Below are 57,059 nucleotides of genomic sequence, written 5' to 3'. Positions count from 1 at the left end.
TCGAACTCGCGACCTCAACCTTGGCAAGGTTGCGCTCTACCAACTGAGCTACTCCCGCATGTTGATTCGTTAGAAGCACCGTGCCCTATCGAAAACAGCCTCGCAGTATATCTGGATTTTTACTGCCGCGCAAACTGCATTGCACACGTATTATGCAGGCTTGAAAAACGGTATTTGCCAGGTGTTTACCGCGCGGTGTTTGCCATTACGCAACGCACACACCGACTGGCACAATCTTCGTCGCCTGCATAGGCTAAAAATCAAGTAACATTTAAGCGAAGACCAAGATGATAGCATAGGTATCGCGTTTCGTGTCAAGTACCCCTCAATAATTGGGCTTAGTTTTGCTTCAAATTACCTCTCAAAACCTTACTTCGTTCAATACTCTCGGCCTGTGTTCGCAGGCGGCGGCCTTTGTTCGTTACCAGTCATCGGCGCAATTGGCGGACCTTTCCGAGACGGCGCGGCGCTATCCCCGGGTTTTTGTTCTGGGCGGCGGCAGCAATGTGGTGCTGGCCCCGCGCTTGGACAGTCTGGTGATCAAGGTGGAGTCGCGCGGGGTGCGGGTCCTGGCCGATTCCGGCGATGCCTTGATTGTCGAGGCTCAGGCGGGAGAGGTCTGGCACGATTTTGTGGCGCTGTGTATTGCAAATGGCTGGAACGGGCTGGAGAACCTGGCATTGATTCCGGGAACGGTTGGCGCCGCGCCGGTGCAGAACATCGGCGCGTATGGCGTCGAGCTGGATCAACGCTTCCATAGCCTGCTCGCCTGGGATCTACATGAGCGGCGCCAGGTGGAAATGAGTCCGGCAGAGTGCGGATTCGCCTATCGGGACAGCTTTTTCAAGCATGCGGAGCCGGGGCGGTGGCTGATTGTCGCGGTGCGCTTCTGTTTGCCCAAACCGTGGCGTGCGGTGATGAGTTATCCTGACCTGCGCCGGCATCCGGCGCTGGAGCAGGCGGGCGCCGCGGTAACGGCGGCGCAGGTTTTTGACGCGGTCTGCGAGATTCGCCGCCGCAAGCTGCCCGATCCCTCCGTGCTGGGCAATGCGGGCAGTTTTTTCAAGAATCCGATTGTCTCCGCCGGCCATCATGAGGCAATCAGGGCGGCACATCCGGATGTGGTGGCGTATCCGCAGGACGGCGGTTTTTTCAAGCTGGCGGCCGGCTGGCTGATTGAGCACACGGGCTGGAAAGGCCGCCGCATGGGCGCAGTGGGAGTGCATGACCGCCAGGCCCTGGTGCTGGTGAATTACGGCGGCGCCAGCGCCGAGAATATTGCAATGCTGGCTGAGGCGATTCGCCGCGATGTCGCGGCCCGTTACGGCGTCCTGCTGGAGCAGGAGCCGGTGGCCGTGGCCTGAACCCGGCCCAGCCTGATTTCGGGCAATTATCTAGATGGCGAGCACGTCCTGCATGTCGAACAAGCCCTTTTCCTTGCGTGACAGGTAGCGCGCGGCGCGCAGGCTGCCCTGTGCGTAGGTGGTGCGGCTGCTGGATCGGTGGGTGATTTCAATGCGTTCGCCCGTGCCGCAAAAATAGACGGTGTGGTCGCCTACGAGATCGCCGCCCCGCATGACCGAAAAGCCTATGCGGCCGGTTTCGCGTGCGCCGGTATGGCCGTGGCGCGCCCAGTCGGCGATGTCGTCGAGGTTCTTGCCCCAGGCCGAGGCAACTGCCTCGCCCATGGCCAGTGCCGTGCCGGATGGCGCATCGACCTTGTTGCGGTGATGCGCTTCGAAGACCTCGACGTCGTAGCCGCTGTTCAAGAGGCGCGCCGCCATGTCGAGCAGTTTCAGGGTGGCATTGACGCCCACGCTCATGTTGGGGGCAAACACGATCGCGATTTTCTGGGCCGCGGCATGTATGGCCTGTTTGCCTTGCGTATCGAAACCTGTCGTGCCGATGACGCATCGGGTGCCGTGCTGGACGCAGGCCTTTAAATGGGCCAGTGTCCCCTCGGGGCGGGTGAAGTCGATCAGGCACTCGGCCTGCGACAGGGCGTTGAGGTCGTCGGTGATCGATACGCCTGTATCGCGGCCCAGGAATGCGCCGGCATCCTGCCCTATGGAGGGCGATCCGGCGCGATCGAGCGCAACGGCAAGCTTCAGGTCGGCTGCGTCGAGAACGGCTTCAATGAGCATGCGCCCCATGCGTCCGTCGGCTCCTGCTATGGCTATACGCATCATGACCTCTAGCGCAAGGGTTGAACGCTTGTCTGGTTGGGCGGCGTGGCGGCTGCCGGACTGGTAGCGTTGATTTCAACATTGGACTTGTGGTCGGCTGTGCTGGTTGCGCCGGCCGTATCGCTGGCAGTGCTGGGGGTCGCCTTGGCGGCGCCCGTATCGGTTTTCTGGAACGGCTGGCGGTCGGGCTGCTTGTCGCCTTCCCAGTGGTCCAGGGTGTCGCCCGTGAACCAGACGGTGAATTTGCGTTCTTGTTCTTTGCCGTAGCCGGGCTTGTTGAGGTAGGGGTAATCCCAGCGGTTGCTGCGGAAGATATCCTGCAGGGTCGGAGTGCCCAAAATGAAACGCACCTGGTCGCGTGTCATGCCTTTCTGGAGTTGCGCGACCTGTTCGGCGGTGATCCAGTTGCCTTGCTGGACGTCGGACCGATAGGGGAAGCCCCAGTTGGTGGTGCCGCAGGCCGACAGCGCCATGGCAATCGCGCCTATGGCCAGGCCGGTCCGAAGCTTGGAAAAAAATGGTTTTGCAGTCGTCAGCACGAAGCGCCCCTGTTATTCATTTCGAATAAAACCGTTATCATAAAGGTTTAAGAATAAACGCATAATAGCGTTAGTATGAGTTCGTTGTTTTCGCAACCCGCGATCAATCGAACATCAGTTCAACATTCGCCAGAGATATTTTAGCTATGAACGACCAAAGTGAACTAAAAAATATGGGCTTGAAGGCGACTTTCCCGCGCCTGAAGATCCTCGATATTTTTCGTAAAGCCGATCACCGCCATCAAAGCGCCGAAGATATTTATCGCGCACTGATCGCCGAAGATGTCGAAATCGGCCTGGCAACCGTGTACCGCGTGCTGACTCAGTTCGAACAGGCCGGTATCCTGATGCGCAGCCAGTTCGACGGCGGCAAAGCTGTTTTCGAGCTCAATGACGGCGATCATCACGATCACCTGATTTGCACCAATTGCGGCAAGGTGGTCGAGTTTTCCGATGCCGAAATCGAAAAACGCCAGCAAAAAATTGCCAAGGAAAAAGGTTTTGCGCTTGAAAGCCACACGATGATGCTCTATGGCATCTGCGCCGAATGCGCTCCCAAGCATTTGCATCATCATCTCAAGTAGCCGGCCCGGGGCGCCATCCCTGGCTTATTCGGCCAGCATCTCCTGCGCATGCTTGCGGGTGGTTTCGGTAATGGTCAGGCCACCCAGCATGCGCGCCACTTCGTGCACTCTTTCCTGGTCGCTGAGTACCTCGATGGTCGACAGGGTAGTGCCGTTTACCGTGGTCTTCCTGACTTCGTAGTGGTGCGCTCCGCGCGCCGCCACTTGCGGTAGATGCGTGACGCACAGCACCTGATGGCGCAGGCCCAGTTCCCGCAGCAATCGGCCCACGACCTCGGCGACGGCGCCGCCGACGCCGGTGTCGACCTCGTCGAAGATCAGGGTGGGAACTCGCGCTGCCTGGCTGGCGATGACCGACAGGGCCAGTGACAAGCGGGCCAGTTCGCCGCCCGAGGCCACTTTGGCCAGAGGCCTTGCCTGGGTGCCGCTGTGCCCGGCAACTAGGAATTCGATACTTTCATTGCCGTGAGCGGAAGGCTCGCACGGATTCAGGCTTATGTCGAAACGGCCGCCTTGCATGGCCAGTGTCTGCATGGCCTGGGTGACATGCCTGGCCAGGGATTTGCCGGTTTTCTGGCGTGCCTGGCTGAGTTTTTTTGCGGCGGCCTGATACACGTCTTTGGCCGCGGCAAGCTGCTCGGCCAGGGCGTCGATGTCGGCGGCGGCTTCGCTGGCGTCGAGTTGCCGGTGCAGGTTTTCCTGCAGGGCCAGGAGTTCGTCGGGTTCGACTTTGAATTTGCGCGCGGTGTCGAAAATGGCGGCCAGCCGCTGTTCGGCCTGGGCCAGGCGCTGGGGGTCGAGTTCGAGCCTGTCCAGGTAGCTGTTCAAATCGGACACGGCCTCGGCCGTGGCGATGTGGGCGGACTCGATGGCGTCGTGGACGCTTTGCAAATGGCTGTCGTGACGCAGCAGCTGTTTGATTTGATGAGCGGCGGCACTCAGGCGCTGCTGGGCGGAGTCTTCGTCGTTATCGAGTATGGCCAGGGCCTGGGTGGCGCCATCCAGCAGCGATTGGGCGTGGGCCAGCCGGCTGTGCTCGTTGCCGATGGCGTTCCACTCGTCGGGGCGCAGGTTGAGGCGATCGAGCTCGGCGGCCTGCCAGGCCAGACGTTCGCGTTCTTCCTTCAGGGTGGCCGCGTTTTTTTGGGCGGCGCTGAGTATCTTTTGAGTCTGCTGCCATTGCTGCCAGGCTTGCTGCACCTGTTTGACCAAGGGCTGGTGGCCGCCCTGGGCATCGAGCAAATCGCGTTGGCTGGCGGTTTTGAGCAGGCTTTGGTGGGCGTGCTGGCCGTGTATGTCGACCAGCAGTTCGCCCAGTTCGCGTAGCTGCCCCAGGGTGACGGGCAGGCCGTTGATGAAAGCCTTGCTGCGCGCCTGGGTGTCGATGACGCGGCGCAGCACGAGGGCGTCGTCGGTATCGAGCTCGCGCTCTTGCAGCCATGGGTGCAGGGTATCGGGGACATCGAAGACGGCGCTGATATCGGTGCGGGCGGCATTGTCGCGCACGACGCTGGCGTCGCCGCGCGCGCCCAGCGTCAGCGACAGGGCATCGATCAGGATCGATTTGCCGGCTCCGGTTTCACCGGAAAATACGGTAAAGCCCGGCTCGAACTGTATGTCGGCCTGGTCGACGATGACAAAGTCTCGAATGTGCAGGGTGCGTAGCATGGGTTTATTCGACCTCGTCGGAGGGTTGCGGCATGCGGTTCCAGTGCAGCTTGCGGCGCAAGGTGGAAAAAAAACTGTAGCCGGTGGGATGTATGAAACGCACCGTATGCTGTGCGCGGCGCACGTCGATGCGGTCGCCGGGCTGGCAGTCGGACCAGGTCTGCATGTCGAAGTGGACGCTGGCGCCCGATTCGACTCGCCCGAGCGCGGTGATCGTCATGCTCAGGGTACCGGTATCGGGGATGACAATAGGGCGGTTCGACAGGGTTTGAGGGGCTACGGGAACCAGCAGGATGGCATTGAGCTTGGGATGCAGGATGGGGCCGTTGGCCGAGAGCGAATAAGCGGTCGAACCTGTGGGCGTGGCGATGATCAGGCCGTCGGCGCGCTGGCTGTACATGAATGCGCCATCGAGTTCGATGCGCAGTTCGATCATGCCGCCCCGGCCGGCGCGGTTGATGACGACATCGTTTAGCGCGACCCCGGAAAACATGGTTTTTTCGCCACGCATGACGCGCCCTTCGAGCAGGACGCGGTCTTCGGCCTCGAAGTTGCCATTGATGACGCTGGTGAGCGCATCCTGGGCGCTGCGCAGCGGAATGTCGGTAATAAACCCCAGGCGTCCGTGGTTGATGCCGATGAGGGGTACGCGGGTATGCGCGAGATGGCGCCCGGCGCCCAGCATGGTGCCGTCTCCCCCCATGATGACCGCCAGATCGGCGCGTTGGCCGATTTCTTCGTAACTGCCGATTGAGTGTTCGGTGATCCCCGTATTACGGGCAGTATCGGCCTCGATTAGCACATTGCATCCCGCAGCCTGTAAAGTGTCGGCTAGTTGACGCAAAGGTGTATCGAGTCCACTGTCCTGATGGCGGCCGATAATCGCAACGGTTTTGAAGTGCATGGGCACAGACCTTGAGTAATGGATTAGAGTGGTGATAAATCGATTATATGGGTGTCCCGAGTTTAGGAAGTAGGTAAAAAAAGCCTGTTTTCGCCAGATTACATAAAATACGGATATGGATGACAGAGCCAATGCGCTTTTAAAAGCGCTTATCGAACGTTATATCGCTGATGGCCAGCCGGTAGGGTCGCGCACGCTTTCCAAAATGTTCGACCTTTCGCCGGCGACCATACGCAACGTCATGGCCGATCTCGAAGAGCTGGGCCTGATCCATAGCCCGCACACTTCGGCGGGCCGCATTCCCACTCCGCGCGGCTACCGGATGTTCGTCGACCGTCTGCTGGCGGTGCAGCGCTTCGAAGTATTGCAGCCGGCCCAGATACGCGAAATGCTGCCGGTAACTGAACCCAGCCGGGCAGTGAATGCCGCGGCGGCCCTGTTATCGAATTTGTCGCAGTTTGCGGGGGTGGTGCTGGCGCCGAAGCGGGCGCAAGTGTTTCGCCAGATCGAATTCATTCGCCTGTCCGACAAACGGGTGCTGCTGATCATCGTGACGCCCGATGGCGACGTGCAAAACCGTATTCTGTCGGTATCGCGCGACTACCTCGAGCAGGAACTGCAAGAAGCCAGCAATTTCTTCAATCATCATTTTGCCGGCATGTCGTTCAGCCAGGTACGGGCTTCGCTGGCCGATGAGCTTTCGTCCCTGCAGGCGGATATCTCGCGCCTGATGCAGGCCGCGGTCGAGGCTGGCACCGCGACAGACGATTCCGATGAGGCGGTAGTCATCTCGGGAGAGCGCAATTTGCTCGATATCACCGATATCGCTTCCGATATGGATCGCTTGCGCCGGATGTTCGCCCTGTTCGAAAAGAAAACCGATCTTCTGCAATTGCTGGATGTATCCAGCCGGGCGCAAGGCGTACAGATCTATATCGGCGGCGATTCGCGGCTGGTTCCCATGGAAGATGTCTCGGTCATTACGGCGCCCTATGGGGTGGACGGCAAGGTGGTGGGCACGCTGGGTGTCATAGGGCCCTCGCGCATGTCTTACGAACGCGTCATTCCGATTGTCGATATTACGGCGCGCCTGCTGTCCAATGCGCTTAGCCATAACCAGCCCTGAATTCCATTTCCAGTCCTTGCCGCGCGGCGGGGCCACATAAAACACCAAGAGCGGTCACGTGTCGAGTTTATTTGCCCCCCGTTTTCAGCCCGAGCCGGCCGATCCCCATGCTTTCGATACCAGCCCGCCGCCGCGCGACGCGGGCCCCGTAGGGGTGCTGCTGGTGAATCTGGGTACGCCCGACCTGCCCACCGCGCCATCGATTCGCCGCTATCTGGCCGAATTCCTGTCCGACTCGCGCGTTATCGAAATTCCCGCTCTTTTGTGGCAGGTCATTTTGCGCGGTTTCATCCTGACGCGCCGTCCGCGCAAGCTGGCTCCCCGCTATGAGGAAATATGGATGGAGGGCGGATCGCCGCTGCTGGTATGGAGCCGCGCCCAGGCGCAGGGGGTGCAGCGGCAACTGGATGCGGAGGGCGCGCCGGTTCGAGTCGAGCTGGCCATGCGTTACGGCAATCCGTCGATTGCCGCTGCTCTTGCGAACTTGCGTGCCCAGGGTTGCGAACGTATTTTGACCGTTCCCATGTATCCGCAGTATGCCGCCAGCACCACGGCGACCGCGGTCGACCAGGTGGCGGCGGTGGCGGCGCGCCTGCGCAATCAGCCCGAGCTGCGTTTTGTAAAGCGCTTTTGCACTGATCCGGCCTATATCGGCGCTCTGGCCGCCCAAGTGCGGCGCTACTGGCAGGAACATGGCAAACCGCAAAAATTGCTGCTCAGCTTTCACGGCCTGCCGCGGCGCGTGGTGGAGCAGGGCGACCCTTATTATCGCGACTGCATGGAAACCGCGATGCTGCTCAAACAGTCGCTGGGCGCCGATGCGAGCCTGGTCGAGGTCTCGTTCCAAAGCCGTTTCGGCGCGGAAAAATGGCTTGAGCCTTACACCGAACCCACCCTGAAGGCCTGGGCGAAGCAGGGCATCAAGCGTGTGGACGTGATGTGTCCCGGGTTCCTGGCCGACTGCCTGGAAACGCTTGAAGAAATCCAGCTGCAATGCCGGGACGCATTTTTGGCGGCGGGCGGCGAACAGTTCCGTTATCTGCCGTGCCTGAACGACGATCCGGCGTGGATCGCCGGTCTGAGCGGTCTCATCAGGCGTTACGCGGGCGATTGGCTGGATTAAACCCTTGCCTGGCCTGGTGTATCCTGATAGGCCCTTACCCCGGGTCCTTCGCCGGGCTAAGGGCTTGAAAAGGGGGCTTCCGCCCCCATTCTTATTGAATAGAGTTAATTTTTTGATGTGGAGAGCCTTATGTCGGCGACGAATGAATCCCTGGAACCCAAGCAGGAAAATCAACCTGTCGATACCTCGGAAAAACTTGAACTGAACAATGCAGAGCACGATCTGGATGCCGCCGCCGATGCATCCGACGATCTGGCCGCCTTGCTCGAGACCGCTCAGGCCCAGGTAGCGCAATATCATGATCAATTGTTGCGCGCCAAGGCGGAAGTCGAAAACATACGGCGCCGCGCTCAGGACGATGTCGCCAAAGCCCGCAAATTCGGTACCGAGTCGTTCGCGGAAAGCCTGGTCCCGGTTAAAGACAGCCTCGAGGCCGCCTTGGCGCTGCCCGATCAAACCGTCGAATCCTGGCGTGAAGGCGTCGAAGCGACCCTCAAGCAACTCAGCTCGGCTTTCGATCGCAATCTGCTTAAAGAGGTGGCGCCCGCCGTGGGCGACAAGTTCGATCCGCATCTGCATCAGGCGATTTCTTCTGTTCCCGCCGATCAGCCCAGCGGTACGGTGGCACAGACGCTGCAAAAAGGCTACACCATTGCCGACCGCGTGCTGCGTCCCGCGCTGGTTACAGTGTCCGCGGGTCCCGCGGCCTGAGTCGTGGCTACTACCCAGGAATTCGACCCGGCTGAGGTATTCAGTCTGTTTGCCATGAGCGAGGTCGACAGCACTAGTTTCGACGCGCTGGTTGTGAATGCGGAAGGGGCGGATCTGCGTTGTGTTTTTATGTGGGGCAAGGATTGTTACAATTGCACCTTGTTTAAAAACACCGCGCTGATGCTCCAGGATCAACTCAAGGCATTGGGTTTAAGCTGGTTTCATGCCAATGTGTACCAGGATGAAGCGCTGGGCAGGCGGTTTGGCCTGCATGGAGTACCGGCTTTTGTGTTTTATCAGGCTGGCAAGCGTCTGGGGCGCATATCCGGATGGCCGGGGCTGCCCCAGTTCAGCGAGGCTGTGGCGCGCTTGCGCGCCCGCACCGGGTAGCTTCGAAGTAAATATTCAGGGGTGCCAGACTTGAAATGGGGCGAGTTATCCCCAATTTAGATTCATCCTGGTTCATTTTTACGTATTCAATCTATTTTCAGAGTTAGAGATCATGGGCAAAATTATCGGTATCGACCTTGGCACCACCAATAGCTGTGTAGCCGTTCTTGATGGCAGTAAAGTCATCATTATTGAAAATGCGGAAGGCACGCGCACAACGCCTTCGATCGTCGCCTATATGCAAGACGGTGAAGTGCTGGTGGGCGCTCCGGCCAAACGCCAGGCCGTCACCAACCCCAAGAATACGCTCTATGCCGTGAAGCGCCTGATCGGCCGCAAGTTCGACGAAAAGGCTGTGCAGAAAGACATACACCTGATGCCCTACGGCATCATCAAGGCCGACAACGGCGACGCCTGGGTCGAAGCCCAGGGCAAAAAGCTTGCGCCTCCGCAGGTTTCAGCCGATGTGTTGCGCAAAATGAAGAAAACCGCCGAAGATTATCTGGGCGAAGAAGTCACCGAAGCCGTGATCACTGTTCCGGCCTACTTCAACGACAGCCAGCGCCAGGCCACCAAAGACGCGGGCCGGATTGCCGGCCTTGAGGTCAAACGCATCATCAATGAGCCGACCGCCGCGGCCTTGGCATTCGGCATGGACAAAGCCGAAAAAGGCGACCGTAAAATTGCGGTATACGATCTGGGCGGCGGTACTTTCGATATTTCGATTATTGAAATCGCCGATGTCGATGGTGAAAAACAGTTCGAAGTCCTGTCGACCAACGGCGATACATTCCTGGGCGGCGAAGACTTCGATCAGCGCATCATCGACTACATCATCGGCGAATTCAAGAAAGAAAGCGGCGTCGACTTGTCCAAAGATGTCCTGGCCCTGCAGCGCCTGAAAGAATCTGCCGAAAAGGCCAAGATTGAACTGTCCTCGGCTCAGCAAACCGAAATCAATCTGCCGTACATTACGGCTGATGCTTCCGGCCCCAAGCACCTCAATCTGAAGATTACGCGTGCCAAGCTCGAAGCCCTGGTCGAAGAGCTGATCGAACGCACCATCGATCCTTGCCGCGTGGCCATCAAGGATGCGGGCGTGAAAGTATCCGAAATCGACGACGTGATTCTGGTCGGCGGCATGACACGCATGCCCAAGGTGCAGGAAAAGGTCAAGGAGTTCTTCGGCAAGGATCCTCGCAAGGACGTCAACCCCGACGAGGCGGTAGCGGCCGGCGCGGCGATCCAGGGCTCGGTCCTGGCCGGCGATCGCAAAGACGTGCTGCTGCTTGACGTAACGCCTTTGTCCCTGGGCATCGAAACCCTGGGCGGCGTCATGACCAAGATGATCCAGAAGAACACCACGATTCCGACCCGCTTTTCGCAGGTGTTTTCCACGGCCGACGACAATCAGCCCGCCGTGACGATCAAGGTGTTCCAGGGCGAGCGTGAAATCGCGGCCGGCAACAAAGGCCTGGGTGAATTCAACCTGGAAGGCATTCCGCCGTCGGCCCGCGGCACGCCGCAAATCGAAGTCACCTTCGATATCGACGCCAATGGTATTTTGCATGTGTCGGCCAAAGACAAAGGCACCGGCAAAGAAAACAAAATCACCATCAAGGCCAATTCGGGCCTGACCGACGACGAAATCGAACGCATGGTCAAAGATGCCGAGGCCAATGCCGAGGAAGATCACCGTGTGGCCGAGCTGGCCCTGACTCGCAACCAGGCCGATGCGCTGGTGCACTCCACCCGCAAGTCCCTGGAAGAGTACGGCGATAAGCTTGACGCTTCAGAAAAAGAAGCAATCGAAAACTCAATCAAAGAGTTGCAGGACTCCTTGAAAGATGGCGACAAGGCTACCATCGACGGCAAGGTCGAGGCGCTGACCACAGCGTCTCAGAAACTGGGCGAAAAGATGTACGCCGATATGCAGGCCAAGGCCGCTGCGCAGCAAGGGGCGGCGGGGGCAACCGAGCAGCCTGCCGACGAAAATGTCGTTGACGCCGATTTTAAAGAGGTCAAACGCGATCAGTAAGGCCTGGTCTTAATAGTCGAGAGCCCGGTTTCCGACGGTCAGTCGGAGATCGGGCATTCTTGTTCCGTTCTAAAGAATAGGCGTCCTGGACGCAAGCAATCGAAATGGCAAAACGCGATTTTTACGAAATCCTGGGTGTGGCGAAAAACGCCTCTGATGACGAAATTAAAAAAGCCTACCGCAAGCTGGCCATGAAGTACCATCCGGATCGAAATCCGGATAGCAAGGAAGCGGAAGGAAAGTTCAAAGAGGCCAAAGAAGCCTACGAGATGCTGTCCGATGAGGAAAAGCGCAGCGCTTACGACCGTTTTGGCCATGCCGGCGTCGACCCCAACGGGGGGGCGGGCGGCATGGGCGGCGCTGGCTTTGCCGATGCCTTTGGCGATATATTCGGCGAGATCTTCGGCGGTGGCGGCGGCCGTCGCGGCGGCGGCCCGCAAGTGTATCGGGGGGCCGATCTCAAATATACCCTGGACATCAGCCTGGAACAGGCCGCCAGTGGGTTCGACACGGAAATCCGCGTGCCCAGCTGGGAAACCTGCGATACCTGCCACGGCACGGGCGCGAAGCCGGGGACGCAGGCCAAAACCTGCCATACCTGCAGCGGCAACGGCACCGTGCGCATGCAGCAGGGTTTTTTCAGCGTGCAGCAAACTTGTCCTACGTGTCACGGTACGGGCAAGGAAATCACCGATCCATGCGTGGCGTGTGATGGCGTGGGCCGGACGCGCAAAAACAAGACTCTGCAGGTCAAGATTCCGGCCGGTATCGATGACGGCATGCGGATACGTTCATCGGGCAATGGCGAGCCGGGCGTGAATGGCGGCCCCTCGGGGGATCTGTATGTGGAAATCCATCTGAAGCCTCACGGTATTTTCCAGCGCGATGGCGAAGACCTTCATTGCGAGTTGACGATTCCCTTTACCAGGGCGGCATTGGGTGGTGCGCTCGAGGTGCCCACTTTGGCGGGCAAAGGGGAAATCACCATACCGGAGGGCACGCAAACCGGCAAGACTTTCCGTTTGCGCGGCAAAGGCATCCGCGGCATACGCGCCAGTTATCCCGGCGACCTGTATTGCCATGTGTCGGTGGAAACGCCGGTTCGCCTGACCGAAGAGCAAAAGAAAATTTTGCATCAATTCGAGGCCTCGCTGCAGCAGGGTGGTGAAAAGCACTCGCCCAAAAGCGAATCCTGGACCGATAGAGTAAAGAGCTTCTTCAGCTAGGGCGTTTACGGCATTCTTCGATGGATGGGGTATTGGTATTTACGTTTTGGTAGTTTTGGTATTTGAAGACGCCGTCTATCGGGGCTTGGGGTCAGGGCCGGCACGGCGTGCTTGATCCGGATCTACCTCGTCCAGGCGGGCGTCGGGCCAAACTCGCTACGCCGCTGGCGCGGCTGCGCTCAAACATGGCCCGCCGAAAGCCCCCGCCTTCCCTACGGTAGCATCCGGCGCACGCCTTACGCCGGTCCTGCCCCCAAGCCCCGATAGACGGCTCACGTTAGGGCTTGCCTGGAACCAATGTGCTTGCACCGATAGTTAATGGGCCTGCACCCATAGAACCGTTAACGTGCCCGCACTCATGCCTCCATCACGTCGCCACATCTACCTGGATTGACGACTGGGTGTACTAAAAGCACCCACCGCCTCAACGTAGCCTGTGATTGGCTAAACGCGGCTTCCCCAATGTATACCTCGAGGCATTTCCTCAACGTAAGCCGCAGGGTGGGCGGTGCTGTGCAGTCCGGCGGTAGTCCAGCGCCGGGTGCTGACGAAGGGAAGGCGGGGGCTTTCGGCGGGCGCTGTCTGAGCCCGGCCTCGCGAGGCCGGGCGAGTTCGCCCGACGCCCGCCTGGACGAGGCAGACCCGGGCAGTCGGGGCGCGCAGCGCCACGACCGCTGGACGTGCCGGACTGCACAGCACCGCCCACCCTGCGGCGTCTTTATAGAACTACCGCCCAAAGTAATAACCAAACCTGAACGGCGCAAAAAAAATCGACCGAAACGCATTCAGCGCGGTAAACACCCGAACCAAAAATGCACCAGCAGGTGCAGCTCTGGTGGCCGCCCACAAGAGGCACCCCTACTTCATTTTTTTCTCGTCGCCCGCAATGGCGATGCTGAAATCACCAGGCTTCAATGCAGCACGCAAAGCCGCATTGACCTTTTCCGCGGTCAGAGCGGAAAGCGCCTGGTCGATCTTTTCCGACCAGGCGAAAGTGCGCCCCTGCTGCATATAGTTGATCCAGGCGCCGGCCAGGACATTGTCTTGCGCGCGGGCCAGTTTCCGGTAGCTTAGCAAAGCCGCGATGCCTTCCCGCACTTCGTCGGCGCTGAAGCCATCGCGCAGCGCGCGCGCCAGCTCTTCCTGGACAGCCGTCTGCAGGCGATGGCTGTTTTGCGGAGCCTGTATCGCATAGATCGACCAGTCGCCGGACGGCTCATACGAGGACGCATTCAGGCTACTGCGCACATCGTAGGATAGCCCCTCTTTCACACGAATTCGATTCCATAGGCGCGACGTTTCCGATCCACCCAGGAGATAATTCGCCACATACAAAGCAGGAAAGTCGGGGTCGGTATCCTGGAGCTTGATCGGCAGGTCGGCGAGATAAAAGGCATTGGCCTTGTCCGGCGTATCGATCTTGAAGTCTTGCGGTGCCACCGCATGATACGGGTCGGGAATACGGGTATAGGCGGGAGCTTTCTTCCATCCATCCAGGCCTTTGCCAAGAGAGGCCTTCACGGCATCGGGATCGAATGCGCCGACCGCTGCGAATTCGATCTGGCCCGCTCCATAGAATTTTTGATGAAAATCAAGAAGATCCTGTTGTTTCAGGGCCGCAATATGGTCGAGAGCTTCGGCAAAGGTTGGTGTATAGCGTATGTCGTCGCTGGGATAGGGGTCAGTATGCCGCGCCAGGGCTCGCGACGCCAGCGCACCCGGTTCGGACATTGCATTTTTGATACTGGTCGTCAATTCCAGCTGGTACTCGGCAAGTTCCTTGGCCGGGAAGTTGGCATTGCGCACGATATCGATGACGAGATCGATCAGGGCCGGGAGATGCTGCTGCGTAGTCGACATGCTTACCGCCAGCGTTCCCGCCGAGCCTTCGAAATCGACGTTGGCTTGAAGGGCATCGAACTTGTCCTGGATCGCCTGGCGCGATAATTTATCCGTGCCGCGATTCAGCAGGGCCGCGACGGCCTTGGCAACGGTGCGCTGACCCTTGAGAGCGTCGACATTGCCGAATTGAATCAGCAGCCGGGCTTCGACGCGATCGCCTCGTGTCGGCTTGGGCAAGAGGGCCAGCTTGACTGTGCCATTGGGCAGCACCAAGGGCGTGCGCTGGGTGCTGGCATCGATATTGGCCGGGCTGGGATTGAAGGCCGCCGCCGCTTTTGGCGCCTCCTTGCCTTTGTAGCCATTGAGCAGGGCTGCCAGGTCGACAGATCCGGGCGCGGGGGCGCGCAGCGGCTTGTCGGTGGGTATGTACAAACCGTTGGTGCGATTGCTGCGTACCAGATAAGCCTGTGTTGCCTGTTGAACTTGAGATAGCGTGGCCTTTTCGGCTCGGTCGCGCTGCAAGAAGAACAAACGCCAGTCGCCGTCGGCGACCGCTTCGGACAGGGCGCCGGCCATGCTTTGAGGGTCGGCGTAGGTTTGCTGCCAGTCGGTGAGCCATTTGCTCTTGATGCGGTCGAGCTCAGCCTGGGTAAAGGGCTGTTTGGGCAAGGATGCCAGCGTGTCGTTGAGTGTTTGCAGGGCGCGCGTCTGGTCCATGCCGGGTTCCAGCTGGGCGCCGAAAAAGGCGTAGCCCGGTTGCCGCAGGCCGGCCGTGAATCCGAAAACGCTGGCGCTCAACTTGCTGTCGACCAAAGCGTGATAAAGCCGGCCCGACGGCGTGTCGCCGATGATGGCTACGCCCAGATCGACAGGTATGTAGTCGGGGCTCGCCGCTTCGGGAATATGGAACAGCGCCGCTATCAGGGGGCTGCCGCCATGGCGGCGCAGGACGACCTCGCGCTCGCCGTCCTGAACCGGTTCGACCGTATACTCGGCGGGCAGGTGACGAGTGGGTTTGGGAATTTTATCGAAAGCCTGCGCAATGGTATGCAGCGTGGCGGCGGGATCGAATTTACCGGATACGATCAGGACCGCATTATCGGGCTGGTAATACTCTTTATAGAAAGCCTTCAGTTGCCCCACGTCGACGTTTTCAACATCCGAGCGGGCGCCTATGGTGTTGTGGCCATAGTTGTGCCATTGATAGGCGGTAGCCTGCATTTTTTGCATCAGCACCTGGAATGGGCTGTTCTCGCCTCGCTCCATTTCATTGCGCACCACCGTCATTTCCGAGTCCAGATCGCTTTTGGCGATCAGCGAATTCACCATGGCATCGGCTTGCCAGCCCAGGAACCAGGACAGGGTGTCCGGATTGGCGGCAAAGCTGGCGTAGTAGTTGGTGCGGTCGCTGGTGGTCGAGCCATTGGCCTGCAGGCCCCGCTTGGAGAATTCGGCCAGGGCGTTATGCAGGGTCGGCGTGCCGCGGAACATCATGTGTTCCAGCAGGTGCGCCATACCGGTCTGGCCATAATTTTCGTTGCGGGATCCGACCAGGTAGGTCATGTTTACAGTGGTGGTCGGCTTGGAATCGTCGGGCGAGAGCAAAACGCGCAGGCCGTTGCTCAGGGTGTATTCGGTGGTTCCCTCTACGGAAGACCCCAGCGTGATGCCGTCGGGCAGAGCAAGGGCGCCGGCGGGGGCGGCCACGAGACTGCTCAGGAACAGGGTGCTCAGGTATCTGAGAACTTTGGAGGCGGTTGAATTCATGGTGTTTATCCGTATGGGCAGGACGCATTGTAGAGGAGCGGGGCGGTCGTTTACTTCGACAGGTACTGCATGGCTCGCTCCAGTCCGCCCACAGTCACCCCGTACATGCGATCGTGCACGATGTTCTTGATTATGGCGATGGATTGCCGGTACTGCCAGTAGCCTTCGGGCTCGGGGTTGAGCCACACCGATTTTGGCCAGTTATCGAGCAGGCGTTGCAGCCATGCGGCGCCGGTTTCCTTGTTGTTGTACTCGACCGAGCCGCCAGGCTGGAGAATTTCGTAGGGACTCATGGTGGCATCGCCTACGATGATCAGACGCCAGTCATCGTTGTATTTGCGCAGGATATCGAAGGTATCGACGCGTTCGCTGTAGCGCCGGCGGTTGTTTTGCCACAGGGATTCGTAAGGGCAGTTGTGGAAGTAGTACACCTCCAGGTGCTGGAATTCGCTGCGCGCCGCCGAAAACAATTCTTCGACGCGGGCGATGTGGTCGTCCATGCTGCCGCCGACGTCGAGCAGCATCAGTACCTTGACGGTATTGTGCCGTTCGGGAACCATTTGCAGATCGAGAAAGCCGGCGTTTTTTGCCGTGCTGAGTATCGTGTGGTCGAGGTCGAGTTCGAGCTCCGCGCCTTCGCGGGCGAAATGGCGCAGGCGCCGCAAGGCCATTTTGAAGTTGCGGGTGCCTAGTTCCTGCTGGTCGTCGTAATCGCGGAACTCGCGTTTTTCCCAAACCTTGACGGCGGTTCGGTTGCCTGCCGAAGGGCCTCCCATGCGTATGCCTTCGGGATGATAGCCGCCATGGCCGAATGCGGACGAACCGCCGGTGCCTATCCATTTATTGCCGCCGGCATGCCGTTCTTTCTGCTCTTCGAGCCTTTCCTTGAAAAGCTCCATGAGCTTGTCCCAGCCATGCTTTTCGATGGCGGCCTTGTCTTCGGGGCTGAGATGTTTCTGGAATTGCTTGATCAGCCAGTCGAGGGGAATTTCCTTGTCGGCCGGAAAGGCCGCTTCGACCTGCCTGTAGAAGCTGGCAAAGGCCAGGTCGTAGCGGTCGAAGAGGGTTTCGTCTTTGACCAGGGTCATGCGCGCCAGATGATAGAAATCGTCGAGCGTGGGCTCCATGACATTGCTGCGCAGTACGTCCAGCAGCGTCAGGTATTCCTGGACCGACACCGGCAGCTTGTGAGCGCGCAGATGGTAAAAGAAGTCAGTCAGCATGGTGCCGGGCGAACTGGTATTCGAGGTGTTTTTCGATTTCCGGCCATTCGCCCGCCAGCACGCTGTACATCACGGTATCGCGCACCGTGCCGTCCCGGCGCAAGGCGTGATGGCGCAGTACGCCGTCTTTATGGGCTCCGAGACGTTCGATGGCTCGTTGCGACGCATGATTGAAGTTGTCGGTGCGCCAGCCCACGATTTGCGCTCCCAGGGCAACGAACGCGTGCCGCAGCAGCAACAGCTTGCAGGCGGTATTGACATGGGTCTTCTGCCAACTGCGGGCATACCAGGTATAGCCGATTTCGAGCCGGGCAACAGCCGGCACGATGTCGTGGTAACGGGTGCTGCCTATGACCTTTCCGCTGCTTTCTTCGACGACGGCAAAGGGCAGCATATGGCCGTCCTGCCGGCCGCGCAGCGCGGTTTCGACATACGCCAGGGCCGCGCCGGGCTCGGGCACCGAGGTGACGCGCAGCTGCCACAGCTCGCCGTCGGCGGCGGCCCGTTCCAGCTCCGGCGCGTGGGCCGCTTCAAGAGGTATGAGGCGAACGCCGTATCCTTGCAGGGTTGTGGGAGTTGGGGTGTGACGAAATCCTTGATGCTGGTTCATGGGCAGACTCGCGGTAAAGGGCTGGCTAGCGGCGTTGGCCCGCACGGGTCATGGCTGCCAGGCGTTGCAGTAGTGAAAGGTCTTGTTCGTTTTTCAGCAGGGCGCCCGCCATAAGGGGCAAGTCGCCGGCTGTGCTGCCGAGCTCTTCGGCGCTGATGGATTCGTTCATGAGCAGGCGCAGCCAGTCCAGGAATTCGGACGTCGACGGCTTTTTTTTCAGGCCGGGCGCGTCGCGCAAGGCGAAGAATGTATTGAGCGCGGCGCCCAGGACGTCTTGTTTGATGCTGGGGTAGTGCACAGCCACGATGCTGCGCATGGTGTCCCGGTCGGGGAAGCTGATGTAGTGGAAAAAGCAGCGTCGCAGGAAAGCGTCGGGCAGGTCTTTTTCGTTGTTCGAGGTGATGATGATAAGAGGACGGTGCCGGGCCTGTATGGTTTGCCTGGTTTCGTAGACATGGAATTCCATGCGGTCGAGTTCGCGCAGCAGATCGTTGGGAAATTCGATGTCGGCCTTGTCGATTTCGTCGATCAGCACGACCACCGGCTCGTCGGCTTCGAACGCGCGCCATAGCACTCCCTTGACGATGTAGTGGCTGATGTCGCGTACTTTCTCGTCGCCCAGTTGCGAGTCGCGCAGCCGCGATACGGCATCGTACTCGTACAGGCCCTGGTGGGCCTTGGTGGTCGATTTGATGTGCCATTGCAGCAGAGGGCGGTTCAGCGCGGCGGCGACTTCTTCGGCCAACATGGTTTTGCCGGTTCCCGGCTCTCCCTTGATGAGCAGGGGGCGCTGCAGGGCCAGGGCGGCGTTGACGGCGAGTTTCAGGTCGTCGGTCGCCACATAACGTTCGGTGCCGGTGAAGCGCTCGGAGGGAAAGGCGGAAGCGGTCGAGGTCATTATTTGAGTCCGTATTCGTATGCAGTATTACAACGTAAACAGCGATTTCTAGATAGGGTCTTACAATTATCGTACAATCCAACGGTTTATCGATCAGTGTTTCATCGGTCGATTTTTATTTACTGCCAAAATCAAGAGCTATCATGAAGTTGCGAATTTCTATGACGCGCACTCTGTCTGCGCTAGCCGTAATGGCTTCCTGTGCGATCGCGGGCCAGGCCCAGGCCGCTGACGCTGCGCCTGTCGGCAACGCAAAGGCCGCCCTCGAAAAAACCTCTATGTGCATGGGCTGCCATGGTATCCCTGACTACAAGGCATCTTTCCCCGAGGTCTATCACGTCCCCATGATCGCGGGCCAGAGTGCGGAGTATATCGTTGCCGCGCTCAAGGAGTACGCCAGCGGTGCCCGGACGTTCCCAACCATGGAGGCCATTGCCAAGAGCTTGTCGCCTCAAGACATGGCTGATCTCGCAGCTCATTATTCCAGCTTTAAATAATCGGGGGCCCACATGAAAAAAATGACTATCGCCTTGGTGGGCGCTTTTCTGCTGGCAGCCGGTTCTATGGCGCAGGCAGCCGACTTGGTCGCCGGCCAGGCCGCGTTTAAAAAATTCAACTGTGCATCGTGCCACGGAGCGGACGCTAAAAGCCCGACCAGCCCGGCCTATCCGATTTTGGCCGGCCAGCATGCCGATTACCTCAGCCATGCCTTGCATGCCTACAAGCGCGGCCAAAGCGGCGCGCCTGCTTCGGCAAACTTGCGCAAGAACGCCATCATGGGCGCCATGGTGGCACAGTTGACCGATGCCGATATCGACAACATCACCGCCTGGCTCGCCCGCCAGCCTTCGCCCCTGTCGGTCCAGCAATAAGACGGCTTATCCCCCGGGCGACCACAAGGGTCGCCCCTACGCCACCATGCGCCCTGTAGGGGCGGGCCTCGTGTCCGCCCGTTCGGGGTGGTGCGTCAATTAAGGGCGGCCACAAGGGCCACCCCTGTACATGCTATTTGCGCGTGGCCCGCTGCTTGATGAGCTCAAGGTAGGTGTCGCTGCTGAACGGCGTACCCAGGCGCTGCGCTTCCCAGACGACTTGGCCCAGGCATTCCATGATTTGGTGCGCCGCCTCGTGCGCGTCGTGCGTGGCCAGCAGTTGTTGGTGCACGGCCTTGATGCCGGGCGGCTGGTCGATCGACAATTGTTCGGAAATGGCCAAGTGCATGGATAAGTGCAGGAACGGATTCGTCTTGCCTTGCTCTACGGCGTAGTCGGCCTCGACAGCCTCGGGACTTTCAAGGTCTTTATGGTATTCGGGGTGCTGCCGCATCCAGTCTATGGCCATGGCTTCGAGCGGGGTAAGCACTTCGGCGGCGCGGTGCTTGCGCCAGGCCTCGGTAAAAAACAGCCGTACCTGGTCGCGTGAAGGGTTGAACATGAAACGCTCTGAACCGATAAAAAATCCATTTTAACCGCCCACGCGTGCTTTTCGGCGCAAGGGCCGGCCAGCAATTTCGGCGCGCGCCTGCGCCGTGGCATTCATGCTGCGGCCGGCGGGTTTTTGATCCGCAGTTTCTGGGTATGCGGGCGCTGTAATTCTGCTGCTGGGGGCGCGCGATTTCAGACACGCCAATAGCTCGTTCAGCAAGTTTTGCGAGAAAAGCTAAAATTCTGGCTTAATTAGGCTAAACTACTCTTATATAAGACTGAGCTCGATGATCGGGCGCAACTCCATACCTGCCGTTAATCTGGGTTTCCAGATGGATGCGTGTTTGCGTTTTGTCGGAGCTTGCACTTTATATCTGTGGCTGTGCCTGCAAAACGGTGTTTTATCGCGGCAGCTTCGTTTTTACCGAATTTTCTCCTACCGGAGCCATTGGAGTATTCATGTCCTATCAGCACATCAAGGTCCCCGCAGCGGGCCAAAAAATTACGGTCAATGCCGATTTTTCGCTCAACGTTCCTGACGAGCCCATTTTGCCTTTTATCGAGGGCGACGGTACAGGCGCCGATATTACGCCGGTCATGCTCAAAGTGGTTGATGCCGCCGTTGCAAAGGCCTATGGCGGCAAACGCAAGATTCACTGGATGGAAGTGTATGCCGGTGAAAAATCCACCAAAATCTACGGCCCGGATGTCTGGCTGCCTGAAGAAACGCTGGAGGCTGTGAAAGACTATGTGGTGTCCATCAAGGGCCCGCTCACAACGCCGGTTGGCGGCGGCATCCGTTCCTTGAACGTTGCCCTGCGCCAGCAACTGGACTTGTATGTCTGCTTGCGCCCGATCCAGTATTTCAAGGGTGTTCCGTCGCCTGTGAAAGAACCGGAAAAAACCAATATGGTCATTTTCCGCGAAAACTCGGAAGACATTTACGCCGGCATCGAGTTCGAAGCGGAAAGCGTCAACGCCAAGAAGCTTATCGCCTTCCTGCAAAACGAACTGGGTGTGAAAAAGATCCGCTTCCCCGATACCTCGGGCATCGGCATCAAGCCGGTATCGCGCGAAGGCACGCAGCGCCTGGTGCGCAAGGCCATGCAGTACGCCATCGACAACGACCGCTCTTCGGTCACCTTGGTGCACAAGGGCAATATCATGAAGTTCACCGAAGGTGGCTTCCGTGACTGGGGCTACGAGCTGGCGCAGAAAGAGTTTGGTGCGCAGCCTATCGACGGCGGCCCATGGTGCAAATTCAAGAACCCGAAAACAGGGCGCGAAATTACGGTCAAGGACGTGATTGCCGATGCGTTCCTGCAGCAGATCCTGTTGCGCCCCGCCGAGTACGAAGTGATCGCCACGCTGAACCTCAACGGTGATTACGTGTCCGACGCCTTGGCAGCTCAAGTCGGCGGTATCGGCATTGCTCCGGGCGCCAATCTGTCCGACTCGGTGGCCATGTTTGAAGCCACTCACGGCACGGCTCCCAAATACGCAGGCAAGGATTACGTCAATCCAGGTTCCGAAATCCTGTCGGCCGAAATGATGCTGCGTCACATGGGCTGGACCGAAGCGGCCGACCTGATTATTTCCAGCATGGAAAAATCGATTCTGTCGAAAAAGGTCACGTATGATTTTGCCCGCCTGCTCGAAGGCGCCACGCAGGTTTCGTGCTCGGGCTTTGGCCAGGTCATGATCGACAATATGTAGTTTTTCGAACCAGCCGGCTTGGCGCGCAAGCGTGCAAGACGGCCAGATCCGAACCCCCGTCAGTCCTTGCGAATGACGGGGGTTTTTCATGCAGGATCGACAGGATCCGGGCCTTCCCGGCGATGTGCCTGTTCGTGGGAGGAGTCATCGGCGGTATTCAGAGCGGCGTAAGAGTTCAGGTATAAGATAAGCAGAGTTACTGATTGATACTGAACCGCGGCCGCGCAGTTTTTGCCGGCGCGGATGGCAACATGAATAATCGATTGCCGGGCAATGCGCCGCAGTAACCCAGGCCATTGTCCTTATAAAAAAGGAGACCTGTGATTATGTTACGCAAAGCTATTTCATCGGTGCTGGCGGGATCCCTGCTGGCATTTACCGCGCTGGCCAGTGCGGCCTCGGCGCCGTCAGAAATCAAGATCGGAACGCTTTATGCTTCGTCGGGGCCGTATGCGGCCATATCGATGCCTGTTTACCGCGGCTTGCAGCTCTGGGTTTCTCAGGAAAACGCGCAAGGCGGGGTCATGGTCAAGCCTTACGGCAAGCGGATTCCCATCAAGCTGGTTTCGTACGACGATCAAAGCAATACCGCCACGGCGGCCACGCTCTACAATCAATTGATTACGCAAGACAAGGTCGACCTTCTGGTGTCCGACAGCGGTTCGGTGCTGACCTCGGTGGCGGTGCCGATTGCACGCGAACACAAGAAACTGTTGTTCGATCAAACCGGCACGGGCGGCACTTTCTTCACCGACGATAATCCGTACATTGCGCTGATGTCCGATCCCGTGTCGACCATATGGCCCAAGTACATTGCCGATTTCCTGACCAAGGAAGGGCCGAAGCTCGGTATCAAGCGGATTGCATTGTTATATGCGACCAACGATTTCACCGGCACGCAGGCCAACGCGGTGCGCGATTTCATCAAGAAGTCGGGAGCGCCTGTTGAACTGGTCTACGACAAGGGCGTACCCACCAACACCACGAACTATACGGTGCTGATCAACAATATCCGCCTGGCCAAACCCGATGCGGTCATTGAAATGGGCTACCCCGGCAACGATATCGCCTTCCTGCGCAATTTGCATGATTCCGGAACCCAGTTCAAATGGCTGTTCGCCATCTACCCCGGGCTGGAAACCGAGCATATGGAAAAGACGGTGGGCATCGATGGCCTGAGCTACGTCTATACCTATACGCCCTCGTCGGTCGTCGAATACCATGCGGAATCCGGCATGTCGCTGCCGCAGTTCCGCGATGCATGGAACAAGATGTATACCGACAACAAAGTCGCCTTTGGATTCAATGCCGTGGCAGGCTACACAACAGGTCTGGTCATCCAGAACGCACTGGCCGTGACCGAGAGCATGGATCAACTGGCATTGCGCAAGGCCGTGTTCAGCCTGTCGGGCAAGCTCAAGACGATCGATGGCACCTTTGCCGTGGACAAGAACGGCGCGCAGATCGGCGAAATCACTCCGCTGGGCCAACTGGTTCCTGACGGCAAGAAGGGCCTGAAATTCGCGGTGGTCTATCCCCCCGATGTGGCGACTGCCAAGGCCGTCTATCCGGCACCGTCCAATTGACGTGTTGCCGTGGCATGCATGCCTTTCCGGGCTGGTTTTCTCCGGCTGGGCATGCATGAAGCGCGCTGCCTTCGTATCGTGTTGCTTTTCATAGCGAGCCCTTTGCGACATGCTTGAATATTCGATCCTGGCCGGCCTGCTGTTCGGTCTTTACTTCAGCCTGGTCGGGCTGGGGTTGAACCTGATCTTCGGTGTGATGCGTATCGTCAACCTGGCTCATGGCGACTTCGTCATGCTGGGGGCGCTTTCGGCATTCGGCCTGTATGGCGCCTATGCCGTCAATCCTGTGATTGCCGCGGTCCTGTGCCTGGTCGCTTTCATCATCATCGGCTTTCCCCTGTATTACGCGCTGGTGCCGCGGCTGCTGCGTTCGTCCGATCCCGAAATGCTGTCCATCATCTTGTTTTTCGGGTTTTCGCAGGTCATCGAGTCGTTGACCACCATTGCGTTCGGACCCACCGAACGCTCCATTCCAGGCCGCGCCCTGGGCCGGCATCCGGTAGAGGTATTGGGGCAGACATTTCCGTCGGCCTGGGTTGTCAGCGCCATCGCCAGTGCGGTGGCCGTGCTGCTGGTGTTCCTGTATCTGTATCGCACGCGTATCGGGCGACTGACCCGTGCCGTCATGGTTCATCGCGACGAAGCGCTGGCCACTGGCATCAATGTGGGCCGGGTGTCGGCGCTGGCCTTTGGCATAGGCCTGGGGCTGGCGGCCGTGGCGGGCTGCTTCGCGCCGTTCATGCTGGGCAGTGTCACGCCGGCCAGCGGCGTGAATCTGACGATACAGTCGTTTACCGTCATTATCGTGGGCTCCCTGGGCAGCCCGCTGGGCACGGTCCTGGGAGGCCTGATCTACGGAGTGTCGCTGATGCTCATGCAAACCTATTTCAGTTCATGGGCCGGCCTGTTGCCTTACTTGTTATTGATTGCCATTTTGCTGGTGCGGCCCAGCGGCTTGCTGGGCCGGAAGGTGCGTCATGCATAAGAAACCGCTGCGGCATTCGCTGCTGGTATTGATTCCCTTGATTGCGGCGGCCGCGCTCATGCCGTACGCCTATTCGAATCAGTTGCTGCTGTTCAATTTCATTGTGTTCCTGACCCTGGCGCAGGGCGTCAATATCATCTACGGCTTCACGGGCTATCTGCCTTTCGGGTATGTCGGATTCTTCGGTGCAGGGGCTTATGGCTTTGCGCTTGCCATTATGCATCTGCATGCAACGCCGTTGCTGGCGCTGGGAGCCGGAGCGGCGGCTTCGGTATTGTTCGGGCTGGTGCTGACTCCTTTGCTGCGCTTGTCGGGGCCGTATTTTGCCATTGCCAATTTGGCGGCGGCGCTGGCGATTTCCGAAATCGTTTCCAACCCGGATCTCGAATCGATCACCAAAGGGCCTTACGGGGTCTCCTTGTCGGGCATCTTCGATCCCGCCTTCAGCTATGCCACGGCCATTGTCATCATGGCGTTTGCGGTGGCTTGTGTGCTGTACTTGCGCTATTCGCGCTTCGGACTGGCCCTGCAAGCCATTAAAGACGATCCGATCAGCGCTGCCGCTGCCGGGATAAACGTAGTGCGGGCGCGTATCGTCGCCTGGCTGCTCTCGGCGCTGATCGCCGGCCTGATCGGCGCCAATTTTGCCTGGTATGTATCGGTGTTTTATCCCGACAATGTTTTCAGCCCCGATTTCAGTATTTTCGCCATTGTTTTCGCCTTGTTCGGCGGCGTGGCCACGGTAATGGGGCCGATACTGGGTGTGGTGCTGCTTTACGGCCTGTACAACTTTATCGGGATTTCGACACCGCAGTATTTCCAACTGATTTATGGTGTGCTGATCATGGCCCTGGTGCTGTTCTTGCCCAACGGGCTGGCGTCGCTGTTGCGCCGTTGGGGGATTCATGTTGTTTAAGCCGCTCGCTGTTTCGCCGGCCTCGGTGCCCTTGCTTACGGTCAACGGCCTGGCCAAGCGGTTTGGCGGATTTCAGGCGCTCGAAGGGGTCAGCTTCAACGTCATGCCCGGAGAGGTGCTTGGTCTGGTGGGCCCGAACGGATCGGGTAAAACCACCTGCATCAATGTGATCACCGGCTTGTACCGGCCCGATGGCGGGTCGATTCAGTATCAGGGGCGTTCAATCGGCGGCCTGGCCGCGCACCGTCTGGTGCATCTGGGGATCAATCGCAGCTTCCAGATCCCCAAACCGTTCAAGTCGCTGACGGTGCGCCAGAACATCGAAGTCGCCATGACGTACGGCCGCAACGATAAAGATTTGAGCGACATGGAACCCTTGATGCAGTTTCTCGAACTCGATCGGCATGCCGGCCGCATGGCGGGCGAATTGACCAGCGCGCAGCAGAAAATGCTCGATCTTGCGCGCGCCCTGGCGACCCGGCCCAAGTTGCTGTGCGTCGACGAACTGGGCGCCGGCTTAAATCCCAGTGAGCTTGCGCATGTGGCCGAACGCCTGCGCGAGGTGGCGCGCTCGGGCGTTGCCTTGCTGGTCGTCGAACACCTCATGGACTTTGTGGACCAAGTGACCGACCGGCTTATCGTACTCAGCGCCGGCAAGGATATTTTCTCGGGAACCTTGTCGCAGGCTGTGGGCAATGCGCAAGTCGTGGAAGTCTTTTTGGGAGCGCCCGATGAGCACTGATCTGCTGCGGGCCTCCGGGCTGGACGCCGGCTACGGAAAGGTGCAAGCCTTGTGGGGTGCGGGGCTGACTGTGCATGCAAAAGAAACCGTTGTGCTGATGGGGCCCAACGGCGCGGGAAAGACTACGCTCATCAAGACGATCATGGGATTGATCCCGAGCTGGCAGGGAGAAATCGTGTTCGAGAATCGCACGATTTCTCACGATCGCACCGATAAACGGGTTCGTGCCGGCATTGCCTATATGTCGGAAACCGGCTGCTTCCCCGATTTGAGCGTTCAGGATAATCTGCATATTGGTGGTCAGTTTCTTCCCGCCGCCGAATTCAAGCAGCATATCGACGATCTTTATCAGCGGTTTCCCATCCTTCAGCAAAAGCGCCGCGCGCTGGGCGGCAGCCTGTCGGGCGGGCAGCGCAAGATCCTGGGCGTCGCCAAGGCCCTGGCCGGCAAGCCCAAGCTGCTGGTCATGGATGAGCCGTCCTCGGGCCTGTCGCCCGTATTTGTCAAAGAGGTCATTCATGTTCTGGGCCAGTTCCGCGATATGGGGTTGGCGCTGCTGATCGCCGAGCAGAATGTCAAATTCCTGGATCTGGCCGATCGTGTCTACACGCTTGAAGGCGGCCGGATAGGCTTTGAAGGAACCGTGAGCGAATTGCATGCCGACGCGGCGCTGGAACGCGCCTACTTCGGCTTGACCAGGAGCTGAGTCCAAGAGAGGTATTGCCATGATCACACTTAGCCAGGCGGCAGGCGCCACAGAGCCTGCGTTGCGTACCGAAACCATCGGCCAGGCGCTGGAGCAGGCGGCGCGCTCGTGGCCCGATCAAGAGGCGCTGGTTTCCGTGCATCAGGGTATTCGCCTGACATACGCCCAGCTTGACGAGCAGGCGGATCGGATCGCTGCCGGCCTGCTGGCCCTGGGGCTTGTACCCGGCGACCGGGTTGGAATCTGGTCGCCCAACAAGGCCGAATGGGCCCTGATCCAGTTCGCCACCGCCAAGGTGGGCATGATACTTGTCAATATCAACCCGGCTTATCGTTCATCGGAACTCGAATACACGCTCAACAAGGTGCAGATAAGCGCGCTGGTGGCCGCCGAGCGTTTTAAAAGCAGCGATTACGTGGCCATGGTGGAAGGCCTGGTGCCTGAGCTTTGCAAATCACCGGAACCGCTTCAAGCGCCGGCGGCACCGCATCTCAGGCATCTGATCAAGATCGGCGGCGAGCCGCGGCCCGGGTGGCGGCGGTTCGACGAGATCGGAAAACTGGGAACCGACGGCTTGCGCACCGAGGCGGCGCGGATAGGCCGAGCATTGTCGTGTCACGATGCCATCAATATCCAGTTCACCAGCGGAACGACCGGCCTGCCGAAGGGGGCCACGCTGTCGCATCACAACATTCTTAACAATGGGTTCTTCGTGGGCGAGTGCGTGGGCCTGAGGCAGGGCGATCGGCTCTGCATCCCCGTGCCGCTTTATCATTGCTTTGGCATGGTCATGGGCAATCTGGGTTGCCTGACGCATGGCGCCACCATGGTTTACCCATCCGATGCCTTTGATCCTCTGTCCGTACTGCAGGCGGTCGCGGCGGAGCGCTGCACAGGGCTGTACGGCGTGCCCACGATGTTTATCGCCGAGCTCTCGCATCCCGAGTTCCGGAATTTCGATCTGTCCAGCCTGCGCGGTGGCTGCATGGCCGGGTCGCCGTGTCCGGTTGATGTCATGAACCAGGTGATCGAGAGCATGCATATGCGCGATGTCACGATTGCCTATGGCATGACCGAGACCAGCCCGGTCAGTTTCCAAACCGCGGCCGACGACGATCTGCAGAGCCGGGTATCGACGATAGGCCGCGTCCAGCCGCATCTGCAGTGCAAGGTGATTGACGCCTCGGGCGCCACGGTCGATCGAGGCGTGCCGGGCGAGCTTTGCACCAAAGGCTACTCGGTGATGCTGGGGTACTGGCAGGATCCCGAAAAAACCGCCGAAGCCATCGATGCCGAAGGCTGGATGCATACGGGCGATTTGATCGTCATGGACGAACGCGGATATGGAAACGTGGTTGGCCGCCTGAAAGACATGGTGATCCGCGGCGGCGAAAACATCTATCCGCGTGAGATCGAAGAGTTTTTGTACAAGCATCCCGCGGTCAAGGATGTTTCCGTGGTGGGCGTGCCGGATTTGAAGTTCGGCGAAGAGCTGTGCGCCTGGATTACCCTTAAGCCGGGCCAGGCGGCGACGGAAGAGGAGATCCGGGAATTTTGCGTCGGCAGGATTGCCCACTACAAAGTGCCTCGATATGTGCGCTTCGTCGACGAGTTTCCTCTGACCGTGACCGGCAAAGTGCAAAAATTCGAGATTCGCAAGAAAATGATTGCCGACTTGGGCTTGGGTGGCCAAGAAACCGCTTAAACCAAGTGTATTCCCTAAGTGTTACGAGTTAAAACTTCGTGCACAATTCGGTTCATGCAGGTGAGGAGACAAAGCCCTGCATGGGCAAACCGATAAAACGGTACATAAAAAAGCAGGTCCCATAAAAAATATAAATGCACAAAAGCCGACAGCTCAGCTGTCGGCTTTTGTCATTGATGCGGCTCCAAACCCGACGGGGGCCGAAGGCCCCGCCGCGACGAACAGGCACCGATGGTTTAGTTCGTTGCCGGGCCGGGGCGCAGCAACACCTGCACGGCGCCGGCGCCGCCATCCTGTTCCCGGCATTCAGCGTAGGCCTGGACGCAATCAAGCTGGGTCAGCCAGCGCCTGATGGTCTGCTTGAGCACCGGCGTGCCGTTTTTGGAGCCATAACCTTTGCCATGTACGACGCAGACGCAACGGATATGATGCGCGAGGCACGATTGCAGAAACTGGTCCAGGCGCGTGCGCGCCTCGTCCAGGGTGGCGCCGTGCAGATCCAGCGTGGCGCCTATGGGCCATTTGCCTCGCTTCAGGCCCTTGAGCAGGTCGGCGCTGCCGGGGTTGCGCACGAAACCCGGCTCGCTTTCAATCAGGCCGGCCGGCGCAAAATGATCGGAGGTTTGCGCCAAAGGCTTTTGCGTCGGGCCGGTTGCGGCCTCGCGGCGCTGCTGCAACTGATGCGAGGGCGCGGTCGGCATGGGCGGCAGGACAGCGCGCCGCGGGTCGCGCAGTCGTTCGACCCCTTTGACGGCCCGCAAAAACAGGGTCTGGTCGTCGATATCCAGCGAAGAGGGCTGCGTTTGCATAGCCTTGCGGACCTCGCGTGCGCCCTTGGGCGTGCTGGCAGGGGCCGTGGGTCGAATTGCCGGCTTGGGTGCTGCGGCTTCCTGCCGCAGGCGCTTCAGCTCACCCAGGCCGCCTTTATGCTCCCGCATTCTCCAGCCACCGCTGCGCGTCGAGTGCGGCCATGCAGCCCGTGCCGGCACTGGTAATCGCCTGGCGGTACACGTGATCCTGCACGTCGCCCGCGGCAAAAACGCCCGGTACGGAGGTCATGGTGGCCAGGCCTTTGAGGCCGCTCTGGGTGACGATATAGCCATTTTCCATGTCGAGCTGGCCGGCGAAGATATCCGTATTGGGTCGGTGGCCGATGGCGATGAAGGCGCCGGTAACGGCGAGGTCTTCGGTGGTTCCGGACTGATTGTTGCGCACGCGGGCGCCGGTCACGCCGGACTGGTCGCCCAGCACCTCTTCAAGCTCGCAAAACAGTTTGAGCCGCATATTTCCGTTATTGACTTTTTCCATCATTTTGTCGATGAGTATGGGTTCGGCACGGAATTTGTCGCGGCGATGCACCAGGGTGACGGTGCGGCAGATATTCGATAAATAAAGCGCTTCTTCGACGGCGGTATTGCCGCCGCCTACAACAATAACATCTTGATTCTTATAGAAAAAACCATCGCAAGTGGCGCAACCGGACACGCCGCGCCCCATGAATTCCTGTTCCGAGGGCAAGCCCAGGTATTGGGCCGAGGCGCCGGTGGCGATGATGAGCGCGTCGCAGGTATAAGGGGCTCCTGTATCGCCCGTCAGCGTGAAAGGGCGCCTGGACAGGTCGACGCTGGCGATGTGATCGAATACCATCTCGGTATTGAAGCGCTCGGCATGCGCCTGGAAGCGCTGCATCAGGTCCGGGCCCTGCACGCCCTGCACATCGGCTGGCCAGTTGTCGACGTCGGTGGTTGTCATGAGCTGTCCCCCTTGTTCCAAGCCTGTTACAAGTACGGGGGCAAGGTTGGCGCGAGCCGCATATACCGCGGCGCTATAGCCGGCCGGGCCCGAGCCCAGAATGAGAACCTTGGCGTGTTTGGGAGTGGTCATCACAGAAAATCCGAAAAAAGTGAACAGGCAATTATAATGAGTCTATGGCTAGAATACCTGCAACATCTCCCCGCTCTTCGCGCAACGTGCGCAATGGTCCTTCGCTTCTGCAAACCCGGGTCTCCGGCTTGCTCCGAGAGGCGCGCTGGATTGTATTTGCCGCCCTGGCGGCGTGGCTTGGCCTGGTCCTGGCAACTTGGCATGCCACCGATCCCGCCTGGTCGCATTCCCTGCATACCGGCGCGACGCTGAACCGCGGCGGCACCTTGGGGGCGTATGTCTCCGATCTGCTGCTGTTCCTGTTTGGCTATTCGGCCTGGCTGTGGGTCGTTTTGTTGCTGCAGCGCGTCATCGTCGGGTTTTATCGCCTGACCAGCATGTTGCTGCCCAAAGCCAATATCGAAGTCCTGCCCAGGGTTCACTGGGAAATCGGTATCGGGTTTTTCCTGCTTTTCATTGGCTCCATGGGAACCGAAGCGCTGCGGCTGAAGAATTTTGGCGCGCACTTGCCCAGCGGCGCCGGCGGCGAACTTGGCAAGCTGCTGGCTCACGCCCTGTCCCTGTCGGTGGGGACCACGGGTTGCACCTTGTTGCTGCTGGTCATGATGGCGGTAGGGGCCAGCCTGTTTTTTGGCTTTTCCTGGCTGCATCTGGCCGAACGTGTGGGTTTTGCCATCGAAAGATCGGTGCGGCGTGTATTTGAATTGAAGGCGGCGCGCGAAGACCGCAAGGTCGGCGAGGCAAAAAGCGCCGAGCGCAACGAGCTGGTCGAGGCCAAGCACGAGCAACTGGTGCACGAGCAGCCCGTACGCATCGAGCCGGCCATTACCAGCATACCCAAGTCCACCCGGGTGGAAAAGGAAAAGCAGAAAACCCTGTTTGTCGCGCCTATCGAATCGGGGGCGTCGGGCGATTTGCCGGCCATCAGCTTGCTGGATCCGCCGGTCGAGCAGCCCGAGACCGTGGCGCCCGAAACCATCGAGTTCACCTCGCGTCTCATCGAGAAGAAGCTTTCCGATTTCGGTGTCAAGGTCGTGGTGGTGGCCGCCCAGGCCGGCCCGGTAATTACCCGCTACGAGATCGAGCCGGCTACCGGCGTCAAAGGCAGCCAAATCGTCAACCTGGCCAAAGATCTGGCGCGGGCGCTCAGCCTGGTCAGCATTCGTGTGGTCGAGACCATACCGGGCAAGAACCTGATGGGGCTCGAGTTGCCCAATCCGCGGCGCCAAATAGTCAGGCTCTCTGAAATCATCGGTTCGCAAACCTATCACAGCAATCCGTCCGTACTGACCATGGCCCTGGGCAAGGATATTGCCGGCAATCCGGTCGTGGCCGATCTGGCCAAAATGCCGCACTTGCTGGTGGCGGGTACCACCGGCTCGGGCAAGTCGGTCGGGATCAACGCCATGATCCTGTCTTTGCTCTACAAGGCCGACGCAACACAGACACGCCTGATCCTCATCGATCCAAAAATGCTCGAAATGAGCATTTACGAGGGGATTCCGCATTTGCTGGCACCGGTCGTCACCGATATGCGGCATGCCGCCAACGCGCTGAACTGGTGTGTGGGCGAAATGGAGAAACGCTACAAGCTCATGAGCAAGATGGGGGTGCGCAACCTGGCGGGCTACAACAGCAAGATACGCGATGCCATCAAGCGCGAAGAACCCATCCCCAATCCGTTTTCGCTCACCCCCGACGCGCCCGAGCCACTGTCCACCCTGCCAACGATAGTCGTGGTCATCGACGAGCTGGCCGACTTGATGATGGTCGTGGGCAAGAAAATCGAAGAGCTCATCGCCCGCCTGGCGCAAAAAGCCCGGGCGGCTGGAATCCATCTTATTCTGGCGACGCAGCGCCCCAGCGTCGACGTCATCACCGGCCTGATCAAGGCCAATATCCCTACGCGGATAGCCTTCCAGGTGTCGTCCAAAATCGACTCGCGCACCATACTTGACCAGATGGGCGCCGAAGCCCTGCTGGGCCAGGGCGATATGCTGTACATGCCGCCCGGTTCGGGGCTGCCCACGCGGGTGCATGGCGCATTCGTCGGCGACGACGAAGTGCATCGGGTGGTCGATTCGCTGAAAGAACAGGGCGAGCCCAATTATGTCGAGGGCCTGCTCGAAGGGGCGCTCGAAGGCGAAACCGGCGATGGCGTGGGCGGCGTTACGGGCTTTGCCGACGCCGAGTCAGACCCTCTGTACGATCAGGCGGTCGAGGTCATTCTCAAGAACCGGCGGGCGTCCATTTCGTCGGTGCAGCGTCATTTGCGCATAGGCTATAACCGGGCGGCGCGCCTGCTCGAGCAAATGGAGCAGTCCGGCCTGGTGTCCGCCATGCAGTCCAACGGTAATCGCGAGATCCTGGTTCCGGCCGGAGAAGGTTCAAATGCAGAGTAAACATTTCTTCGCCGCTTTGGTATTGGCGGCCAGTCCTGTGTTGGCCTGGTCGGCCGATGCGCCGGCCCAGTTGCGGCAGTTCGTGGCCAAAGTGGCTTCGGCCACGGGTGAGTTCACCCAAAGTACCTCGGGGGCGCAGGGGCAACAGGCCAAGCCCGCGCAGTCGGGCCGGTTTTCGTTCCAGCGTCCGGGGCATTTCAAGTGGCAGGTCACCAAGCCCTACGCGCAACTGATCGTTTCGGACGGCACTACGGTTTATCAGTACGATCCCGATCTCAGCCAGGTTACCGAGCGTACTGTCGACAAGGCCATTGGCGCCTCGCCGGCTGCCATTCTGTTTGGCTCGGGTGCCCTCGACGAAGCTTTTACCATGAGCACCTTGCCCGACAAAAACGGGCTGGAATGGTTGCGGGCCAAGCCGCGCAAGGCCGACGCCGGCTTTGCCTATGTCGATATCGGCTTTAAAGACAATCTGCCGGCTCGCCTGGAACTTATGGACTCATTCGGCCAGACTACGCGCATCGACTTGAGCCACATTGTTTCCAATCCCAAGCTGCCGTCCGGCGAGTTCCAGTTTGTTCCACCGAAAGGCACCGACGTTGTCAAGATGTAATGGCCGGGCGTCGCAGCCGGCCTGATCCCGTTTATGGCCAATACCCCGGATCTGTTCAATACGCCTGCCGTGCTCGAAGCCAATGCGCCTCTGGCGGAACGCTTGCGCCCCAGGACATTGGACGACGTGGTGGGCCAGGCCCATCTGCTTGGACCGGGCAAGCCTTTGCGCGTGGCCTTTCAGTCAGGACGGCCTCACTCCATGATTTTCTGGGGGCCGCCAGGGGTAGGGAAAACCACGTTGGCGCGGCTCATGGCGGCCGGGTTCGAGGCGCAGTTCCTGGCGATTTCCGCGGTGCTGGGCGGCGTCAAGGACATACGCGAGGCGGTGGTGGCCGCGCAAGTGGCGCAAGGCCAGGGTCGGCGCACCATATTGTTCGTCGATGAGGTGCATCGCTTCAACAAGGCGCAACAAGATGCTTTCCTGCCTTACGTCGAAAGCGGCCTGTTCACTTTTATTGGCGCGACGACCGAGAACCCGTCCTTTGAAATGAATTCGGCCTTGCTGTCGCGGGCGCGGGTGTATGTGCTGGAATCCTTGAGCCCGGGCGAGCTCCTGACGCTGCTCGAGCGCGCCATGGCGGTGCTCAACGCAGGCCAGCCCGGAACCGATGCCGGATCAGCTGAATTGCTCTTCGACCCAGACGCGCAGGCCCAATTGGCCGGCTGGGCCGATGGCGATGCGCGCCGCCTCATCAATGCCGTTGAGGTCGTGGCGGAATCGGCTCGCAACGCCGGGCGGCAGTTGATTGACTCGGAATGGCTGGAAACATCCCTGTCGCAGAATCTGCGCCGTTTCGACAAGGGCGGCGATGCGTTTTACGATCAGATCAGCGCTTTGCATAAATCCGTGCGCGGCTCCGATCCGGATGCGGCGCTTTATTGGTTTACCCGCATGCTCGACGGTGGAGCCGATCCGCGCTATCTGTCGCGGCGCATTGTCCGGATGGCTGTCGAAGATATAGGCCTGGCCGATCCGCGGGCGACCGAAATTGCCTTGAATGGCGCCGATATCTACGAACGGCTGGGCTCTCCCGAGGGCGAGCTGGCTTTGGCGCAGGCCGTGGTGTACCTGGCCTGTGCGGCAAAATCCAATGCCCTGTACAACGCGTACAAGGCCGCACGCAGCTACGCCCAGGAGCAGGGCAGCGCGCCGGTTCCCATGCACTTGCGCAATGCGCCCACAAAGCTCATGAAGCAGTTGGGCCACGGCCAGGCCTACCGTTATGCGCACGACGAACCGCACGGTTACGCGGCAGGCGAACAGTATTTTCCGGATGGCCTGAAAGCGACGTTCTATCGCCCGACCGATCGTGGATTGGAAGGTAAAATTGCCGAAAAACTCGCGTTTCTCAAAGCGCTGGACGATGCGGCGGATAAAAAAGCGTAGGAGCGTCCCTGGCGGGCACCCGGAATCGCCGCTTGCACACCCGAATCGTCTATTGCCCGGGGCGTTCAATATAATGATGCCCTCGCTCCCATTTACCTCGACACACTTTTATAGTTTGAATCAATTATGTTAGACCCCAATCAGTTGCGCAAAGACATGGCCACGGTAGTCGATCGGCTGGCGTTGCGCGGCATGCAGTTCGACACCGAGCGTTTCAACCGGCTCGAGGCCCGCCGCAAGGCGGTCCAGATCGAAACCGAAACCTTGCAGGCGCGGCGCAATGCGGTGTCCAAACTGATCGGCCAGTTGAAATCCAAAGGTGAAGATGCCAGCCGGGAAATGGCCGAATCGCAGGCCATACCGGCGCGCCTCAAAGAATTGGAATTCGACCTGGCCAATGTGCAGCACGAGTTGAATGAATGGCTCATGACCCTGCCGAACCTGCCGCATGCCAGTGTTCCGGCGGGTGCCTCCAGCGACGATAACGTCGAAGTGCGCCGCTGGCTTCCTCCGGGCAGCCGCGCCGATGCACAAGGCAATCCCCAACCTTTGGCATTCGAGCCCAAAGATCATGTCAGCCTGGGCGAACCCATAGGCCTGGATTTCGATACCGCGCGCAAACTGTCGGGAGCCCGGTTCATGATGCTGCGCGGCCAGATCGCGCGCCTGCATCGCGCCCTGGCGCAGTTCATGCTCGATCTGCAGACCACCGAGCACGGCTATACCGAGTGCTACACGCCTTATATCGTCAATAGCTCGACCCTGTTCGGCACCGGCCAACTGCCCAAATTCAAGGACGATATGTTCTGGGTCACCAAGGGTGGGCAGGACGAGGAACCGAATCGCGACGAGCAGGGCAATGTGGTGGCGGGCGAAGATCTGTACCTCATATCCACATCCGAGATCACTCTGACCGGCTCCGTGCGCGACACGATCGTGCCTTTGCAGGATTTGCCGATCAGGCTTACCGCGCATACGCCATGCTTTCGCTCCGAGGCGGGCAGCGGTGGCCGCGATATGCGCGGCATGATACGCCAGCATCAGTTCGACAAGGTCGAGATGGTGCAGATCGTGCATCCCGACAGTTCCTACGATACGCTCGAGCACATGGTTGGACACGCGGAGGCGGTCCTGCAAAAGCTTGGAGTCCCGTACCGGGTCGTCTTGCTGTGCGGCGGCGATATGGGATTCGGCTCGACCAAGACCTACGATCTCGAGGTTTGGCTGCCGGCGCAAAATACCTGGCGCGAAATTTCCTCGGTATCCAACTGCGAAGCTTTCCAGGCGCGGCGCATGCAGGCTCGCTACCGTCCTGAAAAAGGCAAGCCCGAATACCTGCACACACTGAACGGTTCTGGCCTGGCTGTCGGGCGCGCCTTGGTGGCTGTGCTTGAAAACTACCAGCAGGAAGACGGCAGCGTTGTCATCCCCGATGTGTTGCGGCCTTATATGGGAGGGCTGGTTCGCCTGCAGGCTGCCTGAAAGGGGGGTGAACAGACGATGAAAGGGCACCCGCAAAGGGTGCCCTTATTAAGGGTTTCCACAAGAAACCCTTGCGGTGTCCGGATCGGTTAATCCCGATCGCCGTGCCCGCGATGGTGTTTCCAGTGGCCACGCCCACGACCGCGATCGCCATGCCAGCCGCGATCGCCGCGCCAGCCTCGATATTCAATAAAGCCGTCGCGATAGTAGCGCGGGCCATACACGGGTACCGGTGCGTACCGGGGCACGACCACCACCGGCGGCGGAGCCACATAGGCGACTGGCGGATAATAGGGTTCGCCATACACGATTCCGGGAATACCGATGGAAATCCCGACATCGACGCGAGCCATGGCGGCGCTTGAGCCGAGCAACGCTACTGCTGCAATACCCGCCAATAAGAGTCGTTTCATAAAAGCCCCGCTTGTTTAACTTGATGTAGTCATTGTCGGTGAATTTTCCCATGCAAACGTAAGTTGCCCTCTCCAAAGCGCATCAAAAAGCAACTTTTAGAGCTTTTAGGCCAAGATTTTTACATTTGTTTGCATCTGTTGTTTTTGTGGCGCGAAAATGGGCGAATCGGCCTCGGCGACTTGGCCGGCCAAGTGTCGCACGCCTTGTCACAATCCCGTGAGATAATCGCTCGAAATTCACCTTACCGCTACGTCAAGGCCTAGTATGGATCTTCTCCAAATCCTGATTCTCGCTATTGTGCAAGGGGCGGCGGAGCTTCTGCCGATTTCCAGTTCCGCCCATGTGATCGTGGCCGAAAAACTGATGGGGCTGGACCCCACCGCGCCGGACATGACGCTTCTGCTGGTCATGTTGCACACCGGCACCATGTTTGCGGTCATTGTTTATTTCTGGAAATCGTGGTGCGCAAGCTATTTCAGCTCGGCGCAGGCGTTTCGTTCCAACGCGGCCTATGTGGTGATTGCAACGGCCATTACAGGCGTGGTGGGCCTGGCGTTGATGGAAATAATCAAGCATGTCGTGGCCGGCAATGCGCCCGGTTTCGAAATCGAACATCTGTTTGGCAACTCCAGGCTGATGGCCGTCGCGCTGGCTGCGGCCGGCGTGCTGATCATTGTGTCGTCGCGCCTGCGCCAGGGCGACAAGGATTTATCGGTGCGCAGCGCATTGTGGATCGGTGCCGTGCAGGGCCTGTGCCTGCCGTTCAGAGGGTTTTCACGTTCGGGCGCGACCATTTCGACAGGGCTTGCCCAGGGGATATCCCGGCGCCGGGCGGAAGAGTTCAGCTTTGCGCTGGCCGTGGTTCTGACTCCGCCTGTCATCGCCAGGGAGGTTCTCAGGCTCTACAAAGCCCAGGCCGCCGCTGTGCCGGCGCATTCGGGAGAGCTGTTTCACTTGTTCGGCCCGAGCCTGGTCGGTATGGTATTGAGCTTTCTGGCCGGGCTGGCGGCATTGCGTTGGCTCTCGCGCTGGCTGGAACAGGGACGCTGGCATATCTTCGGCGTGTATTGCATAGTGGCCTCGCTGGTTGTGCTTTGGGTGGGCTGACCCGCGCCGATACCCATGCCGGAGCCATTTCATGCGTTTGAATATTCTTGGCCCATCATTTAACGCCTCTGCGTGGCGGCTTTTGCCCAATCGCTGGGATTTCATTGCTTTTCCGCTGATTATCTGCCTGATTGCCATGGCGGCGGTCGGTTATCACCAGACCATGGCGCCGATCTCGGTGCTTAAAACCCAGGCGATTTCGCTGTCGCCTTCGATGCTGCCCGAGTACGCGCTGCGCACCACCTTGCGCATGCTCGCGGCGATGGTCGCCTCGCTGGTGTTTACGCTAATCTACGGCACGCTGGCCGCCAAGAGCCGGCGCGCCGAGAAAGTCCTGGTGCCGATTCTGGATATTCTGCAGTCGGTGCCGGTGCTTGGCTATATTTCCTTCACGGTGACCTTTTTTATTGCCTTGTTTCCGGACCGGGTGGCGGGGGCGGAATGCGCCGCAATCTTCGCGATTTTCACCAGCCAGGCATGGAACATGACTTTCAGCTTCTATCAGTCGCTGCGCACCGTGCCGCGCGATTTGCAGGAAGTGTCGCGCAGTTTCCATCTGACCGGCTGGCAGCGCTTCTGGAAGCTCGAGGTGCCGTTTTCCCTGCCGGGCCTGATCTGGAACATGATGATGTCCATGTCGGGCGGCTGGTTTTTCGTGGTTGCGTCGGAAGCGATCACCGTGGGCAGCCGCACCATCACGCTGCCGGGTATCGGCTCTTATCTGGCGGCAGCCATCGATCAGCGTAATCTGGGCGCAGTCGGCTATGTGATCCTGGTCATGTCGCTGGTCATCCTCGCTTACGACCAGTTGCTGTTTCGTCCGCTGGTGGCATGGGCCGACAAGTTTCGCATGGAAAACACCATGTCGGCGAATGCGCCCAAGTCGTGGCTGCTCGACCTGATCCGGCGCACCCGCCTGATTACCCAGTTGCTCAGGCCTATGGCTTGGGTGCTGGCCACGCTGGCGCGCATTCCCGTGCGCGTGTTCTCGCACCCGGCCGATGGCAAGGCCGGTGTCATGCGGACAGAGCGCAAGCCGTCGAAAACAATAGACGCAGTCTGGACGATTCTGGTCCTGCTGATAACGGTATATGTTGTGTTCCGTGTCATCGCCTATGTGCGAACCGGCGTGGGGCTGGCGGAAGTAGGGCATGTTTTCGTGCTGGGCCTGGTGACGCTGCTGCGCGTGCTGGCGCTGATTGCCGTGGCTTCGGTGGTCTGGGTGCCTTTGGGGGTAATGATAGGCTTGCGGCCGGCACTGGCCGCAAAGGTCCAGCCTATTGCGCAGTTCCTGGCGGCCTTTCCCGCCAATCTGCTGTTCCCGGTGTTTGTCGTGCTGATTGTCAGGTTCCACCTGAATCCCGATATCTGGCTCTCGCCCCTGATCGTGCTTGGCACGCAGTGGTACATCCTGTTCAATGTCATTGCCGGCGCCACCGCCTTCCCGAACGATTTCAAAGAGGCCGCCGCCAATTTCCGGATTCGCGGCTGGCAATGGTGGAAGAAAATCATTCTGCCGGGGATCTTTCCGTACTATATTACAGGCGCCATTACCGCTTCGGGTGGAGCCTGGAATGCCAGTATCGTTTCGGAGTTCGTATCCTGGGGCAACGACAAGGTCGTCGCGCACGGCTTGGGTGCGTATATCGCTCAAACCACGGCCGCCGGGGATTTTCCAAAAATCATTCTCGGCATTGCCGTCATGTCGCTGTTCGTGACCTTGTTCAACCGCCTGTTGTGGCGGCCTCTGTATGCTTACGCGGATTCGCGGCTGCGCATGGATTAGGCCGCCAGATGCCCGGCAGCTTGTTTTTCTTTGGCAATTACTGAAACATCTCATGCAAAATCCAGAAGCCCTTGCGAACGAAATATTGCGTGTCGAGCATGTGCGGCGCGGCTTTAACAAGTCGCAAGATGAGCTGCTGGTGCTCGACGATGTGAACCTGACCCTCAAGAGCGGCGAGATCGTTGGGCTGCTGGGCCGTTCGGGTTCCGGAAAATCGACCTTGTTGCGCATTATCGCGGGTCTGATCAAGCCCAGTGGCGGCGCCGTCACTTACAGGGGAGAGCCGCTGAACGGCCCGGCCGAAGGCGTGGCGATGGTATTCCAGACCTTTGCGCTGTTTCCGTGGCTGACTGTGCTGCAAAACGTCGAGGCCGGTCTGGAGGCGCTTGGCGTCAATCCGCGCGAGCGCCGCGAGCGCTCGCTCGCCGCCATTGACCTGATCGGGCTGGACGGGTTCGAAAACGCCTATCCACGCGAGTTGTCGGGCGGAATGCGCCAGCGTGTCGGTTTTGCCCGTGCGCTGGTGGTCGACCCAACCCTGTTGCTGATGGATGAGCCCTTTTCGGCGCTCGACGTGCTGACCGCCGAAACCCTGCGCACCGATTTGCTCGATCTTTGGAACGAAAAGCAGTTAAAGATCAAATCGGTGCTGATCGTTACCCACAACATCGAAGAGGCGGTGTTCATGTGCGACCGGATCCTGGTCCTGTCGTCCAATCCCGGCCGCGTGATTGCCGAAATACAGGTACCGTTCGTGCATCCGCGCAATCGGCTCGATCCGGCATTTCGCCGTCTGGTCGACGATATCTACGCTCGCATGACGGCGCGGGTAAGCGCCGAAGGAACCCGCAAAGAACTGGAGCTGGGCACGTGGTTGCCGCAGGTTTCAACCAATCTGATGGCCGGCCTGATCGAAACCCTGGCGATGGCGCCCTATAACGGCAAGGCCGATTTGCCGGAGATTGCACGCACTTTGCATCTGGAGGTCGACGACCTTTTCCCGGTTGCCGAAATGCTGCAGCACTTGGGTTTTGCGGATGTGCAGGAAGGCGATATCTTGCTGACCCAGGCAGGCAAGGTCTTTGCCGATTACGGCACCCAGGAACGCAAGCTGATGTTCGCCGATCATCTGGTGCGCTCGGTGCCGATGGCGGCGCGCATCCGCCATGTGCTCAACGAGCGGCCCGGGCATCGCGCGCCCCGCGTGCGTTTCGAACAGGAACTCGAAGATTTCCTCTCCGACAGCGCGGCGCAAGAGACTCTGGATGCGGTCATCAACTGGGGGCGGTATGCCGAAATTTTTTCTTATGACGACCAGGCCGAAACCTTCAGTCTGGAAGATATCGGGTCCTGATACCCGGGGTGGTGCACTGCAACCGACTGATACATGTGTGCCAGCGCTATAAGTTAATGACCGTATTGCGCAAAAAAAGCGGCCTCGCCGGACCGAGTTTCCGGCAGTATATACACAACGCCGTTGGTTTTGCGAAACGTGGGGCTGACTATGTTTTCATAGAACGTGACGGGAACGTTTATACAGCCATACGAAATACGTTTATCCAACACCGTCGGGCTTGCCAGGCGTTGTGCGCGGTGTTCCTTGACATTGCTTGTTACCACACGATGTATGGCGATTCCGGCATCGTAATCGACCCAGAGAACTTCCTGTCCACTGAGAATGTGCCCCAGCCCCGCCACAAAGCGGCCTGACGGCGTAATGCGCTCATCGGGGCGAATGGTAGACAATTTTTGATTGCCAATTCCGGGGACGATATCGTCGCCGCGCGCGAGTCCAAGCAGCGCCGGCGCCGAGCCGCGCAGTTGGCCCTGGGCATTAAACACCAGTACTCTGGCGTTTTTTTTGTCGACAATCACAAACGGCATTTTGCCGTTGTCGCCCGAGTCGATGACCCAGTTTGCCAGATGTTTGGCTTCTGGGGACTCGCTCTCGGTCTGGTTCTGAACGCCCGCTGCGAATGCTTGCGGCAAGCTCAGGCACATGGCCAGGAGTCCAAAGCAAACTCCTTTGGCCACTGTTGCCGTCATTGTGCGTCTCAATTAAGGTACCGCCTGCGTTTAGGGTAGAGAGGCACATAGATGCTCGGATGCTCTGGAGTCTGCACCAGAGTGAGTAGCTGGGGAGGCGTTTCGGTCAGCGTGACAGTGGGCAACACCGATGGCCTGAACGGCAGCGTTGAAAGTGGCGCAATGACCGGGATCACACCCAGCATCTCCCCAGGCGAGACAGGTTGACCACTGGGCAGGACAACGACACCGCCCGGTAGAACAACAATACCGCTGGGCAGAACGGTACTACCATTGGGCAGAACGGTACTGCCGGGTGGAACTGTGCCGGCTGTGATGTTGGCAGTTGTTCTCCCCAATTGGGGTGAACAACAAGAAATTGCCAGAGCGAAATTGCCTGCATTCACACCGCCAAGGCTATAGCCGTTAAACGTGATTGTCTTATCCGTTCCTACGGACGCGGTATCGAATGTGGCCGTGCTGCCTGGGCCCTGAATCAGGGTCACGCCGGCGGGATTCCCCTTCAATGATGAAAAGGTCGCTGTGGTCGTTCCGTCGTAGGCGCGATCGGCACCATCTGGGAATACCAACATTTTTTGAGTCAATGTGGCGCCGTTGGTTAACGTGAAGTGGGTGGAATAGTCCGTCGGCGATGTGTATGACACCGGATTGTAATAAATAGTGACCGGTGCGTTCGGTCCTGTCACTGCGACGGGAGGAGTGCCGGAAGCGAAGGTGACCGTGCCGCCCGCCGACCCCGGTCCTGTGCCGCCGTAACCGCTGTTTAGCACCAGACCAAGAGGCAGTCCCAGACTTTGACTGGGGATGCTGCTGCCTCTGGTCAATGTGATGGCCCCACTCACGTTTACGTCCTGCGCCGCGCAAATCATGATGTTGCCATCGGTCGTTGTCATGGCCGCGTCGATGTTTGCATTGCGCCCAGCGCTTAACAGGACGCTTCCATTGGTCGTCGTAATCGCTGCTTTCACATTGACATCGCGTCCGCAGCAGACCACGAAATTACCGTTGACGGCAGTGACCGCGCGGTTCACGTTCACATCACGCGCGGCATTCAATGTCAAGGTCGTTGGGCTGGAGGATGCGGTCCAGCTGACTGCGTCATTGACGAAGATATCTCCATTTCCAGCTGTTGCTGCATACAGACTGGTCACCGGGGGGGTTCCGGCTACCGCAGCAGTCGATCCCGTGTTCGTACTGATGATGACGCTGTTAGTGACCAGCAGGTTGGAAAGCGTCGCGCCTGAAATATCGCCGCCCGTCGCAGCAATATTGAAGTCCTGCGGGTCGATCAGCCAGGTGCCTGTCAGTCCGGAGGGTGCGGCAGTAGTGATATTCGCGTTGCCCGCAATCTTTACATGAGCTGCGGATGTTTCAATAAAACCGCCATTGCCGCCATTGGGCGCGCTGGCATCCAGCGTGCCCCCCACGTTGGTGACACCGTTTTGCATATCCCCAAGCAGCGTGATCGTGCCACTGTGGTTCTGAATAGTCTGCGCCTCGATCACGCCGCTGTTGTTGACCGCCGTTGTGAACAAGCCCTCGGCTGTCTGGGTAGTCATGAGCACCCGCCCGCCGTCAGCCTTGATGAGGCCGCCGTTTTGAACCAGCGCATTGATTGCGCCCTGGTCGACGTTCACGTTAAGCAGTTTGTCACCACTGATGTCCAGTGTGACAGCCGTGCCGGCGGCAAGCGCAATTGTTCCCAGCCGGGCTGAAATAACGCCATTGTTGCTGACATTACGGCCCAACAGCGCGACATAGCCTGCGTCTGCGTTAATCGACCCGTCATTGTTCAGAGCGCCATTGCCGGCTCCAGTAAATTTGTAGGAGCCCTTCATGAAATCGCTATCGGAGATGTTTAGGGTGGAGGCAACCAACCCGCCGACATTGATAGATGCTCCCGAGCCAAACAGAATGCCATTGGGATTGACCAGAAATACTTTGCCGTTGGCGGTGATGCTCCCGAGAATACTGGAAGGGTCCGGGCCTACTACGCGGTTAAGCGTCACCGAGCCGCTGCCGGGCTGCACGAACTGCACGGCCTGCGCCGGCCCAACATTGAAGCCTTGCCAGTTGATCACCGCATTCGGTGTCGATTGCGTAATGGTTGTGCTGGTCGGGCTGCTGCTGATGCTGGCGTTGCCCGCCGTTACGACGCCCCCCGTCGGGAGTGCGTGGACAGTGACACAGAATGACATCAGCAGTGAAATTGTCAGCGCTTTTCGCGTAGTTGCGCGATACCAGGTTCTCTGGTTCACGGCCGGTCGATGGATACAGTTCATTTTGCTACTCTCTATTATTCTCAAAAGCTCGTGAAGCGGGTGATCGTTTCCGTTTTCTATTCTCAGAAATATTTCACCATCTGTATCCAGAATCTGCCCGATTTGTCTGGCGCCGATTGTGCTTGCGCGTTGCCCAGCTTGTGGGCGTAGTAGGCAGTCACTGAAAAGTTGTTGACGACAGCCCAATTGATTCCTACGCCCGCACCGCTTAGCGTTCGGCGATTGGAGCCACTCGTCCAGTTACTCTTGTTGGTCATCACCGTGCCGGTGTCGACGAAGCCTATCAACTGGACCTGTCCGGGCATCTGGGGCGCTAATTTCGGCAGTCGCCATCTAGCTTCCAGATTCAATATGTAGCCCTGATCGCCAAAGGCTTCACCTTCCGGATAGGCCCGCACGCCGTACATGCCGCCCAACTCCATCTTCTCTGATATGTCCAGATTCTTCGAGGCCCATTGCCCTCGGATTCCCGCGTAAAGCGAGACTGAATCGGTTATATGCTGCAGCCGCGAGGCGCTAAACCCAATTTTATTGTAGGAGCCGTTGCTACGTGCGTATTGGTTATCGTAAGCCCGAACTTCTGGAGTCTGTATGTTCAGATCTCCGAAGGACCAGGTAAGCGAATAACGATTCAATCCGCCGCCGCCGAAATTGTCGCGGTAATCGCCGTACAGACTGGCCATCAGCACGTGCGCCTTCTTGTCGGTGGCGGATCCGGTTGCGTCTTGCCTGTCTTTAAAGGTTCTGTCCTCATAGGCAAGTTGGGCATACAGATTGTTGTTGCGGGATCGTATCAGGGGATAGCTGCCATATATGCTGGCGACTTCCGCAGTACCGTGGGCGTCAAGATCCGCAAATTCTTTACCCAGCCTGTAACCCAGACGACTGTAGGCGACTCCGACAGTGGCCTTGCCAAATTGCATTTGGTAAGAGGCACGGCCATAATTCATGCCACGGCCCGAAGTCACGGCACGCACGCTGGCGACGTCCCCGCGGCCTAACAGATCATTGAAGTTGACGGTTGCGCCAAGACGATACTCGCCGGTATAGCGGTTGCCCGCATTGTCCGCATCAATACTTCCCGTTATGCGCCGACCGGGAGCGACGTCAACGATTAGGTCGGAGGCTCCCGGCGAAGCGCTGGGCGTCAGGGTGGACGTGGTAATCACGCCGGGTATATCGGAGAGCAGCAAAAGGCGGCTATCGAGCGGGTCGATCGCGATCGTGTCTCCGGTGTTGATGCCGCTTAGCTGGCTAAGGGCGAGACTATCCGAGAGATTCGTATGATTACGCAATATGACCTTTCCGTACCGGCCTTCGGCCACCGCGATTGTCACCACCCCGCCCTTGATGTCCTGCGCGGGCAAGTAGGCACGGGCAACGAAGTAACCATTTTTGTGATACCAATCCGTGATCTTCGCCGTCATCGCGCGAAGCTCGGTGAGCGTCAACTGGCTTGCGGGCTTGAAACCCGTCAGCGCCACCAGGTTCGCCTCGGTATAGACAGTGGCGCCGGTGACGCGCAAACGATTGACGAGAATTTTTACGGTGTCGGGCACCACAACGGCCGAGGCTTTTTTTTGCTTTATTTGGATCTCGGGCGCCACTTTTTCCGGGGTAGGAGACGGAGGAATTTGCTGGATTTGGCTACCCGCGCTGGGAAGATCTGCAGCAAAAGCGCTTTGACCCAAGACCAGGATCGCCAGCGGCAGTAGTTTATTACGTAACATAGTATTCACTTTTTACAAGATGTTGTTATATGAAAACATTAGTTACATGTTTGTTAGGTGTAAACAAATCCTCGATATTCATTGATACATCGAACGCTCACGTAAAACCGATGCTAGTTTAAGTAACTAGGGCGGTCTGTGCGGTAGCACACATTAGACCTGCTTTCCTCAGTTGAGCCATGCAATTCGGGGCAAAATCGGTGTTCGTGCCGGTTTTCGGCGGATTGGAGAGGTAACCATTATACGACTTATGAGGTGCCGTAAATGGGGCAGATCTATCGGGTGAGGCTGGCGCATCCAAAAGCCAGGCTGGGGGCGATCACGAGCAGACTCCTATTGCGGTACCGTGTTGGTCTTTAGCGGTCTGCTGCCACAAGTGAAAATTGATTCTATTAGTGTTCTGGCGGACAGGGTGAGATTCGAACTCACGGTACGCCTAAACGTACACCGGATTTCGAGTCCGGCGCATTCGACCACTCTGCCACCTGTCCGTGCGCGTCGATTTAGCGAGTCCGCTATTCTAGCAAGGAAATTGAAAACCTGCACAAAGCCCCGGGGCAGGCGATTGGCATGCCCGGGGCGTTACACTGATGCGGCAGTAATGAACAAGTTTTAGATAATACTCAGGAAAAAAGGAACGATATGCTTACAGGTAAACATGCGGTCATTACCGGTTCTACAAGTGGTATTGGCCTGGCTATTGCGCGCGAGCTGGCGTCCAACGGCGCGAATGTGGTGATCAATGGCTTCGGCGACGCCGCGGCAATCGAAAAAGAACGTGTCGGTCTTGAGCTCGAGTTCAATGTGAAGGCCTACTACATCAATGCCGATTTGTCGAAGGCGGCCGATACGCGAGACTTCATCAACAAGGCGGTGCAGGCCCTGGGCGGTATTGATATCCTGGTAAATAACGCCGGTATCCAGCACACCGACTTGATCGAGGATTTTCCGGTCGAGCGCTGGGATGCGATTATTGCCCTGAATCTGTCGGCGGTGTTCCACGGCACGGCGGCTGCCTTGCCTCATATGAAAAAGCAGGGTTGGGGGCGCATTATCAATATTGCCTCGGCGCATGGCCTGGTTGCTTCCGCGAACAAATCGGCCTATGTGGCCGCCAAGCACGGGGTGGTTGGCCTCACCAAGGTGACGGCTCTGGAAAATGCCGGCAATGGCGTGACCTGCAATGCCATTTGTCCCGGGTGGGTACGCACGCCCCTGGTCGAGAAGCAGATCGACGCCCTGGCGCAAAAAGAAGGTATCGACGTCGAAGCGGCCGCCAAAAAACTGCTGGCTGAAAAGCAGCCTTCATTGCAGTTTGTCACGCCCAAGCAGTTGGGCGGCGCGGCTGTATTCCTGGCTTCCGACGCGGCGGAACAAATGACCGGCACAACCCTGTCGCTCGATGGCGGCTGGACCGCCCAGTAGGGGGAGCTCTTGTGGCCACCCCGCTCGGCAGGCCGGAACATTGCGGGTGCCCACACGGGGCGCCCCTACGAACGGGGCGCCACAACATCACGCGTACGAATGAGGGTGCCGGCAGCCATACGAATGGCGGCACCCATGCTGTTCAATCTCCCATCGACGATTTTCAAACATAAAGGGTTGAAGACTTATATGTTGCTGGTTTTATCTCCGGCCAAGAAGCTGGACTACGATTCAACGGTGCGTACGACGCTGCATACCAAGCCTTTGTTCGTGAAGCAGGCATCGGCATTGATCGATGTGTTGAAAACAAAACCGGCGCACGAAATAGCCGGGCTGATGAGCCTGAGCGATTCGCTGGCGCAGCTTAATGTCGATCGCTATGCCAGTTGGGAACCGCGTTTCACGCGTGCCAATTCCCGCCAGGCTGTGCTGGCGTTCAATGGCGATGTCTACGAGGGCCTGCAGGCGGCGACGCTGTCGGATGCGCAGCTCGAATGGGCGCAAGAGCATGTGGCGATCTTGAGCGGCCTGTACGGGGTGCTGCGCCCGCTGGACTTGATGCGGCCTTATCGCCTTGAAATGGGCACGCGCTTGCCGACCGACAAGGGCACTACTTTGTACAGCTATTGGGGCGCTTCGATTGCCGAGTACCTGAACAAGCGCCTTGTGGCACAGCAGGATGCGGAAGCAGCGCAGGGCAAGGCGGCGGTGCTGTTGAACCTGGCTTCGGAAGAATATTTCAAATCGATCGACCTGAAAGTCTTGAAGGCCACTGTCGTACAGTGCGTTTTTCAGGATTATAAAAACGATGCCTGGAAAGTCATCAGTTTCCATGCCAAGCGCGCACGTGGCTTGATGGCTCGTTACGTCATCGAGCACAAAATTACAAAACCCGCTGCGCTGCAGAAATTTGCCAGCGAAGGTTATGCTTACGCGGCAAAAGAATCGAGTCCGGTCCGCCTGGTATTCAGGCGCCGTGCCTGAGATTGGTTTTATGAGGCTGCCTTGACATTCCAAGGCGGGTATTTACGCCGGACCCAGGCCGTGCATTTCCTGGCGGATCAATTGGGCGGCCTTGACCATTTGCCGCAAGGGGTAGGCCAGGGTAGCCAATTCGCCTTCGGTTTCGATGGAGATCGGTGGGGTGGCATCCTGGTCTTGCAACAGGGCCTCGATCGCATCGAGCGATTTTTGTATGCCTTCGGGTACGGTTTGAAGTTTTGCCAGAATGGGGATGGCGGCGCTGATTTGCGATGCCAGCACGTGGTTCTGAATAAGCAGGTGATTCAATTCCGGTACATTCTTCTGGCGCTTGGCGGGTTCGTCCATCATGCGGTAGAAGGCCGCCGCGAAGTTGCTGAAGGCAATGTGCACATTTTTCCGGGCCAGGCGCCAGGCGACTTCCGCTTCGTGTCTCTGCGCTTCCAGAGAGGCCTGATCGTCCGGCTGGCTGGGCTGCGTCTCCTCGCTGGGCTGTAGCGCTCGGCTCAGGCAGGCATACTGCAGGCCGGTTTTCAGATATTCCTGGTTCGCGGCCTTGGCGGCTTTGGATAGCGACCCCATGACGCTGTATTCCCACCAGGGAAAGATATAGCTGCACAAGAGGGCCAGGCCACAGCCTATGACCGTGTCGACCAGGCGTTCGCCCACCACGAAATTGGCGCTGGGCGTAAGAAAATGGAACACCATCAGCACGAACAAGGTATTGAAGATGGCGGCCAGCATATAGTTCACCTGAATCAGGGAATAGCCCAGGACGCTGGTAATGACCAGTGCGGCGAAATAGATGTCGGGGTTTTGGGTGACATTGAATAGAATCATACCCAGGCCGCAGCCTATCAGGGTGCCCGTAAGACGCCAGCCATTGCGCTGCCTGGTGAGCGCAAACCCCGGTTTCATGACGATGATGATCGTCAGGATGATCCAGTAACTGTGCCCGGTCAGATCGGCCTTCACCCCTTCCATGTCGAGCACGAGCGACAGCACCAGGGTGGCGGTCATGGCCAGCAGGGTGGCTATCGACACGCGCAAGGCATAACGGAAGTGCGAGGAGTCCAGGCGCAGGTTGCTGGTCAGCATGCCGAACCGCAATTCCTGGCGCGACAGGAAGCGGCTCAGGGATTTATCCAGGCGGGTTTCGTTCGAGGTATCGTTGCCGTCACCGCGGGTGCGCGCAGCCATGTGCTCCACCACGCGCGTCGCGTTGCGCAGGCGGCGCAGTATTTGCACCAGCAAGGCGTAGACTTCAGGCTCGTTCTGGGCCAGCCCCTTTTCCCGGTATTGTTCGATTTCGTATTCGATGGCCCGCAATTCGGCCTTGACGCTGCTGCGTGTGCGGGCGCTTTTGTTGCGCGCGATATTCAAGGCCAGGCGTCCGACATTGACCGAAAGCTTGTACAGGGCGTCGCGGGCGAACAGCAGCACGTCGCTGTCCGGCAGGCGGCGGCGCAGCGTTGCATAGTCGGTGTGTGTGGCAACGAGGCTGTCCAGCAGATCGACCATGTCGATAAAAATGTTCAGCAGCATGACGCGATGGCGATCACCGCGCCCGCGCCCCTTGGGCAGTTCGCGCAGTACCAGGTCGCGCGCCGCCTGGTGTTTTTCGGTCATGATGGACTGAAAGTGGATCATTCGCCGGTAGCAGGCGTCCAGGTCGACATGGGCGTCGTAAAACTGTGAGCGGGCCGCCATATAGTCGGCCGTGGCGAACAGGGCGACGGACAGGCCCTGCTGCTCTTCGCGGTACCATAGTACGCGGCTGATCAGGAAGCTGAAGCTGAAATAAAACAGCCCGCCCAGGAATGAGTACAGCGTGTGCAGCAGCACCTGGCTTTCGTCCAGCGGGATGCGCATGGTCAGCGTCATGATCAGCAGGCAGGCAAAACCGATCAGGCCGCCTCGTTTGCCGAACACCGTGAGCATCGAAAATCCGAAACACAGGGCGGGGACGACCAGCCACAGCAGGACGGGATACGGTGATGCCAGGCCGGTAACGGCGGCGGTCAGGGATACCAGCAGGATGCCGCCCAGCATTTCGTTGCGGCGGTTGCTGCGCGGGCCGCCGGGCTGGTCGATGACGGCGACGCAGGCGGCGCCAATGGCCGCAATGACACCCACCGCATACAGCTGAAATATTCCGCCCAGTACCAGGGCCGGCAACAAGACCCCAATCGATTGCCGCAGCCCGCCAAAAAAATAGTGGCTATAGAAAAAACGCTGCAGTTGGGGTACGGGTGACGCCATGAGCACGGTGCTGTGGTGGGAACAAAGCAAGTATAGAGGGAGAATGGCTTGTGTTTTTTATCTTTTGCCTGAAGCGTGGTTCCCATTCATGTCAATGTGTTTCGGGCTGGGCCCGCTTGCGGTCCGAGTTGATTCTGATGGTGCAACGCGGTAAAGTAGCTCTCCTCGACTCGCTCATTTATCCAGTGCGGGCCGTCAAAGGCTCTGTCGCCCGGGCTATCCGCCCGGTTTTTTGCGCCTGCATTACCTGCTGTTGGCCGCGTCACAAGCGTGTGTTGCCAAAGCGTCCGTTTCTACCTCCCGCGTTCATGAAGAACGCTCGTACTGCGTTTCGACGAGTGCGTGTCGGGACGGCAAGGTGTCTGGGTGGCGTGGCTCTGTGAGCCATAAAGCGCCGGATCATGTTGCCGCGACTGGCCCGGCTCAGGCTTTTCCTGGCCAATCGGAATGTCAGTGCTGGTTACGAAAGGAATACAACATGGAACTCAATGGCGCCGATATCGTCGTGCATTGTCTGGCCGAAGAGGGCGTTGACCACGTATTTGGTTACCCCGGTGGTGCGGTCCTGTACATTTACGACGCAATTTACAAACAAGACAAATTCCAGCACATCCTGGTGCGTCACGAGCAGGCCGCCGTGCATGCCGCCGATGCTTATTCACGCTCGTCCGACAAGGTCGGAGTAGCGCTGGTCACCAGCGGTCCGGGCGTTACCAATGCGGTGACCGGCATTGCCACCGCCTATATGGATTCAATCCCCCTGGTAATCATCAGCGGCCAGGTGCCTAGCCACGCCATAGGCGAAGATGCATTCCAGGAATGCGATACCGTGGGCATTACGCGTCCCTGCGTCAAACACAATTTCCTTGTGCGCGATGTCAAGGATCTGGCCGAAACCATGCGCCGCGCTTTTTATATCGCCAAAACGGGCCGGCCGGGTCCGGTACTGGTCGATATCCCCAAAGACATCAGCATGGCCACCTGCAAGTACACGCCCAAAAAGGGCGAGGTGCACATGCGTTCCTATGCGCCCGTGGTCAAGGGGCATCAGGGGCAAATCAAAAAAGCGGTGCAAATGCTGCTGGCCGCCGAGCGGCCCATGGTCTATTCGGGGGGCGGCGTGGTGCTGTCGGATGCGGCTCCCGAACTGCGCCAGCTGGTGGACTTGCTGGGCGCGCCCTGCACCAATACCTTGATGGGCCTGGGGGCTTTCCCGGCCAGCGACGACAAGTTTGTCGGCATGCCGGGGATGCACGGCACCTACGAAGCCAATATGGCCATGCAGCATTGTGATGTCCTGCTGGCGGTGGGAGCCCGCTTCGATGACCGGGTGATCGGCAATCCCAAGCATTTTGCGCAAAATCCGCGCAAGATCATTCATATCGACATCGATCCTTCTTCGATTTCCAAACGTGTGCGCGTCGATGTTCCCATCGTGGGCAATGTCAAAGACGTGCTGCAGGAACTCAACAGCTTCTATGCGCAAGCGGTGGCCGATACGCCGCCCAACCAGGCGGCTGTGGCCAAGTGGTGGCAGCAAATCAATACTTGGCGCGGCAAGGAGTGTCTTAAATACGAGGGCTCCGATACGCTGATCAAGCCGCAGTTTGTGGTTCAGAAGCTGTGGGAAGTCACGGGCGGCGATGCCTTCGTGACCTCGGATGTGGGCCAGCACCAAATGTGGGCGGCGCAGTATTACCGCTTCGACCAACCCCGCCGCTGGATCAATTCGGGAGGCCTGGGAACGATGGGGGTAGGCTTGCCTTTTGCCATGGGCGTGCAAATGGCCAATCCCGACCGCGATGTGGCGGTCATTACGGGTGAAGCCTCGATTCAAATGAACATCCAGGAACTCTCCACCTGCAAACAGTATCACCTGACGCCCAAGATACTGTGTCTGAACAATCGCTATCTTGGCATGGTGCGGCAATGGCAGCAGATCGATTATGGCTCGCGCTATTCGGAGTCGTATGTCGATGCCTTGCCCGATTTCGTCAAGCTGGTCGAAAGCTATGGCCACGTCGGCCTGCAGATCGACAAGCCCGCCGATGTCGAGCCGGCCATACGCGAAGCCTTCAGCAAGCACAAGAAGCGGCTGGTATTCCTCGACTTCATTACCGACCAGACTGAAAATGTGTGGCCCATGGTGAAGGCCGGCCGCGGCCTGACCGATATGCTGCTTGGTTCAGAAGACCTGTAAGGAGAGAAAAAAATGAAACATGTAATTTCTATCCTTCTGGAAAATGAGCCCGGTGCCCTGTCGCGCGTGGTTGGCCTGTTCTCGGCGCGCGGGTACAACATCGAAACCCTGACGGTTGCGCCTACCGAAGACTCGACGCTGTCGCGCATGACGATTGTCACCAACGGTTCCGACGAAATCATCGAGCAGATCACCAAGCACTTGAATCGCCTGGTCGATGTCGTCAAGGTGGTAGATTTGTCGGAAGGGCCGCACATCGAGCGCGAGCTCATGCTGATCAAGGTGCGGGCTGTAGGCAAAGAGCGCGAAGAAATGAAACGCATGGCGGATATCTTCCGCGGGCGCATCATCGACGTTACCGATAAGGTCTACACCATCGAGTTGACCGGTGTGCAAGAAAAAATCGAAGCCTTTATCGGAGCGCTGGACCGCAGCGCGATTCTTGAAACCGTTCGCACCGGAGTATCGGGCATAGGCCGAGGAGAACGCGTCCTTAAACTGTAAAGAAGGGGCGGGCTGACGCGCATCGCGCTTGAGCCCGCGTCCTATTGAATTGCCGCATTACCGCCGACGCCCGGAATCGGGCCGGATGCACCAAAATCCATTAAGCAGCAACGATTTCCCGAATCTGAAGCAATACTATTTTCTTAAATCCTGGAGTTTTATAAATGAAAGTTTTTTACGACAAAGATTGTGACCTTTCCCTCATCAAAGGCAAGAAAGTCGCTATTATCGGCTACGGTTCCCAAGGGCATGCGCACGCCCTGAACCTGCATGAGTCGGGCGTGAAGGTGGTGGTGGGCCTGCGCAAGGGCGGAGCCTCCTGGAGCAAGGCCGAGAACGCAGGCCTGGCTGTGCAGGAAGTGGATCAGGCAGTCAAAGGGGCCGATCTGGTGATGATGCTGTTGCCCGACGAAAATATCGCCGAAGTCTATCGCAATCACGTTGCCGCCAATATCAAGGCCGGCGCCGCTCTGGCTTTCGCCCACGGCTTCAATGTGCATTACGGCCAGGTCGTGCCGCGCAATGATATCGACGTCATCATGATTGCCCCCAAAGCGCCGGGCCACACCGTGCGCGGCACGTATCGCCAGGGTGGCGGCGTACCGTCGCTGGTCGCCGTGCATCAGGATAAATCGGGCGCCGCCCGCGATGTCGCCCTGTCGTATGCCTGCGCTATCGGCAGCGGCCGTGCCGGCGTGATCGAAACCAACTTCCGCGAAGAAACCGAAACCGATCTGTTCGGTGAACAGGCCGTGCTGTGCGGCGGTACGGTCGAGCTGATCAAAGCGGGCTTCGAGACCCTGGTCGAAGCCGGCTACGCGCCGGAAATGGCTTATTTTGAGTGTCTGCACGAGCTCAAGCTGATCGTCGACCTGATCTACGAAGGCGGTATCGCCAATATGAACTACTCCATTTCCAACAATGCTGAGTACGGCGAATATGAAACCGGCCCCAAGATCGTTACCGAAGAAACCAAAAAGGCCATGCGTAAATGCCTGACCGATATCCAGACAGGTGCCTACGCCAAGAATTTCATTCTGGAAAATGCGGCCGGCGCACCCGCCCTGATCTCGCGTCGCCGCATCAACGCCGAATCGCAAATCGAGCAAGTGGGCAGCAAATTGCGCGCCATGATGCCCTGGATCGCGGCCAATAAGCTGGTCGATCAAACCAAGAACTAGGCCTCCGTTTCATTTCGGGCAGGCTGGGGCGGGCGGCCACAAGGGCCGCCCGCATTTATTTCCGGCCGCTGCCAATTGTTTCCGGCCACTCGTAACAGTTTCCGGTCGCCTGCGTTCGTTTCCTGCGGCCATTCTCCGTTCGTTCCCTGCAGCTGTCCGCATTCGCCATAAGCGCCCGCGACTACGCAAAACTCGATCCATTTCGGTTATTCTTCGTCTTACGATGAATAAACCTTCTTATCCGCATCCTGTCATTGCACGCGAAGGCTGGCCGTTTCTGGCAGCCATTGTGCTTGTTTCCATCATTGTCACATTCTGGTCGCCCTGGGCTTCGTTGCCATTGTGGCTGATCTCGTTGTTTGTCCTGCAGTTTTTCCGCGACCCGGCGCGTGTCGCGCCCGACGGCGAGCTCTATGTGCTATCCCCGGCCGACGGCCGTATTGTTTCCGTCGAAGAGGTCAAAGATGCCTATGCGCAACGCGACGCGCTGAAGATCAGCGTGTTCATGAACGTGTTCAATGTTCATTCGAATCGCGCGCCCGTCAATGGCGAAGTGCTCTCTGTCGATTATTTTGCCGGGCAATTTTTCAATGCCGCGCTCGACAAGGCATCGCTGCAGAACGAACGCAACGCTACGGTGCTGCGCACCAGCCAGGGCCATGTCGTAACCGCGGTACAGGTTGCCGGCCTGATCGCCAAGCGCATACTTTGCTACATCAAGCCGGGCGATCAGGTCTATCGCGGGCAACGCTACGGTTTTATCCGTTTTGGTTCACGTGTCGACGTCTATCTGCCCCTGGGCTCGCGCCCGCGGGTGTCCATAGGCGACAAGGTGCAGGCCACCAGCACGGTGCTGGCTGAACTGCCCGCAGCCGCCAGCGAGCAAACCCATGCCTAATTTTCCTCTCGACGAACACACGCGCCGGCGTAGCATCTACCTGCTGCCCAATGCGTTTACCACAGCGAATCTTTTCGCTGGATTCTATGCGGTGGTCCAGGCCATGAACGGCCGATTCGAAATCGCCGCCATCGCGATTTTCGCGGCCATGGTGTTTGACGGCATGGATGGCCGCGTGGCGCGCCTGACCAATACGCAATCGGCTTTCGGCGAGCAGTACGATTCCTTGTCCGATATGGCCTCGTTCGGCATTGCGCCCGCCCTGGTCATGTATGAATGGACCTTGCACGACCTGGGCCGCTGGGGTTGGCTGGCCGCATTTATCTATGTCGTGGGGGCCGCGTTGCGCCTGGCGCGTTTCAATACCAATATCGGCGTGATCGACAAGCGTTTCTTCCAGGGGCTGCCCAGTCCGGCGGCGGCGGCGCTGGTGGCCGGCTTTGTCTGGCTGGCTGTCGACAATAAGTTTCTTCTGCAAGACGGCACAATCGCCTGGCTGGCATTTGCACTCACGGTTTACGCCGGCGTTGCCATGGTATCGAATGCGCCGTTCTACAGTGGCAAAACCTTCGCGCTGGGGCGCAGCGTACCCTTTTGGGTCATTCTGGTGCTGGTCGCCGTGTTCGTGTTCGTATCCAGCGATCCCCCCGTCGTGCTGTTCGGGCTTTTCGTCATCTACGGCATATCCGGTTGGACAACCATGTTCTGGCGCTGGCGCCGGGCGCGCAAGCTAAGAAACCGATCGCGCCACTTCAACGCGGAAGGTTTGGCGGACGACGCGACCAAGCACGATTTGTAGCAAAAGCTAGGGGGCTCTTTGTGGGCACCCATGCTGGGGCGCATCGCAGGCGACCGCCAGGGCCGACCTACGGTGACCCCTACGCAAAAGCAATGCCTCCCGCCCGCTTTACGCCTGTTTTTTACCGGAACGACGATTGGTCGTGGTCGTCGAACATCGGGTCGGGGCCAGGATGGAAGCGGATGACGTGCGAACCATCGTGGCCGAAGTACACGTACATGAGCGAATTCCACGATTTGGCCTGGCGGTATCGGTAGCTCCAGACCAACTGGTCGGACGAGGGCAAGCCTACTCTGTCTTTTACCGCGGGTGGCCCGAATTCGCAAAGAACTTGCTGCTGGGTCCAGGTGCCTTTGCCCAGAAGCTGGAAGTGCTCATCGGTCAGCAAGGACTGGACCTGATCGGTCTGGCCGGCGCTGTCGACATGCACGCCCCAGGCATACTGCCCAAAGGGTTGCTGGGACCAGACAAGATGCTGGCCGCCGTTGGGTTCCGGGCAGGAAAAACTGGGTCGTCCGTATTTGGCCTGGATCTGGGCCAGCGGAGTGCCGGAGGGGAGGTCGCTCATGCTGGAGCAGGCGGCCAGCACGCCCAGCGCGGCAATAGCCAGGCTGGCGCGAAGCCAGCGGCCCGATGTGGCATGACGAATATTCGAGACCATGAAGAGCTCCTGAGTAGCGATGTATGCGCATAAGGCCAAATCAATTATGGAACCCGGGCTAATGCAGAAAAGCCCAGGCAGGGGATTTGGCCGGAGAAAGTCATTACTGTAGCTGAAAAGTCTCTAGGAATAAGACAGCCGGATGCGGGGTATGGTTCCTTGGTGATTTCGCCCCTATTACACCCCGTACCCCGCAAACATCTTGCCAATCCGCTATAATGCGGCAGCTTCCCGGCGGAACGGTATCTTTGTAACCGTGGCTTTCGCCGAAGCTGGATCATATTTTCATAAACATCACGTCAGGGCACCTCGGCTCTGTCGCTCGTTAAAGAGGCTTGATAATGTCTGTTGCTGACATCAAAAAAACCGATATCGTTGCACAATACCAACGTGCCCAA

The 57,059-nt window shown here is 58.7% G+C and carries 49 protein-coding genes and 2 tRNA genes (2 of these 51 running past the window's edge); 32 read left to right on the top strand and 19 right to left on the bottom strand.

The window, feature by feature from the left end; genetic code table 11:
- Positions 1-58, bottom strand: a tRNA-Gly gene (locus LSG25_RS10100); it reaches 18 nt to the left of the window's first position.
- Between the two features lie 286 nt (positions 59-344).
- Here LSG25_RS10100 and murB point away from each other — a divergent pair.
- Positions 345-1,364, top strand: a complete 1,020-nt coding sequence (gene murB, locus LSG25_RS10095) for a UDP-N-acetylmuramate dehydrogenase (RefSeq protein WP_232740817.1) — start codon at positions 345-347, stop codon at positions 1,362-1,364.
- Positions 1,365-1,394: 30 nt separating this feature from the next.
- On the opposite strand, the gene dapB is transcribed toward murB, so the two are convergent.
- A complete protein-coding gene (dapB, locus tag LSG25_RS10090) occupies positions 1,395-2,186 on the bottom strand; it encodes a 4-hydroxy-tetrahydrodipicolinate reductase (RefSeq protein WP_232744643.1) in 792 nt (263 codons plus the stop codon).
- 8 nt (positions 2,187-2,194) lie between these two features.
- Positions 2,195-2,659, bottom strand: a complete 465-nt coding sequence (locus LSG25_RS10085; protein ID WP_232744642.1) for an outer membrane protein assembly factor BamE — start codon at positions 2,657-2,659, stop codon at positions 2,195-2,197.
- Positions 2,660-2,871: 212 nt separating this feature from the next.
- Between LSG25_RS10085 and fur the strand changes: the two genes are divergently transcribed.
- Positions 2,872-3,309 carry a ferric iron uptake transcriptional regulator gene (gene fur, locus LSG25_RS10080; protein WP_232740816.1) on the top strand — a complete coding sequence of 146 codons (438 nt, stop codon included), beginning with the start codon at positions 2,872-2,874 and terminating at the stop codon, positions 3,307-3,309.
- 24 nt (positions 3,310-3,333) lie between these two features.
- Here fur and recN read toward each other — a convergent pair whose 3' ends face one another.
- Positions 3,334-4,977 (bottom strand): DNA repair protein RecN, encoded by a 1,644-nt coding sequence (gene recN, locus LSG25_RS10075; protein ID WP_232740815.1) that lies wholly within the window; start codon positions 4,975-4,977, stop codon positions 3,334-3,336.
- A gap of 4 nt (positions 4,978-4,981) precedes the next feature.
- On the bottom strand, positions 4,982-5,881 hold the full coding sequence (locus tag LSG25_RS10070) for an NAD kinase (RefSeq protein WP_232740814.1): 900 nt from the start codon (positions 5,879-5,881) through the stop codon (positions 4,982-4,984).
- Positions 5,882-5,996: 115 nt separating this feature from the next.
- On the opposite strand from LSG25_RS10070, the gene hrcA reads away from it, so the two are divergent.
- From hrcA to dnaJ, 6 genes are all read left to right on the top strand, one after another.
- Positions 5,997-7,007 (top strand): heat-inducible transcriptional repressor HrcA, encoded by a 1,011-nt coding sequence (gene hrcA, locus LSG25_RS10065; RefSeq protein ID WP_232740813.1) that lies wholly within the window; start codon positions 5,997-5,999, stop codon positions 7,005-7,007.
- A 58-nt stretch (positions 7,008-7,065) separates the two neighbouring features.
- Positions 7,066-8,130: a ferrochelatase gene (gene hemH, locus LSG25_RS10060; protein ID WP_232740812.1), complete on the top strand. Its 1,065-nt coding sequence runs from the start codon at positions 7,066-7,068 to the stop codon at positions 8,128-8,130.
- 129 nt (positions 8,131-8,259) lie between these two features.
- Entirely contained in the window at positions 8,260-8,841 is a 582-nt protein-coding gene (grpE, locus tag LSG25_RS10055) for a nucleotide exchange factor GrpE (RefSeq protein ID WP_232740811.1), read from the top strand.
- Between the two features lie 54 nt (positions 8,842-8,895).
- A complete protein-coding gene (locus LSG25_RS10050; RefSeq protein ID WP_232744641.1) occupies positions 8,896-9,231 on the top strand; it encodes a co-chaperone YbbN in 336 nt (111 codons plus the stop codon).
- A gap of 112 nt (positions 9,232-9,343) precedes the next feature.
- The gene (dnaK, locus tag LSG25_RS10045) at positions 9,344-11,269 is read left to right on the top strand and encodes a molecular chaperone DnaK (protein ID WP_232744502.1); all 1,926 of its coding nucleotides are present in this window, start codon (positions 9,344-9,346) and stop codon (positions 11,267-11,269) included.
- Between the two features lie 104 nt (positions 11,270-11,373).
- Positions 11,374-12,495, top strand: coding sequence for a molecular chaperone DnaJ (dnaJ, locus tag LSG25_RS10040; protein ID WP_232744501.1), 1,122 nt, complete (start codon positions 11,374-11,376; stop codon positions 12,493-12,495).
- Between the two features lie 858 nt (positions 12,496-13,353).
- Here the strand turns inward: dnaJ and LSG25_RS10035 are convergent.
- From LSG25_RS10035 to LSG25_RS10020, 4 genes are read right to left on the bottom strand one after another with little or no spacing between them, the layout of a single operon-like run.
- Positions 13,354-16,104, bottom strand: coding sequence for a pitrilysin family protein (locus tag LSG25_RS10035; protein WP_232744500.1), 2,751 nt, complete (start codon positions 16,102-16,104; stop codon positions 13,354-13,356).
- 50 nt (positions 16,105-16,154) lie between these two features.
- Positions 16,155-17,327 carry a VWA domain-containing protein gene (locus LSG25_RS10030; RefSeq protein ID WP_232744499.1) on the bottom strand — a complete coding sequence of 391 codons (1,173 nt, stop codon included), beginning with the start codon at positions 17,325-17,327 and terminating at the stop codon, positions 16,155-16,157.
- Entirely contained in the window at positions 17,317-17,937 is a 621-nt protein-coding gene (locus tag LSG25_RS10025) for a GNAT family N-acetyltransferase (protein ID WP_232744498.1), read from the bottom strand. The genes LSG25_RS10030 and LSG25_RS10025 overlap by 11 nt, the downstream gene beginning before the upstream one ends.
- A 25-nt stretch (positions 17,938-17,962) precedes the next feature.
- Positions 17,963-18,835 (bottom strand): MoxR family ATPase, encoded by an 873-nt coding sequence (locus tag LSG25_RS10020; protein ID WP_232744497.1) that lies wholly within the window; start codon positions 18,833-18,835, stop codon positions 17,963-17,965.
- Between the two features lie 143 nt (positions 18,836-18,978).
- Between LSG25_RS10020 and LSG25_RS10015 the strand changes: the two genes are divergently transcribed.
- A complete protein-coding gene (locus tag LSG25_RS10015) occupies positions 18,979-19,332 on the top strand; it encodes a cytochrome c (RefSeq protein ID WP_232744496.1) in 354 nt (117 codons plus the stop codon).
- Positions 19,333-19,344: 12 nt separating this feature from the next.
- Positions 19,345-19,707, top strand: coding sequence for a cytochrome c (locus tag LSG25_RS10010; protein WP_232744495.1), 363 nt, complete (start codon positions 19,345-19,347; stop codon positions 19,705-19,707).
- A gap of 133 nt (positions 19,708-19,840) precedes the next feature.
- Here the strand turns inward: LSG25_RS10010 and LSG25_RS10005 are convergent, their stop codons facing one another.
- Positions 19,841-20,269 carry a DUF1841 family protein gene (locus LSG25_RS10005; RefSeq protein WP_232744494.1) on the bottom strand — a complete coding sequence of 143 codons (429 nt, stop codon included), beginning with the start codon at positions 20,267-20,269 and terminating at the stop codon, positions 19,841-19,843.
- 449 nt (positions 20,270-20,718) lie between these two features.
- On the opposite strand from LSG25_RS10005, the gene icd reads away from it, so the two are divergent.
- From icd to LSG25_RS09970, 7 genes are all read left to right on the top strand, one after another.
- Positions 20,719-21,975 carry an NADP-dependent isocitrate dehydrogenase gene (gene icd / locus LSG25_RS10000; protein WP_232744493.1) on the top strand — a complete coding sequence of 419 codons (1,257 nt, stop codon included), beginning with the start codon at positions 20,719-20,721 and terminating at the stop codon, positions 21,973-21,975.
- A 326-nt stretch (positions 21,976-22,301) separates the two neighbouring features.
- Entirely contained in the window at positions 22,302-23,561 is a 1,260-nt protein-coding gene (locus tag LSG25_RS09995; protein WP_232744492.1) for an amino acid ABC transporter substrate-binding protein, read from the top strand.
- 109 nt (positions 23,562-23,670) lie between these two features.
- The gene (locus LSG25_RS09990; RefSeq protein ID WP_232744491.1) at positions 23,671-24,546 is read left to right on the top strand and encodes a branched-chain amino acid ABC transporter permease; all 876 of its coding nucleotides are present in this window, start codon (positions 23,671-23,673) and stop codon (positions 24,544-24,546) included.
- Entirely contained in the window at positions 24,539-25,462 is a 924-nt protein-coding gene (locus LSG25_RS09985) for a branched-chain amino acid ABC transporter permease (protein ID WP_232744490.1), read from the top strand. Before LSG25_RS09990 ends, LSG25_RS09985 begins: the two co-directional genes overlap by 8 nt.
- Positions 25,452-26,204, top strand: coding sequence for an ABC transporter ATP-binding protein (locus tag LSG25_RS09980; RefSeq protein ID WP_232744489.1), 753 nt, complete (start codon positions 25,452-25,454; stop codon positions 26,202-26,204). Before LSG25_RS09985 ends, LSG25_RS09980 begins: the two co-directional genes overlap by 11 nt.
- Positions 26,194-26,910 carry an ABC transporter ATP-binding protein gene (locus tag LSG25_RS09975; protein WP_232744488.1) on the top strand — a complete coding sequence of 239 codons (717 nt, stop codon included), beginning with the start codon at positions 26,194-26,196 and terminating at the stop codon, positions 26,908-26,910. The genes LSG25_RS09980 and LSG25_RS09975 overlap by 11 nt, the downstream gene beginning before the upstream one ends.
- Positions 26,911-26,929: 19 nt before the next feature.
- A complete protein-coding gene (locus tag LSG25_RS09970; protein WP_232744487.1) occupies positions 26,930-28,615 on the top strand; it encodes an AMP-binding protein in 1,686 nt (561 codons plus the stop codon).
- A gap of 236 nt (positions 28,616-28,851) precedes the next feature.
- On the opposite strand, the gene LSG25_RS09965 is transcribed toward LSG25_RS09970, so the two are convergent.
- Both LSG25_RS09965 and trxB read right to left on the bottom strand, forming a co-directional pair.
- Positions 28,852-29,553 carry a Smr/MutS family protein gene (locus LSG25_RS09965; RefSeq protein WP_232744486.1) on the bottom strand — a complete coding sequence of 234 codons (702 nt, stop codon included), beginning with the start codon at positions 29,551-29,553 and terminating at the stop codon, positions 28,852-28,854.
- Positions 29,540-30,499 carry a thioredoxin-disulfide reductase gene (gene trxB, locus LSG25_RS09960; RefSeq protein WP_232744485.1) on the bottom strand — a complete coding sequence of 320 codons (960 nt, stop codon included), beginning with the start codon at positions 30,497-30,499 and terminating at the stop codon, positions 29,540-29,542. Before trxB ends, LSG25_RS09965 begins: the two co-directional genes overlap by 14 nt.
- 44 nt (positions 30,500-30,543) lie before the next feature.
- Here trxB and LSG25_RS09955 point away from each other — a divergent pair, with 44 nt between their 5' ends.
- The 4 genes from LSG25_RS09955 to serS all read left to right on the top strand — a co-directional run bounded on the left by LSG25_RS09955 (position 30,544) and on the right by serS (position 36,385).
- Entirely contained in the window at positions 30,544-32,901 is a 2,358-nt protein-coding gene (locus tag LSG25_RS09955; protein WP_232744484.1) for a DNA translocase FtsK, read from the top strand.
- A complete protein-coding gene (gene lolA, locus LSG25_RS09950) occupies positions 32,891-33,514 on the top strand; it encodes an outer membrane lipoprotein chaperone LolA (protein ID WP_232744483.1) in 624 nt (207 codons plus the stop codon). Before LSG25_RS09955 ends, lolA begins: the two co-directional genes overlap by 11 nt.
- 33 nt (positions 33,515-33,547) lie before the next feature.
- The gene (locus tag LSG25_RS09945; protein WP_232744482.1) at positions 33,548-34,903 is read left to right on the top strand and encodes a replication-associated recombination protein A; all 1,356 of its coding nucleotides are present in this window, start codon (positions 33,548-33,550) and stop codon (positions 34,901-34,903) included.
- A gap of 126 nt (positions 34,904-35,029) precedes the next feature.
- Complete coding sequence (serS, locus tag LSG25_RS09940) at positions 35,030-36,385, top strand: serine--tRNA ligase (RefSeq protein ID WP_232744481.1); 1,356 nt, start codon at positions 35,030-35,032, stop codon at positions 36,383-36,385.
- An 89-nt stretch (positions 36,386-36,474) separates the two neighbouring features.
- On the opposite strand, the gene LSG25_RS09935 is transcribed toward serS, so the two are convergent.
- Positions 36,475-36,798 carry a virulence factor gene (locus LSG25_RS09935; RefSeq protein WP_232744480.1) on the bottom strand — a complete coding sequence of 108 codons (324 nt, stop codon included), beginning with the start codon at positions 36,796-36,798 and terminating at the stop codon, positions 36,475-36,477.
- 265 nt (positions 36,799-37,063) lie between these two features.
- Between LSG25_RS09935 and LSG25_RS09930 the strand changes: the two genes are divergently transcribed.
- From LSG25_RS09930 to LSG25_RS09920, 3 genes are read left to right on the top strand one after another with little or no spacing between them, the layout of a single operon-like run.
- Positions 37,064-37,906 (top strand): undecaprenyl-diphosphate phosphatase, encoded by an 843-nt coding sequence (locus LSG25_RS09930; protein WP_232744479.1) that lies wholly within the window; start codon positions 37,064-37,066, stop codon positions 37,904-37,906.
- Positions 37,907-37,937: 31 nt separating this feature from the next.
- Entirely contained in the window at positions 37,938-39,692 is a 1,755-nt protein-coding gene (locus LSG25_RS09925; RefSeq protein WP_232744478.1) for an ABC transporter permease subunit, read from the top strand.
- 52 nt (positions 39,693-39,744) lie between these two features.
- Positions 39,745-41,046, top strand: coding sequence for an AAA-associated domain-containing protein (locus tag LSG25_RS09920; RefSeq protein ID WP_232744477.1), 1,302 nt, complete (start codon positions 39,745-39,747; stop codon positions 41,044-41,046).
- Positions 41,047-41,099: 53 nt separating this feature from the next.
- Here LSG25_RS09920 and LSG25_RS09915 read toward each other — a convergent pair whose 3' ends face one another.
- The 4 genes from LSG25_RS09915 to LSG25_RS09900 form a co-directional block, all read right to left on the bottom strand.
- Complete coding sequence (locus LSG25_RS09915; protein WP_232744476.1) at positions 41,100-41,738, bottom strand: hypothetical protein; 639 nt, start codon at positions 41,736-41,738, stop codon at positions 41,100-41,102.
- Between the two features lie 8 nt (positions 41,739-41,746).
- Positions 41,747-44,020, bottom strand: a complete 2,274-nt coding sequence (locus tag LSG25_RS09910) for a filamentous hemagglutinin N-terminal domain-containing protein (protein WP_232744475.1) — start codon at positions 44,018-44,020, stop codon at positions 41,747-41,749.
- Positions 44,021-44,082: 62 nt separating this feature from the next.
- Entirely contained in the window at positions 44,083-45,750 is a 1,668-nt protein-coding gene (locus tag LSG25_RS09905; protein WP_232744474.1) for a ShlB/FhaC/HecB family hemolysin secretion/activation protein, read from the bottom strand.
- Between the two features lie 401 nt (positions 45,751-46,151).
- Positions 46,152-46,241, bottom strand: a tRNA-Ser gene (locus tag LSG25_RS09900).
- Positions 46,242-46,392: 151 nt separating this feature from the next.
- Here LSG25_RS09900 and LSG25_RS09895 point away from each other — a divergent pair.
- Together LSG25_RS09895 and yaaA are read left to right on the top strand one after the other, a co-directional pair.
- Complete coding sequence (locus tag LSG25_RS09895; RefSeq protein WP_232744473.1) at positions 46,393-47,175, top strand: 3-hydroxybutyrate dehydrogenase; 783 nt, start codon at positions 46,393-46,395, stop codon at positions 47,173-47,175.
- A gap of 189 nt (positions 47,176-47,364) precedes the next feature.
- Complete coding sequence (gene yaaA / locus LSG25_RS09890; RefSeq protein ID WP_232744640.1) at positions 47,365-48,159, top strand: peroxide stress protein YaaA; 795 nt, start codon at positions 47,365-47,367, stop codon at positions 48,157-48,159.
- 42 nt (positions 48,160-48,201) lie between these two features.
- Here yaaA and LSG25_RS09885 read toward each other — a convergent pair whose 3' ends face one another.
- Positions 48,202-50,418, bottom strand: coding sequence for an FUSC family protein (locus LSG25_RS09885; RefSeq protein ID WP_232744472.1), 2,217 nt, complete (start codon positions 50,416-50,418; stop codon positions 48,202-48,204).
- A 478-nt stretch (positions 50,419-50,896) separates the two neighbouring features.
- Between LSG25_RS09885 and LSG25_RS09880 the strand changes: the two genes are divergently transcribed.
- The 5 genes from LSG25_RS09880 to pssA all read left to right on the top strand — a co-directional run bounded on the left by LSG25_RS09880 (position 50,897) and on the right by pssA (position 56,000).
- On the top strand, positions 50,897-52,618 hold the full coding sequence (locus LSG25_RS09880; RefSeq protein WP_232744471.1) for an acetolactate synthase 3 catalytic subunit: 1,722 nt from the start codon (positions 50,897-50,899) through the stop codon (positions 52,616-52,618).
- A gap of 12 nt (positions 52,619-52,630) precedes the next feature.
- Complete coding sequence (gene ilvN / locus LSG25_RS09875) at positions 52,631-53,122, top strand: acetolactate synthase small subunit (RefSeq protein ID WP_232744470.1); 492 nt, start codon at positions 52,631-52,633, stop codon at positions 53,120-53,122.
- Positions 53,123-53,286: 164 nt separating this feature from the next.
- Positions 53,287-54,303, top strand: coding sequence for a ketol-acid reductoisomerase (ilvC, locus tag LSG25_RS09870; RefSeq protein ID WP_232744469.1), 1,017 nt, complete (start codon positions 53,287-53,289; stop codon positions 54,301-54,303).
- Positions 54,304-54,526: 223 nt separating this feature from the next.
- Positions 54,527-55,201 carry a phosphatidylserine decarboxylase gene (locus LSG25_RS09865; RefSeq protein ID WP_232744468.1) on the top strand — a complete coding sequence of 225 codons (675 nt, stop codon included), beginning with the start codon at positions 54,527-54,529 and terminating at the stop codon, positions 55,199-55,201.
- The gene (gene pssA / locus LSG25_RS09860) at positions 55,194-56,000 is read left to right on the top strand and encodes a CDP-diacylglycerol--serine O-phosphatidyltransferase (RefSeq protein WP_232744467.1); all 807 of its coding nucleotides are present in this window, start codon (positions 55,194-55,196) and stop codon (positions 55,998-56,000) included. The genes LSG25_RS09865 and pssA overlap by 8 nt, the downstream gene beginning before the upstream one ends.
- Before the next feature lie 121 nt (positions 56,001-56,121).
- Here pssA and LSG25_RS09855 read toward each other — a convergent pair whose 3' ends face one another.
- A complete protein-coding gene (locus tag LSG25_RS09855) occupies positions 56,122-56,661 on the bottom strand; it encodes a hypothetical protein (protein ID WP_370635979.1) in 540 nt (179 codons plus the stop codon).
- A gap of 341 nt (positions 56,662-57,002) precedes the next feature.
- Between LSG25_RS09855 and rpsO the strand changes: the two genes are divergently transcribed.
- Positions 57,003-57,059: the start of a 30S ribosomal protein S15 gene (rpsO, locus tag LSG25_RS09850; RefSeq protein ID WP_232744466.1), read on the top strand. Its footprint extends 213 nt past the window's final position; 57 of the gene's 270 nt are visible here — the first part of the coding sequence; it begins with the start codon at positions 57,003-57,005; its stop codon lies beyond the right edge, outside the window.

This window comes from Paralcaligenes sp. KSB-10 (assembly GCF_021266465.1).
Classification (GTDB): domain Bacteria; phylum Pseudomonadota; class Gammaproteobacteria; order Burkholderiales; family Burkholderiaceae_B.
This window is presented reverse-complemented; position numbering and strand designations above follow the sequence as displayed.

Coding starts and splice junctions, on each gene's coding strand:
- LSG25_RS09965 (WP_232744486.1), bottom strand. CDS start 29,553: ATGCGGGAGCATAAAGGCGGCCTGGGTGAGCTGAAGCGCCTGCGGCAG.
- LSG25_RS09910 (WP_232744475.1), bottom strand. CDS start 44,020: ATGAACTGTATCCATCGACCGGCCGTGAACCAGAGAACCTGGTATCGC.
- grpE (WP_232740811.1), top strand. CDS start 8,260: ATGTCGGCGACGAATGAATCCCTGGAACCCAAGCAGGAAAATCAACCT.
- LSG25_RS09925 (WP_232744478.1), top strand. CDS start 37,938: ATGCGTTTGAATATTCTTGGCCCATCATTTAACGCCTCTGCGTGGCGG.
- LSG25_RS09905 (WP_232744474.1), bottom strand. CDS start 45,750: ATGTTACGTAATAAACTACTGCCGCTGGCGATCCTGGTCTTGGGTCAA.
- LSG25_RS09975 (WP_232744488.1), top strand. CDS start 26,194: ATGAGCACTGATCTGCTGCGGGCCTCCGGGCTGGACGCCGGCTACGGA.
- LSG25_RS09955 (WP_232744484.1), top strand. CDS start 30,544: ATGGCTAGAATACCTGCAACATCTCCCCGCTCTTCGCGCAACGTGCGC.
- serS (WP_232744481.1), top strand. CDS start 35,030: ATGTTAGACCCCAATCAGTTGCGCAAAGACATGGCCACGGTAGTCGAT.
- LSG25_RS10025 (WP_232744498.1), bottom strand. CDS start 17,937: ATGAACCAGCATCAAGGATTTCGTCACACCCCAACTCCCACAACCCTG.
- LSG25_RS10020 (WP_232744497.1), bottom strand. CDS start 18,835: ATGACCTCGACCGCTTCCGCCTTTCCCTCCGAGCGCTTCACCGGCACC.
- LSG25_RS09855 (WP_370635979.1), bottom strand. CDS start 56,661: ATGGTCTCGAATATTCGTCATGCCACATCGGGCCGCTGGCTTCGCGCC.
- icd (WP_232744493.1), top strand. CDS start 20,719: ATGTCCTATCAGCACATCAAGGTCCCCGCAGCGGGCCAAAAAATTACG.
- LSG25_RS09980 (WP_232744489.1), top strand. CDS start 25,452: ATGTTGTTTAAGCCGCTCGCTGTTTCGCCGGCCTCGGTGCCCTTGCTT.
- LSG25_RS09930 (WP_232744479.1), top strand. CDS start 37,064: ATGGATCTTCTCCAAATCCTGATTCTCGCTATTGTGCAAGGGGCGGCG.
- dnaJ (WP_232744501.1), top strand. CDS start 11,374: ATGGCAAAACGCGATTTTTACGAAATCCTGGGTGTGGCGAAAAACGCC.
- pssA (WP_232744467.1), top strand. CDS start 55,194: ATGCCTAATTTTCCTCTCGACGAACACACGCGCCGGCGTAGCATCTAC.
- LSG25_RS10015 (WP_232744496.1), top strand. CDS start 18,979: ATGAAGTTGCGAATTTCTATGACGCGCACTCTGTCTGCGCTAGCCGTA.
- ilvN (WP_232744470.1), top strand. CDS start 52,631: ATGAAACATGTAATTTCTATCCTTCTGGAAAATGAGCCCGGTGCCCTG.
- LSG25_RS10085 (WP_232744642.1), bottom strand. CDS start 2,659: ATGGCGCTGTCGGCCTGCGGCACCACCAACTGGGGCTTCCCCTATCGG.
- trxB (WP_232744485.1), bottom strand. CDS start 30,499: ATGACCACTCCCAAACACGCCAAGGTTCTCATTCTGGGCTCGGGCCCG.
- LSG25_RS10035 (WP_232744500.1), bottom strand. CDS start 16,104: ATGAATTCAACCGCCTCCAAAGTTCTCAGATACCTGAGCACCCTGTTC.
- LSG25_RS09915 (WP_232744476.1), bottom strand. CDS start 41,738: ATGACGGCAACAGTGGCCAAAGGAGTTTGCTTTGGACTCCTGGCCATG.
- LSG25_RS09880 (WP_232744471.1), top strand. CDS start 50,897: ATGGAACTCAATGGCGCCGATATCGTCGTGCATTGTCTGGCCGAAGAG.
- recN (WP_232740815.1), bottom strand. CDS start 4,977: ATGCTACGCACCCTGCACATTCGAGACTTTGTCATCGTCGACCAGGCC.
- LSG25_RS09885 (WP_232744472.1), bottom strand. CDS start 50,418: ATGGCGTCACCCGTACCCCAACTGCAGCGTTTTTTCTATAGCCACTAT.
- LSG25_RS10030 (WP_232744499.1), bottom strand. CDS start 17,327: ATGCTGACTGACTTCTTTTACCATCTGCGCGCTCACAAGCTGCCGGTG.
- ilvC (WP_232744469.1), top strand. CDS start 53,287: ATGAAAGTTTTTTACGACAAAGATTGTGACCTTTCCCTCATCAAAGGC.
- LSG25_RS09895 (WP_232744473.1), top strand. CDS start 46,393: ATGCTTACAGGTAAACATGCGGTCATTACCGGTTCTACAAGTGGTATT.
- LSG25_RS10005 (WP_232744494.1), bottom strand. CDS start 20,269: ATGTTCAACCCTTCACGCGACCAGGTACGGCTGTTTTTTACCGAGGCC.
- yaaA (WP_232744640.1), top strand. CDS start 47,365: ATGTTGCTGGTTTTATCTCCGGCCAAGAAGCTGGACTACGATTCAACG.
- LSG25_RS09945 (WP_232744482.1), top strand. CDS start 33,548: ATGGCCAATACCCCGGATCTGTTCAATACGCCTGCCGTGCTCGAAGCC.
- LSG25_RS09985 (WP_232744490.1), top strand. CDS start 24,539: ATGCATAAGAAACCGCTGCGGCATTCGCTGCTGGTATTGATTCCCTTG.
- LSG25_RS09920 (WP_232744477.1), top strand. CDS start 39,745: ATGCAAAATCCAGAAGCCCTTGCGAACGAAATATTGCGTGTCGAGCAT.
- fur (WP_232740816.1), top strand. CDS start 2,872: ATGAACGACCAAAGTGAACTAAAAAATATGGGCTTGAAGGCGACTTTC.
- LSG25_RS10010 (WP_232744495.1), top strand. CDS start 19,345: ATGAAAAAAATGACTATCGCCTTGGTGGGCGCTTTTCTGCTGGCAGCC.
- LSG25_RS09990 (WP_232744491.1), top strand. CDS start 23,671: ATGCTTGAATATTCGATCCTGGCCGGCCTGCTGTTCGGTCTTTACTTC.
- dnaK (WP_232744502.1), top strand. CDS start 9,344: ATGGGCAAAATTATCGGTATCGACCTTGGCACCACCAATAGCTGTGTA.
- hrcA (WP_232740813.1), top strand. CDS start 5,997: ATGGATGACAGAGCCAATGCGCTTTTAAAAGCGCTTATCGAACGTTAT.
- LSG25_RS09970 (WP_232744487.1), top strand. CDS start 26,930: ATGATCACACTTAGCCAGGCGGCAGGCGCCACAGAGCCTGCGTTGCGT.
- LSG25_RS10050 (WP_232744641.1), top strand. CDS start 8,896: ATGAGCGAGGTCGACAGCACTAGTTTCGACGCGCTGGTTGTGAATGCG.
- LSG25_RS09935 (WP_232744480.1), bottom strand. CDS start 36,798: ATGAAACGACTCTTATTGGCGGGTATTGCAGCAGTAGCGTTGCTCGGC.
- dapB (WP_232744643.1), bottom strand. CDS start 2,186: ATGCGTATAGCCATAGCAGGAGCCGACGGACGCATGGGGCGCATGCTC.
- lolA (WP_232744483.1), top strand. CDS start 32,891: ATGCAGAGTAAACATTTCTTCGCCGCTTTGGTATTGGCGGCCAGTCCT.
- LSG25_RS10070 (WP_232740814.1), bottom strand. CDS start 5,881: ATGCACTTCAAAACCGTTGCGATTATCGGCCGCCATCAGGACAGTGGA.
- LSG25_RS09995 (WP_232744492.1), top strand. CDS start 22,302: ATGTTACGCAAAGCTATTTCATCGGTGCTGGCGGGATCCCTGCTGGCA.
- LSG25_RS09865 (WP_232744468.1), top strand. CDS start 54,527: ATGAATAAACCTTCTTATCCGCATCCTGTCATTGCACGCGAAGGCTGG.